The 57,671-nt window shown below is 58.5% G+C and carries 45 protein-coding genes, 2 tRNA genes and 9 pseudogenes (1 of these 56 cut by a window edge); 19 read left to right on the top strand and 37 right to left on the bottom strand.

Annotated elements, in window-relative coordinates; translation table 11 throughout:
• Positions 1 to 1,791 precede the first annotated feature (1,791 nt).
• Positions 1,792 to 2,094 carry a hypothetical protein gene (locus ML_RS01090; protein WP_064430327.1) on the top strand — a complete coding sequence of 101 codons (303 nt, stop codon included), beginning with the start codon at positions 1,792 to 1,794 and terminating at the stop codon, positions 2,092 to 2,094.
• A gap of 38 nt (positions 2,095 to 2,132) precedes the next feature.
• Here ML_RS01090 and hpt read toward each other — a convergent pair whose 3' ends face one another.
• The 4 genes and pseudogenes from hpt to dacB form a co-directional block, all read right to left on the bottom strand.
• Positions 2,133 to 2,744, bottom strand: coding sequence for a hypoxanthine phosphoribosyltransferase (gene hpt / locus ML_RS01085; protein ID WP_041323640.1), 612 nt, complete (start codon positions 2,742 to 2,744; stop codon positions 2,133 to 2,135).
• Positions 2,745 to 2,806: 62 nt separating this feature from the next.
• Entirely contained in the window at positions 2,807 to 3,778 is a 972-nt protein-coding gene (gene tilS, locus ML_RS01080) for a tRNA lysidine(34) synthetase TilS (protein ID WP_010907602.1), read from the bottom strand.
• Positions 3,757 to 4,819: pseudogene (locus tag ML_RS01075) on the bottom strand (zinc-dependent metalloprotease). The gene tilS and the pseudogene ML_RS01075 overlap by 22 nt, the downstream one beginning before the upstream one ends.
• Entirely contained in the window at positions 4,816 to 6,201 is a 1,386-nt protein-coding gene (gene dacB / locus ML_RS01070; RefSeq protein ID WP_010907601.1) for a D-alanyl-D-alanine carboxypeptidase/D-alanyl-D-alanine endopeptidase, read from the bottom strand. The pseudogene ML_RS01075 and the gene dacB overlap by 4 nt, the downstream one beginning before the upstream one ends.
• Positions 6,202 to 6,326: 125 nt before the next feature.
• Here dacB and ML_RS01065 point away from each other — a divergent pair, with 125 nt between their 5' ends.
• Positions 6,327 to 6,815 (top strand): inorganic diphosphatase, encoded by a 489-nt coding sequence (locus ML_RS01065; protein WP_010907600.1) that lies wholly within the window; start codon positions 6,327 to 6,329, stop codon positions 6,813 to 6,815.
• A gap of 191 nt (positions 6,816 to 7,006) precedes the next feature.
• Here ML_RS01065 and ML_RS01060 read toward each other — a convergent pair whose 3' ends face one another.
• From ML_RS01060 to ML_RS18365, 4 genes and pseudogenes are all read right to left on the bottom strand, one after another.
• Positions 7,007 to 7,477 carry a hypothetical protein gene (locus tag ML_RS01060; RefSeq protein WP_156517082.1) on the bottom strand — a complete coding sequence of 157 codons (471 nt, stop codon included), beginning with the start codon at positions 7,475 to 7,477 and terminating at the stop codon, positions 7,007 to 7,009.
• A gap of 755 nt (positions 7,478 to 8,232) precedes the next feature.
• Positions 8,233 to 8,574, bottom strand: a complete 342-nt coding sequence (locus tag ML_RS01050; RefSeq protein WP_010907599.1) for a DUF2304 domain-containing protein — start codon at positions 8,572 to 8,574, stop codon at positions 8,233 to 8,235.
• A 13-nt stretch (positions 8,575 to 8,587) separates the two neighbouring features.
• Entirely contained in the window at positions 8,588 to 9,307 is a 720-nt protein-coding gene (locus ML_RS01045) for a glycosyltransferase family 2 protein (RefSeq protein ID WP_010907598.1), read from the bottom strand.
• A gap of 28 nt (positions 9,308 to 9,335) precedes the next feature.
• Positions 9,336 to 10,396 (bottom strand): annotated as a pseudogene (locus tag ML_RS18365) (hypothetical protein); the annotation flags it as partial.
• A gap of 184 nt (positions 10,397 to 10,580) precedes the next feature.
• Between ML_RS18365 and ML_RS01035 the strand changes: the two are divergent.
• The gene (locus ML_RS01035) at positions 10,581 to 11,651 is read left to right on the top strand and encodes a DUF475 domain-containing protein (protein ID WP_010907597.1); all 1,071 of its coding nucleotides are present in this window, start codon (positions 10,581 to 10,583) and stop codon (positions 11,649 to 11,651) included.
• 698 nt (positions 11,652 to 12,349) lie between these two features.
• Here the strand turns inward: ML_RS01035 and ML_RS01025 are convergent.
• On the bottom strand, positions 12,350 to 13,294 hold the full coding sequence (locus tag ML_RS01025) for an NAD-dependent epimerase/dehydratase family protein (protein WP_162618219.1): 945 nt from the start codon (positions 13,292 to 13,294) through the stop codon (positions 12,350 to 12,352).
• Between ML_RS01025 and ML_RS01020 the strand changes: the two genes are divergently transcribed.
• A complete protein-coding gene (locus ML_RS01020; protein ID WP_231846673.1) occupies positions 13,260 to 15,068 on the top strand; it encodes a hypothetical protein in 1,809 nt (602 codons plus the stop codon). The genes ML_RS01025 and ML_RS01020 overlap by 35 nt on opposite strands.
• A 1,316-nt stretch (positions 15,069 to 16,384) precedes the next feature.
• On the opposite strand, the gene ML_RS01015 is transcribed toward ML_RS01020, so the two are convergent.
• Both ML_RS01015 and ML_RS01010 read right to left on the bottom strand, forming a co-directional pair.
• Positions 16,385 to 16,457, bottom strand: a tRNA-Thr gene (locus ML_RS01015).
• A gap of 78 nt (positions 16,458 to 16,535) precedes the next feature.
• Positions 16,536 to 17,753 carry a DNA polymerase III subunit delta' gene (locus ML_RS01010; RefSeq protein ID WP_010907594.1) on the bottom strand — a complete coding sequence of 406 codons (1,218 nt, stop codon included), beginning with the start codon at positions 17,751 to 17,753 and terminating at the stop codon, positions 16,536 to 16,538.
• Between the two features lie 95 nt (positions 17,754 to 17,848).
• Between ML_RS01010 and ML_RS01005 the strand changes: the two genes are divergently transcribed.
• Complete coding sequence (locus tag ML_RS01005; RefSeq protein ID WP_172591941.1) at positions 17,849 to 19,501, top strand: adenylate/guanylate cyclase domain-containing protein; 1,653 nt, start codon at positions 17,849 to 17,851, stop codon at positions 19,499 to 19,501.
• Here the strand turns inward: ML_RS01005 and topA are convergent.
• The 3 genes from topA to cspA all read right to left on the bottom strand — a co-directional run bounded on the left by topA (position 19,482) and on the right by cspA (position 23,460).
• On the bottom strand, positions 19,482 to 22,325 hold the full coding sequence (topA, locus tag ML_RS01000; protein WP_010907592.1) for a type I DNA topoisomerase: 2,844 nt from the start codon (positions 22,323 to 22,325) through the stop codon (positions 19,482 to 19,484). The two genes, ML_RS01005 and topA, sit on opposite strands and share 20 nt — an antisense overlap.
• A 217-nt stretch (positions 22,326 to 22,542) precedes the next feature.
• Positions 22,543 to 23,145 (bottom strand): hypothetical protein, encoded by a 603-nt coding sequence (locus ML_RS00995; protein ID WP_010907591.1) that lies wholly within the window; start codon positions 23,143 to 23,145, stop codon positions 22,543 to 22,545.
• 111 nt (positions 23,146 to 23,256) lie between these two features.
• Positions 23,257 to 23,460, bottom strand: coding sequence for a cold shock protein CspA (cspA, locus tag ML_RS00990; RefSeq protein WP_007166602.1), 204 nt, complete (start codon positions 23,458 to 23,460; stop codon positions 23,257 to 23,259).
• Positions 23,461 to 24,075: 615 nt separating this feature from the next.
• Here cspA and ML_RS19790 point away from each other — a divergent pair.
• From ML_RS19790 to ML_RS17160, 6 genes and pseudogenes are all read left to right on the top strand, one after another.
• Positions 24,076 to 24,537 (top strand): annotated as a pseudogene (locus ML_RS19790) (DEAD/DEAH box helicase); the annotation flags it as partial.
• Between the two features lie 1,521 nt (positions 24,538 to 26,058).
• On the top strand, positions 26,059 to 26,202 hold the full coding sequence (locus tag ML_RS18360) for a hypothetical protein (protein WP_414085505.1): 144 nt from the start codon (positions 26,059 to 26,061) through the stop codon (positions 26,200 to 26,202).
• 208 nt (positions 26,203 to 26,410) lie between these two features.
• Positions 26,411 to 26,530 (top strand): hypothetical protein, encoded by a 120-nt coding sequence (locus ML_RS18355; RefSeq protein ID WP_231846672.1) that lies wholly within the window; start codon positions 26,411 to 26,413, stop codon positions 26,528 to 26,530.
• Between the two features lie 170 nt (positions 26,531 to 26,700).
• A complete protein-coding gene (locus ML_RS18350) occupies positions 26,701 to 26,838 on the top strand; it encodes a hypothetical protein (protein ID WP_414085579.1) in 138 nt (45 codons plus the stop codon).
• A 22-nt stretch (positions 26,839 to 26,860) separates the two neighbouring features.
• Positions 26,861 to 26,992, top strand: a complete 132-nt coding sequence (locus ML_RS18345) for a hypothetical protein (RefSeq protein WP_414085504.1) — start codon at positions 26,861 to 26,863, stop codon at positions 26,990 to 26,992.
• A 609-nt stretch (positions 26,993 to 27,601) separates the two neighbouring features.
• Positions 27,602 to 27,829, top strand: coding sequence for a PE family protein (locus ML_RS17160; RefSeq protein ID WP_231884473.1), 228 nt, complete (start codon positions 27,602 to 27,604; stop codon positions 27,827 to 27,829).
• 1,037 nt (positions 27,830 to 28,866) lie between these two features.
• Here ML_RS17160 and rsmI read toward each other — a convergent pair.
• Entirely contained in the window at positions 28,867 to 29,712 is an 846-nt protein-coding gene (rsmI, locus tag ML_RS00965; RefSeq protein WP_010907590.1) for a 16S rRNA (cytidine(1402)-2'-O)-methyltransferase, read from the bottom strand.
• 69 nt (positions 29,713 to 29,781) lie between these two features.
• On the opposite strand from rsmI, the gene ML_RS00960 reads away from it, so the two are divergent.
• On the top strand, positions 29,782 to 31,323 hold the full coding sequence (locus ML_RS00960; RefSeq protein ID WP_162618303.1) for a dolichyl-phosphate-mannose--protein mannosyltransferase: 1,542 nt from the start codon (positions 29,782 to 29,784) through the stop codon (positions 31,321 to 31,323).
• 92 nt (positions 31,324 to 31,415) lie between these two features.
• Here ML_RS00960 and ML_RS14670 read toward each other — a convergent pair.
• Positions 31,416 to 32,479, bottom strand: a pseudogene (locus ML_RS14670) (arginine deiminase family protein); the annotation flags it as partial.
• Positions 32,480 to 32,636: 157 nt separating this feature from the next.
• Between ML_RS14670 and ML_RS00955 the strand changes: the two are divergent.
• Positions 32,637 to 33,233, top strand: coding sequence for an alpha-ketoglutarate-dependent dioxygenase AlkB (locus tag ML_RS00955; protein ID WP_197492574.1), 597 nt, complete (start codon positions 32,637 to 32,639; stop codon positions 33,231 to 33,233).
• Between the two features lie 26 nt (positions 33,234 to 33,259).
• On the opposite strand, the pseudogene ML_RS18340 reads toward ML_RS00955, so the two are convergent.
• The 8 genes and pseudogenes from ML_RS18340 to ML_RS00915 all read right to left on the bottom strand — a co-directional run bounded on the left by ML_RS18340 (position 33,260) and on the right by ML_RS00915 (position 41,264).
• Positions 33,260 to 33,922, bottom strand: a pseudogene (locus ML_RS18340) (DUF5642 family protein).
• Positions 33,923 to 34,066: 144 nt separating this feature from the next.
• Positions 34,067 to 34,297, bottom strand: coding sequence for a DUF5642 family protein (locus ML_RS00945; RefSeq protein ID WP_165443159.1), 231 nt, complete (start codon positions 34,295 to 34,297; stop codon positions 34,067 to 34,069).
• Between the two features lie 341 nt (positions 34,298 to 34,638).
• A complete protein-coding gene (locus ML_RS00940; RefSeq protein WP_172591940.1) occupies positions 34,639 to 35,589 on the bottom strand; it encodes a GNAT family N-acetyltransferase in 951 nt (316 codons plus the stop codon).
• A gap of 1,391 nt (positions 35,590 to 36,980) precedes the next feature.
• Positions 36,981 to 37,053 (bottom strand) — tRNA-Ala (locus ML_RS00935).
• A gap of 55 nt (positions 37,054 to 37,108) precedes the next feature.
• Positions 37,109 to 38,137, bottom strand: coding sequence for a divisome protein SepX/GlpR (gene sepX / locus ML_RS00930; RefSeq protein ID WP_010907585.1), 1,029 nt, complete (start codon positions 38,135 to 38,137; stop codon positions 37,109 to 37,111).
• A 169-nt stretch (positions 38,138 to 38,306) separates the two neighbouring features.
• Positions 38,307 to 38,960: a GNAT family N-acetyltransferase gene (locus tag ML_RS00925; protein ID WP_041322321.1), complete on the bottom strand. Its 654-nt coding sequence runs from the start codon at positions 38,958 to 38,960 to the stop codon at positions 38,307 to 38,309.
• Between the two features lie 21 nt (positions 38,961 to 38,981).
• Positions 38,982 to 40,256, bottom strand: a complete 1,275-nt coding sequence (gene glp, locus ML_RS00920; protein WP_010907583.1) for a molybdotransferase-like divisome protein Glp — start codon at positions 40,254 to 40,256, stop codon at positions 38,982 to 38,984.
• A gap of 87 nt (positions 40,257 to 40,343) precedes the next feature.
• A complete protein-coding gene (locus ML_RS00915; RefSeq protein WP_010907582.1) occupies positions 40,344 to 41,264 on the bottom strand; it encodes a UTP--glucose-1-phosphate uridylyltransferase in 921 nt (306 codons plus the stop codon).
• 77 nt (positions 41,265 to 41,341) lie between these two features.
• Here ML_RS00915 and ML_RS00910 point away from each other — a divergent pair, with 77 nt between their 5' ends.
• From ML_RS00910 to mscL, 4 genes and pseudogenes are all read left to right on the top strand, one after another.
• Positions 41,342 to 41,935, top strand: coding sequence for a 5-formyltetrahydrofolate cyclo-ligase (locus ML_RS00910; RefSeq protein ID WP_010907581.1), 594 nt, complete (start codon positions 41,342 to 41,344; stop codon positions 41,933 to 41,935).
• A 74-nt stretch (positions 41,936 to 42,009) separates the two neighbouring features.
• Positions 42,010 to 42,309 (top strand): FmdB family zinc ribbon protein, encoded by a 300-nt coding sequence (locus ML_RS00905; protein WP_010907580.1) that lies wholly within the window; start codon positions 42,010 to 42,012, stop codon positions 42,307 to 42,309.
• A 65-nt stretch (positions 42,310 to 42,374) separates the two neighbouring features.
• Positions 42,375 to 43,016, top strand: a pseudogene (locus ML_RS00900) (CpaB family protein).
• A 90-nt stretch (positions 43,017 to 43,106) separates the two neighbouring features.
• Positions 43,107 to 43,571 (top strand): large-conductance mechanosensitive channel protein MscL, encoded by a 465-nt coding sequence (mscL, locus tag ML_RS00895; RefSeq protein WP_010907579.1) that lies wholly within the window; start codon positions 43,107 to 43,109, stop codon positions 43,569 to 43,571.
• Positions 43,572 to 43,587: 16 nt separating this feature from the next.
• On the opposite strand, the gene ML_RS00890 is transcribed toward mscL, so the two are convergent.
• The 5 genes from ML_RS00890 to rpmF all read right to left on the bottom strand — a co-directional run bounded on the left by ML_RS00890 (position 43,588) and on the right by rpmF (position 48,121).
• Positions 43,588 to 44,085, bottom strand: a complete 498-nt coding sequence (locus ML_RS00890) for a MogA/MoaB family molybdenum cofactor biosynthesis protein (protein WP_049769935.1) — start codon at positions 44,083 to 44,085, stop codon at positions 43,588 to 43,590.
• Positions 44,086 to 44,155: 70 nt separating this feature from the next.
• Positions 44,156 to 45,514 carry a S1C family serine protease gene (locus ML_RS00885; RefSeq protein WP_162618218.1) on the bottom strand — a complete coding sequence of 453 codons (1,359 nt, stop codon included), beginning with the start codon at positions 45,512 to 45,514 and terminating at the stop codon, positions 44,156 to 44,158.
• A 67-nt stretch (positions 45,515 to 45,581) separates the two neighbouring features.
• On the bottom strand, positions 45,582 to 47,141 hold the full coding sequence (locus tag ML_RS00880; protein WP_010907576.1) for a HAMP domain-containing sensor histidine kinase: 1,560 nt from the start codon (positions 47,139 to 47,141) through the stop codon (positions 45,582 to 45,584).
• Positions 47,141 to 47,827, bottom strand: a complete 687-nt coding sequence (locus ML_RS00875) for a response regulator transcription factor (RefSeq protein ID WP_010907575.1) — start codon at positions 47,825 to 47,827, stop codon at positions 47,141 to 47,143. Before ML_RS00875 ends, ML_RS00880 begins: the two co-directional genes overlap by 1 nt.
• Positions 47,828 to 47,947: 120 nt before the next feature.
• On the bottom strand, positions 47,948 to 48,121 hold the full coding sequence (rpmF, locus tag ML_RS00870; protein WP_010907574.1) for a 50S ribosomal protein L32: 174 nt from the start codon (positions 48,119 to 48,121) through the stop codon (positions 47,948 to 47,950).
• A gap of 327 nt (positions 48,122 to 48,448) precedes the next feature.
• Between rpmF and ML_RS00865 the strand changes: the two genes are divergently transcribed.
• Together ML_RS00865 and ML_RS00860 are read left to right on the top strand one after the other, a co-directional pair.
• A complete protein-coding gene (locus ML_RS00865) occupies positions 48,449 to 48,877 on the top strand; it encodes an acyclic terpene utilization AtuA family protein (RefSeq protein WP_231846670.1) in 429 nt (142 codons plus the stop codon).
• A 720-nt stretch (positions 48,878 to 49,597) separates the two neighbouring features.
• Positions 49,598 to 50,029 carry a hypothetical protein gene (locus ML_RS00860; RefSeq protein ID WP_041322315.1) on the top strand — a complete coding sequence of 144 codons (432 nt, stop codon included), beginning with the start codon at positions 49,598 to 49,600 and terminating at the stop codon, positions 50,027 to 50,029.
• Positions 50,030 to 50,918: 889 nt separating this feature from the next.
• Here ML_RS00860 and ML_RS00855 read toward each other — a convergent pair.
• The 8 genes and pseudogenes from ML_RS00855 to ML_RS00825 form a co-directional block, all read right to left on the bottom strand.
• Entirely contained in the window at positions 50,919 to 51,113 is a 195-nt protein-coding gene (locus ML_RS00855; RefSeq protein WP_049769619.1) for a hypothetical protein, read from the bottom strand.
• A gap of 64 nt (positions 51,114 to 51,177) precedes the next feature.
• A complete protein-coding gene (locus ML_RS18335) occupies positions 51,178 to 51,486 on the bottom strand; it encodes an alpha/beta hydrolase (RefSeq protein ID WP_162618217.1) in 309 nt (102 codons plus the stop codon).
• A gap of 1,004 nt (positions 51,487 to 52,490) precedes the next feature.
• Positions 52,491 to 52,703, bottom strand: a complete 213-nt coding sequence (locus tag ML_RS00845) for a hypothetical protein (protein ID WP_041322312.1) — start codon at positions 52,701 to 52,703, stop codon at positions 52,491 to 52,493.
• 120 nt (positions 52,704 to 52,823) lie between these two features.
• The gene (locus ML_RS00840) at positions 52,824 to 53,426 is read right to left on the bottom strand and encodes a DUF1707 SHOCT-like domain-containing protein (RefSeq protein ID WP_010907573.1); all 603 of its coding nucleotides are present in this window, start codon (positions 53,424 to 53,426) and stop codon (positions 52,824 to 52,826) included.
• Between the two features lie 183 nt (positions 53,427 to 53,609).
• Complete coding sequence (locus tag ML_RS18330; protein WP_111480944.1) at positions 53,610 to 53,795, bottom strand: Clp protease/crotonase-like domain-containing protein; 186 nt, start codon at positions 53,793 to 53,795, stop codon at positions 53,610 to 53,612.
• 449 nt (positions 53,796 to 54,244) lie between these two features.
• Positions 54,245 to 54,769: pseudogene (locus tag ML_RS14650) on the bottom strand (acyl-CoA dehydrogenase family protein); the annotation flags it as partial.
• Between the two features lie 162 nt (positions 54,770 to 54,931).
• A pseudogene (locus tag ML_RS18325) lies at positions 54,932 to 56,686 on the bottom strand (ATP-binding protein).
• 29 nt (positions 56,687 to 56,715) lie between these two features.
• A pseudogene (locus ML_RS00825) lies at positions 56,716 to 57,671 on the bottom strand (carboxyl transferase domain-containing protein); its annotated part runs 96 nt beyond the window's last position; the annotation flags it as partial.

Genomic DNA, 57,671 nt, shown 5'->3' with positions numbered 1-57,671 from the left:
ACCAGCCCCACTAAGCGACAGGTTTGTCAGACACCACAGCTATTATCGACACTATAGAAGATTGAAGTGCCTGATTCGGTCACGGTTCGTAACCTGGCTCCAACCGCGTTGGTTGCCACGAACAACCTCAAGTCGGCCCTATGGCCCGGCGGATGGCCGCCGTGACGGCATTGCTATGGCATCGAACGTCCTCGAACCTGGGCAAGCCAAGCACCAGCACAGGTACACGGTTGTCGACGGATTCAAGCAGACTACTGCCGATGCAGCCTCCGCAATAGAACTATCCCCATGGAGGTGGAGGCCAGCTACAATGGTAGCGGATTCTGAGGCACTTGGCCAGAGAGTTCCCCAGGTTGGAACCTTAATGAACTGACAGAAGAAAGAATCGATTGGGGAACAATGTAGTTGATAACTATCCGCATCGATTTGCTCACTGACAATGAGTTGATCACTAAAGTTGACATGTAGCCTGCTGTGCGCATCGGCAACCGGCATGGGCTGGTTGCGACAGCGCATCATCGAACGCCGTTGACGCTGCAGTAAGCGCGGTAGACTCGGACACCGTCCGGCGACGCCGTTTTTTCGTCCAAAGGACTGACTACCGTCTCATTGGAATCAATGCTCTAAGACAACAAATCAATGCTCTAAGACAACAGGAGGGCCGAGGTTTACGGTGCGGCGGCCGCGACGGCTTTTGACCGCCGATTCTCGCAGCTAGCTACACAGGTGTGTCTGAGCCGACCCGGGAACACCGGATCAGCACAGCACCGACGCATTGACCCAAGGCCGCAGCCGGGCTTGTAGCTGTTTACCCCCTCAATCTAGCGATGGTGATACTGAGCACGATACAGGTGGGGCACAAATGGTGATCACTGCAGTTGCCCGTTACCAGACCTCCTATTGTGACAGCGCTGCGCCAGGCCACCTGGAATCATCGACGCCGGGCAGGTTCGCCAGTTGACTGCCGCCGCTGTATCCCTACGTTTTGCCGATCCGCTAACCAATCCAGCCGAATTACTACGTTACCAACCGTCGGCAGTGCTCGAATGTGTCTCCCGTCCATCACCTGGGACATCTACCGCACCATCGCATTAAACCATCAGAATACCGAAACAGGAGGATTGACGATGCTGGAAAACCTCAATTGCCTTTGCCGCCAACACCACCAACTCAAAACATACCATGGTGGATTACACTACACAGAATTAGCTTACGGCACCGTAGTCTGAACTTCACCCACCGAGCCGACCTACCGGACCTCCCCGGCTGGCTCCGGCTGGCTCTGACCTCTTCCCCCAACCGCACGGCCCAGCATGCTCCGTACCGTCCCCCAACAGACAAAACAGGTAGCAACTACGCAGCGCACGAATTGCATAGGTAAGCAAGCACAACCGAGCGCAAAGACCTGTCAACAACAGACCAACAACACCTAGAACATGCTCGAAAAAACAGAAAATAACCCCAGAAAATTCCAAAATACATGCGCGACATGCTGTTTCTCTTCAAAAACACACCCAATACCAGCCCCTATTGTAACTGGATGAGCGAACCCGAGAGCCGAAAAGGTTGCCTCCGAACTGGGAACCCAACTAACCGAACTCCTTGTCCGACATACAGCCTCACTGATTCAAATACCTCCAAACCGCTAGGATGCCAGGCAGGCCGCGTGCAGCGAGCACTCCGAGGTTTGCCCATAAATCGATTGCTGTGACCGCTGCCGACTTGGCCATCATCACGCTGTAAACGTACGATGAGTATAATTTCACGCCAACTGGGACGAATCCGCGTCAAGTGACCGTCGTTAGGGCAAGGCAAGTCCAAGGCGTCCCGAACACTTTGACCGCCGAAGTCGCTATCGAATTCACCGAGTCCAACGTCACCACCGCGATCAACCAGACCAATGACCGGCCAGCAAGCGGTCATCAATATCAGGATGGACTACAAAACACCAGCACCACCAACGTGATTCTGCAGCCCGAGGGCAGCAAATCCGAGCTTGCCGCCACCATAGCCGGCTACCGTGCCAGCAAGACGCTCGAGGGCAATATCCACGCCCCGGACAACACATCAAGGACGCTGGCCAGCAGACAGTGAGCTCCTCGATGACCGCGGTGTGGGAGATGGACTAGCGGCTATTGCTGGTAGACACGGGGATCCAGCATACCGATATAGGGCAGGTCACGGTAACGCTCGTCGTAATCCAGTCCATAGCCCACGACGAAGTCGTTGGGAATGTCGAAACCCACATAAGTGATATCGACATTGGCACGTAGCGCATCGGGCTTGCGCAGCAGCGTGCACACCTGCAACGACTGCGGACGACGGGTTGCCAAGTTCCGCAGCAACCAAGACAAGGTCAGACCTGAATCCACGACGTCCTCGACTATCAACACGTTGCGATCGTGGATATCGCGATCAAGATCCTTGAGAATCCGCACCACACCCGACGAGGACATCGAGGATCCATACGAACTAACGGCCATGAATTCGAACTGAGTTGGCAGTGGAATCGCACGCGCCAGGTCAGTGACGAAGATCACCGCTCCCTTAAGCACGGTGACCAACAGCAGATCCTGGTCACTAGCAGGCGAACGGTCACGATAGTCGTGGCCGATTTGGGCGCCGAGCTCGGCAATCCTAGCCTGAATCTGCTCCTGGGTGAGCATGACCGACTTGATATCACCCAGGTACAACTCTGCCGTCGGTCCGGGGTTAATCGCCGAGAAGCTCTGGGCCACGAGCAAAGCGTGCCATGCTGCCCTGCGAAAAACCACGGCGACCCGGCATCAGGACCCGCTAAGGGCCGCTAAACGGGCGCGCAGTGCAAGGTCAGTACGCCGTCGTACCGGCTGGCGATCAAACGCTGTCCGCGCAAGGTGGATCCCACCGCCACCCCGCCTTGCCCGCGCCACGCGGTAACCAGTGTGTCCACTCCACGGATCTGCTTGTCGGTCAGCCCGGTCGCGCCTCCATTCAACAGCCAGCCACGGATAACCCGGCGTCGAACCGCGTCGGGAAGTGCGGCCAGAGCCCGCGCATGTAGCCCCGACCCGGCACAGATGTTGGGCAGCGCCTGTGCGGCGAACGTGTCGATCAGTTCAGTGTCCTCGCGCAACGCCGTCGCAGTGCGGGCCAACGCCTCGACGACCCCACCACCTAGCACGTCCTCCAATAGCGGCAGCACCTCGAGGCGCAGCCGGGTTCGGGTGTAACGACAGTCTGTGTTGTGCGGATCCTGCCAAGCGTTTAGGCCCAGCTCGTGGCACGCGGCACGCGGCACGCTGCGCCGCACACCCAGTAACGGCCGGCACCACGGCGGATCGTGCGGCCGCATTCCAGCGATTGAGCGCGCCCCAGAACCGCGGCCCAAGCCAAGCAGCACCGTCTCAGCTTGATCGTCGAGAGTGTGGGCTAACAACACCGGGCCATTACGATTGGCGCCCAACACAGCGTATCGGGCAGCACGGGCCGCTGCCTCGAGCCCGCCTTTGGGACCAAACGGTGGATCTATCTGCACACAAAGCACTTGTGCGTCAACACATCCCAATGAGATAGCTTGCTTTCGAGCGGTTTCTGCGACAGCGGCCGAGTCAGACTGCAAACCGTGATCCACGATAAATGCGGTCGTAGAGCGTAGTTGGGCCGCAACCGCAGTGAGCGCCAACGAGTCCGAGCCGCCGGAGAGCGCTACGCACCATTGATCGTCGATATCACAATAGGTACCAGCAAACTCTTCGACTGTCCTGCGCAGCTGCCCTACAGCACCCTGTCGATCCATCTCTGCGGGTCTTCGATTTCGGCAGACAACAGCAGCGTTTCGAGACCTGAACAAATCGTGTTGAACCGTACCATTCCGACCCACCACGTGATCGACAAACGCCTTACCCTCGTCATATTGCTTGAACTTAGCATCGCCACCTAGCAATACAAGCAGCAACCTCTGCAATGGTGGTTACTTGCTATAGCGACGCTTATCAAACTTAAAGCTTATCATAGTCACCGATGGCACCGCCATCGGGCCAACCGCATCCATGACGTGGTCGACGTGCCTCTCCAGCAGTGTGCCAAGCACCAGAAGCTGATCTAGAGCTACGAGCTGCGACTCAGATTGCACAGCGCGCACCAAGCCGGGAATTCCCGATGCGTGAGCAGTGGAATTCTCTGCTGCAGACGACCCATGGCACCGACTGCGGACAAAGTCAACGAGCCGACCCACCACCAGTCTGATGTCTTCACTGGTTTTTTGAGTCAACAAGTCCAGCGCTTTCGACATGTAGTCGAACAACCACCGGTTGGCAGTGAATTGGATCCAGTGGGTCACCTCGTGCAAGCACATCCACAACCGAAAATCGGAGGGCTCAACTCGCAGCTGACGCTCGACGGCGATGACATGTTGGATACACCAACAGCAGACAACCCTACTTGACTTGGAAGCAGCGAACGGATCGTACTGGCCGAGGATCCTGGACGCCACACACGCCAGGATCGCACCTGTCTGAGCACCAGTGATCCGTCCGTTGAACTGACCCCGTGACTTGTCGGTTCCGTTCGTCATAACCCTCATGGACTCGGTCGCCAACCGAACCCATTCCGGTCGATCGACGATGCACGCCAGCAGTACCACACGTTCGGTCACCAGGCCGGTGACATCGCTCACCAGTGGTTCGGCTTTCGCCGCCGCACAGGTCAACTCATCAATCACCTGGCGGCGCGTGTATTCGGAAGCCGGCGGACCAGGACGTGCCAGCCGCTCTCCTACGCTGGCCGCGAATCCCTAGTCCACCGCGGTATCGAGCGTGAACTCCGACGATGAGGTCACGTAGCGCACCCGCACATCCACAGCCTAGTAGCAAGCTCGTCCATCGCGGCACGACCGGTCGGGCCAGCGTCGTTGGAGATGAACGCGAATGTCAACACCCGACCGCTGCGGTCAGTGACGACCCCGACCAAAGAATTAATAGCGGTCAACGAGCCGGTCTTGGCACGTAACCAGCCGGCCGGACCCTGGTGGGTCGCCGAACTGAGAAAGCGGTCCGATAACGTGCCGCTGCCGCCGGCGATCGGGAGCAGATCCAGCAGCGCACGCAACACCGGTTGATCCGGCCCCGCCGCCGCCTGCACCGCACCGCCGAGTGTCTTGGCGGTCAAGCGGTTGTTGACCGACAACCCGCTAGAATCCACCAGAGCAGCGCCGGTGGTGTCGATATGCGCTGTACCTAACCGGTTGGTCACCGCGTCGACCGCGCCGGCAAAGCTCAAAGGCCGGTTTATGGCGGCCGCTACCTCGCGGCCGATGCATTCGGCCAGCACGTTGTCGGAGTTGTCCATCATCTCGGATAACCGCTGGACCAGCGGCGCTGACTGCACCACAGCCAGCTGCCGCGCCCCAGACGATGCCTTGACGATTGTAACCGCATCGGGAGCGACCCCCAGGGCCTTGGCCAATTCCCGCCCGGCGTCCAGAGCTGGGGTACGTGACCGTCGTGATTTGACGGTTGTCGGCTGGATACGCCCAGCGTCGATCATCGCCGACTCGATCGGGGCAGTGTAGCCGTTGTCCACATCGGCAGGATCCCAGCCCTGCGCCATCGTCGGACCGGTGAACAGCGAGGTATCCACCTGAACAGCCGTAGGCGTCACGCCGCTGCGACGAACCTGTTCGACAAGGTCACTGATCCGCGGCGCACCCCTATACCAGGTGCTCTGGTCGGGCGATGCGGCCGACAGGGTCGGATCCCCAGCACCCACCAGAACGACAGGCCCTTGGGCATTCGGGCCTGCAGCCACCACCCGGGTGCTGATCCGAGTCTGGCGGTCCAGTGTCAACAGCGCCGCAGCTGCGGTCAAGAGCTTATTGGCCGACGCTGGCACCAACGGCATGTCATCTTGTTGCTGCCAGAGTTCCTTGGCAGTCATCGCATCGGTGATCCGTCCCCCAAAACTACCCAAACTGGGATCTGCCAAAGCCGACGCCAGCGCGGCAGCCAGTCCGCCAACGCTGGGTACCACGGCGGTTTCGGTTACCGGAACCAATGCCGGCTTGACCGTAGACGCCCGCGGAGGCGGTACCGCGGACCGTGCTCCATTCGTGCTGTGGCCGCCCGTGGTGAAGACGGTTGCCGCCTTCACCGCGGCGATGATGAACGCCAGCATGGCCAATCCGACAACTACGTAAGATTTCTGCCAGCGAATAGGATTCAATAGCCCTCCTGACTGTCTAGCTCCATTGTGCCGAGCCAGCCTTCAGACCAACGTCGTCGGCTAGGGTGAACTCCGCAACGTAACCGATCTACCCGGGCCTAGCTAAGATTTAAGGAGCCGACACGGTGCAATTCGACGTGACCATCGAAATTCCGAAAGGCCAGCGGAACAAGTACGAGGTCGACCACAAAACGGGGCGGGTGCGTCTAGACCGCTACCTTTACACCCCGATGGCCTATCCGACAGACTACGGCTTCATTGAAGACACCCTCGGCGAAGACGGCGACCCGCTGGATGCACTGGTGCTGCTACCGGAGCCGCTGTTCCCTGGCGTACTAGTGGAGGCACGTCCAGTAGGTATGTTCCGGATGGTCGACGAGCACGGCGGCGACGACAAGGTGTTGTGCGTTCCAGTCAACGACCACCGATGGGATCACATCCACGGCATCATCGATGTTCCGACCTTCGAGCTGGACGCGATCAAGCATTTCTTCGTACACTACAAGGATCTAGAGCCAGGCAAGTTCGTGAAAGCCGCAGACTGGGTAGGCCGAGACGAAGCTGAAGCAGAAGTGCAGCGTTCAGTGGAACGGTTCAAGGCTGGCGGGCACTGACACGGATTTCGCGACGAGCTGAAGATCGTTGCTGGAGTGCTCGCCGATGCCCGGTGGCATCCTAGCCACGTGACCCCAATGTTGCATTTCGCTGCGACTTTCTAGTGGCTGATCGTTCCCACTGAGCGGCGCGTTCGGCGGTGGCTTGAGGGCCTATTGCCGCCGCGAACGAGCGGCGTGCTAAGCGACGGCTAGAGCGCTAACACCTGAAGCAGCAAACCAAGATCACCCTGACCGAGGCATCCGGCCGACTGCGAACCAACGAGGAAAGCTCCCGCCGGGAGCTGACCAAACTCATCTAAGCTCACGAGCGGATTGGCGCCCGGTGGTTGGACTACGAACTCGATATCGCTAGACTTCTGCACTTCCCGTTGATGACCGGCATGCGCAATCCACTGACCATCGCCTTCCCACAAGGCGAAACGTCGCCCGGACCGGCTGCGGCCGGAATGACCCAACGACATCGCCAGCGATCGAGCAGCGCAACTCGAATACCGCGATGCCGTCCACGAGTACATCAGTCCGCTGAAGATCGCCGAGGCTGAGGCGATTCGCCGACGCCGCAGTGACCTTCTCAGCCAACGAACAGCAACAGCTAGCGAGCGCCCAAAACCTGCTGCACTCGTTGCAGGTTCGATGCGGCAGCACGCGAGTAACGACAAAACGCCTATGCGCGGGCAAACAAGGAGCGCGACAGCTTATTGTGCTGTCGGTCTTTGTGCGAGTCAGCATCGGACGGGGCATTGTTGGGGTGATTGAGGCCTAAGGGTGGTGTTGTGGTGGGCTGGTGGGGTGTGGGTGGTTGATCTGCGCTAGAAGGTTGCCGTATGTGCCGCCGACGGCCGGATCATCGATGCACTGTTCACTAACACGATACTGCTGCACCCGGCGGCATGCCTGCTTGCTGGCTGAGGGCCGGTCAACAAGCCGCCGACACCGATACCAGCGGCAGAAATGGTGCAAGGGATAACATCAGGTGCGAATAGTTATACCGTGCACGGGGACGTGCCTGTTCAGGTGCGGCCACATTGACCACGCCGACACCTCAAGGCCATGACATGCACACTAAAACGCCCCTACCCCGCGGCGCTAACAACTATCCTCACACTCACGCCTGCATCGATATCGCCTTCAGCACAGCCCAGGTGCCCAGCCCCTGGCATCATCAACATGTAGACCAAGCAGCATCCACCACCGACATGCTTACGTGCGCCGCGCTAATCGTGTCCACTGCGGCAAAGCACACGAAGCCTCATCGAAAGCAGGCAGTCAGCCACCCACCAACAAAAACCCCGCAACACAGCAAAACACGTCAACAGGATTCCGGGCTGCCCCCCACGACTACCGAACATATCGGCCAGTCATAAAACGCAAAAACAGCCATTTCACCCACCACCTATGAAACACCCACAACACCCTAGAACGGCTCGGGCGCGCGCGCTCCTTCCAGCGCAACGACGCGAGCCAAACACGCGTAGCGCAACTCCAAGTCCTTGAACCGTATGTAGATGCTCAGCGTAGTAAAACTGAACGCCATAATTAGTGCATAGAGCATCAGATCAGTTCCGCGGCATACCCCAAACCAGTGCGCCACCACGGTGGTGTCGTTAGGCCGGAGCACAGCATAGACACCGCCGAGCACAAACGCGATGTACCCGACCTTCACCCAGGCCCGAGATCGCACGTTGCGGCGCGACCGCAGCAAGTAAATCAGCAGCACGATGATCGATCCGATCAGCAGCACCTGGATCCAGTTCATCTTTCGCTCCTTTTCATTTCGGCATTCTCCCGCGCAGGAACCCGTCAAAGATGATGTTGACGCCATTAAGCAGTGGTTGCCCCTTCGACTTCGAGTACTCGGTGTACAGCACCTCCACCGGTACCTCATCGACGCGCCAGTGGTTATCGGCGATCAACATGACGAACTCGTTGGCATGGCTCATGCCGGTCATTGTGATATCGAGCCCGTCGGCCACCTTCTTATTGAACACTCGCAGGCCATTATTGGTGTCGGTGAGACCTAACCGGCGACCGCGTCGGCTCAACCGTGCCGCAGTCCGCAACACAACCCTTTTCAAAAACGGTGGTCCTTTCAGAATCGGCAACCGGCCCCCGTCGAGGCGGCCGAACCGCGTTCCGATAACGACGTCGACGTCATGCGCGCCGAGCCGGTCTACCAACGCTGCCAGGTCTTTGACGCGGTGCTGGCCATCGGCATCGAACGTGGCGAACACCTGCGCTGCCGGCTGCCGGCGAGCGTACTCAACCCCGGTCTGGATCGCCGCACCTTGGCCCAGGTTGACTGGATGACGGACTAGGTGCGCCCCAGCGCGCAGAGCGATCTCTCCGGTTCCGTCGGCACTGCCGTCATCCACGCAGACGACATGATCGAAAACCGCGCGCACATCTGTGACTACTTCACCGATGATAGCGGCTTCGTTGAAGGCGGGAATGACGATCCAGACGCCGGGGTAACACGTTTCGATACCCAACAAGATACACGCTGGTCAGGCCGGATGGTTTCCTGGTACGTGCCAGTGCCGCCAAGTGGACGCTGATCTCCACCAGCGGGCCGCACAACAGTGCGGGTCTGCAGCTGCAGCGATGCCGACACGGCTGTCGCACAAACCCAGCCCAGTGAATACGCACAATACAGCGCCGCCGCTACCGCTGCTGGGCCGGTGAGCGTCAACATAGCAATCTCCACCGCGGCCGCAGTCAGCCACGTTACTACTGGCATCGTACTGCGGACTAAACTCTACGCGCAGCAGCCATAGCCCCACAATGCCTGCCGCTAGCACACCTACCGCACCGATACCGCCGATGATCGCTGCCGGCCACGAGAACCGACCGAAGCCGGTTGCAAGCGCTCGTCAAGGAAATGAGCTACGAGGTTGCCCTGCACGGAGGTCAACTGCACCAGCAACGGCGCACGAGTCAACGTCAAAGTCAGGATGACGACGCCGCCTTGTGCCCCGAACTCACTCGAAGTCAGCTTCAGCAGTACTAGAAACCCCATAACCAAAATCGCGCTGATACCGGCAGCGGTGATCGAATAGGCGGCCGCTGCGCAGGAACATCGCAGTGCCGCAGGGTGTGTGCAGGCGTGCCGTGGGAGAGACCAGCAGTGTGGCTAGCAGGGAAAACTCGCACAAACCAACGCTAAGCAGGGCCACCGAAAGCCGGAGTGCCTCGGCGAACGTTTGCCCACTCCACACGAGTAAGTTCCCTGCGAGCACGATGGTGGCAGCGACACCAACCGTCCCGGCGACCCGCAGCGGAAAGAGTTAAGCTTACTCGGAATGGTCGTCAAATCGTTTACATAGCCCGTAGCGCGGACCTCGCAGGTGGATTTTCTTGGAACAAGCCATTGGCAGCAGTGAACAGATCGAACGCTTCCCAAAACACCCCGAATACCGAGAATCCAGTCGGCGCTAAGGTCGCGGGCGGCCAAATAAATCACCGCATAGCCGCACAACGCAGTCAATACTGTCCTCCGCACCGACCCGTGTCACACTGCCACACGCAACTGACCTCCGCGAGGCGCTGTTGGATCCAATGGTATTCCCTAGTTGGGGAATACCATTGGATCCAACAGCGCCTCCGACCTTAGTCACTATGGCGACACCTCCAGTCAACTGAACCTAATGCATCGTCACAGTTTGAAAATACCTAATTGCACGGAGTCAACCTAATTGCACGGAGTCAAATAGATCCGCGACTGCGCTCAGCGCCGCTATTGTGGGTGGGTAACAGGAAGGATTCATGGCAGCGTTCCGCGGTTTCGGCATCTCGCTTTTAACAACCGCGATAGCCCTCTTAGTCGCATACATCTACGGTGGGCTTGCCTCCCTCTTGCCGCTAATAGTGCTCGCTATCTTCGAAGTGTCCTTGTCGTTCGACAACGCCATCATCAACGCTGCGATACTCAAGCAGATGAGTCGATTTTGGCGGAAGATGTTTCTGACGATCGGGATCCTCATCGCAGCATTCGGTATGCGCCTGATCTTCCCAGCGGTTATCGTCTGGGCAACCGCCAAGCTGGATCCCGTTCGCACCATGGACTTGGCTTTACATCCGCCGCCCAATCACGCGCTGGAATTTCCAGACGGCTCACCTAGCTATCAAAAGCTCATAATGTCGGCCCACCCACAGATCGCAGCCTTTGGCGGAACGTTCCTGTTGATGCTGTTCCTGGATTTCGTCTTTCAAGACCGAGACATCAAGTGGCTCAAGTGGATCGAGGCCCCCTTCACCCGCATCGGGCGACTTGGTCCGCTGTCGGTGGTGGCTATATTTGTGTTGGTTCTCATCGCCACTGCGCTGACGCACTCTGGCGATGAGCGCGCGAAGGTGCTGATCGCAGGGCTTCTGAGCTTGGTGACGTATCTGCTCGTAAGCGTATTGAACCGAGCGTTTCGACCACCCGACATTGACACGGCTTCCGGGCGGAGGATGGCAGGCAGGGCCGGCCTAGTCAGATTCCTTTATCTCGAGATTCTCGACGCCACCTTCTCCTTCGACGGAGTCACCGGCGCTTTTGCGATCACCTCTGACCCAGTCATCATCGCGCTGGGTCTGGGACTGATCAGCTCGGTGTTCATCCGTTCGATCACCATATACCTGGTCCACCAGGACGCATTGGACCGTTATGTGTACCTGGAATATGGTGCCCACTGGGCGATTGGTGCGCTATCGGTGATGATGTTGCTTTCTGTCGAACCGCGATTCGAAATCCTCGAGGCCGTCACCGCCTTGGTGGGCGTGCTCTTCATCGGCGCAGCACTCACCTGGAGCGTGTTCCGCAATCATCGCGAGGTCAAGGCCTGTACATAGCTGCGACGGTTCCCGGGCTCTGCTGTCTTGTGTCTGTGGCGGTGAGTTGTTCGGTTGGTTTCATAGGTGGTGGGTGAAATGGCTGTTTTTGCGTTTTATGACTGGCCGATATGTTCGGTAGTCGTGGGGGGCAGCCCGGAATCCTGTTGACGTGTTTTGCTGTGTTGCGGGGTTTTTGTTGGTGGGTGGCTGACTGCCTGCTTTCGATGAGGCTTCGTGTGCTTTGCCGCAGTGGACACGATTAGCGCGGCGCACGTAAGCATGTCGGTGGTGGATGCTGCTTGGTCTACATGTTGATGATGCCAGGGGCTGGGCACCTGGGCTGTGCTGAAGGCGATATCGATGCAGGCGTGAGTGTGAGGATAGTTGTTAGCGCCGCGGGGTAGGGGCGTTTTAGTGTGCATGTCATGGCCTTGAGGTGTCGGCGTGGTCAATGTGGCCGCACCTGAACAGGCACGTCCCCGTGCACGGTATAACTATTCGCACCTGATGTTATCCCTTGCACCATTTCTGCCGCTGGTATCGGTGTCGGCGGCTTGTTGACCGGCCCTCAGCCAGCAAGCAGGCATGCCGCCGGGTGCAGCAGTATCGTGTTAGTGAACAGTGCATCGATGATCCGGCCGTCGGCGGCACATACGGCAACCTTCTAGCGCAGATCAACCACCCACACCCCACCAGCCCACCACAACACCACCACCCTAGGAGCGCTGAGCGGCACGGAAATACTCGACCGTGCGCCGTACCCCGTCGTCCAGCTGAACTTGTGGACTCCAGCCTAAAACCGTTGTCGCTAAGCCGATATCAAGGCAGGACCGCTTCAGGTCACCCAGGCGCGGCGGATGAAATTCAGGATCGTCAGGTCCCCCGACGGCAGCCGAGACCGCGGTGTGCAGTTGGCGGTCTGACGTCTCTATCCCGGTACCGATGTTGAAACGCTGGCCACCGCCCGCATCGCCGGAAGCCTTGATGAAAGCATCGACCACGTCGTCGACGAACACGTAGTCACGGGTGTGGGTGCCGTCGCCGAACACTTTTGTGGGTCTATCCGACAGCAACGCCTGGACGAAGATGGCCACCACACCCGCTTCACCGTACGGATCTTGACGGGGGCCATAGACGTTGGCCGGAGCGATATGCGAGCAGTCTAGGCCGCAGAGGTGGCGAAACGTATTCAGGTAGATCTCCCCTGCTACCTTGCCGGCAGCGTACGGCGACGTCGGGTCGGTGGGCACTGTTTCAGGAGTTGGGTATTGTGAGGGTGTGCCGTAGATGGATCCTCCCGACGAGGTGTGCACGATTTTCCGCACCCCAGTGTGGCGTGCGGCTTCCGCTAGCCGCACCGTGCCGATGACGTTGACCGATGCGTCGAATTGCGGGTCGACGACCGAGTGGCGCACGTCGATTTGCGCCGCCAGGTGGAACACAACCTCAGGCCGATGCTCATCGAGGATTGTCTGCAGGTCCGCGGTCACAATATCGGCCTCAACGAAGGCGAGCGCAGGAGTACTGGCAAGATGCTCGAGGTTGGCCGCATGACCGGTTGCGAAATTGTCGAGTCCCACCACCGTATGGCCATCCGCCAGCAGGCGGTCTACAAGCGTCGAACCAATGAAACCGGCTGCCCCAGTGACTAGTGCGCGCACCGGCTCACCATACATAGGAGTAGCCGTCGCAGTATTGATCGCGCTGCAGCTAGGGATCCGCACAGTGCTAGCGTTTCGTGGCTACTTCTATTGGGACGACCTGATCCTGATAGGAAAGACTGGCACCCAGGGCCTGCTGTCAGCATCGTACTTGTTCGATGACCACGACGGCCACCTGATGCCGGCCGCATTCCTAGTCGCCGGAGCGCTCATCCGATTGGCACCACTGGTCTGGACCGGACCAGCGATCAGCCTGGTGTTTCTGCAATTGCTAGTCTCACTGACCCTGCTGCGCGCGCTTTACGTCATCCTAGGCTGGCGCCGGGTGCTGCTGATCCCATTGACATTTGGGCTTTTTACGCCGCTTGCCGTACCAGGGTTCGCGTGGTGGGCAGCGGCGCTGAATTCACTTCCCATGCTGGCTGCCCTGGGCTGGGTGTGCGCCGACGCGATCCTGCTGGTCTGCACCGGCAACCATCGCTACGCAGCCACCGGTGTGATGGTCTACTGCGGTGGGCTGTTGTTTTTCGAGAAAGCTGCGGTAATCCCATTCGTCGCGTTCGCAGTAGCCGCCCTGCTGCGCCATGTGCGAGGTGATCACGCGGCGTTACGGACGGTGTGGCGTGACGGCCTGCGCCTGTGGATCACGTCGCTGACATTGACCGTTATCTGGGTAACGCTCTATCTCGCCGTAATTAATCAGCAACGATGGAGTTTCGACCTGTCGATGACGGGGCAGCTTCTGTTGCGCTCGATCACCCACGGTATCGTGCCGGGCCTGGCCGGCGGGCCATGGCATTGGGACCGATGGGCGCCGGCCTCGCCGTGGGCCGCTCCCCCGCCGCTGGTGATGGCACTCGGCTGGCTGTTGCTGATCGGAGTGCTGGCGCTCTCGCTGGTACACAAGCAACGCATCAGGTTGGTGTGGCTGACCGCGGCGGGGTATACGGTAACCTGCCAGCTTCCGATCTATCTGATGCGGTCGTCGCAGCAAACCGCTTTAGAATTGGCTCAAACCCTACGGTATCTGCCGGATCTTGTGATTGTGCTAGCGCTGCTGACGGCCATCGCGTTTCATGCGCCGAACCGCGCGTTCGCCGCACGTTGGCTAGACACGTCGCCAACCCGCACTGGGGTGACAACCGGGATCGCTGGGCTGTTTTTGGCCAGCAGCCTGTACTCGACGGTGACGTTTCTCACCAGCTGGCGTGACAACCCCACCCAACTCTATCTGCAGAACGTCCGTGCTGATCTGGCCGCCATGCATGCGGCCTCGAGTGCGCCTCTGCTGGATTCCGAGGTCGACCAACTGGTGCTGCAACGGGTCGCCTGGCCGGAGAACCTGGCCAGCCACATGTTCGCTCTGCTACGAGATAGGCCAGAATTTGCCTCGGCTACATCACACTTGATGATGTTGAACAGTTCCGGCTCGCTGATCGAAGCCAGGGTGACCTGGATCCGGACCATCGTTGCAGGGCTTACGCCGCACTGCGGCTATTTCGTACGACCGGACAGGCCGACGCGCATGATGCTCGACGGTCCACTGCTACCGGCCGATTGGACCGTCGAACTCAACTACCTAGCCAACCGCGACGGCTTGATGACGTTGTCGCTGACCCAAGGGCCCAGTGTTAAGGTTCCGGTGCATCCAGGACTTAACCGAGTCTACGCGCGGCTGCCGGGTGCCGGAGACGCAATCACCGTGCTCGCCAACACAACCACACTGTCGTTGTGCATCGCATCCGGACCGGTTGGCTTTCTCGCGCCAGCCTAACGGTTACCAGCGCTAACACCGCCTAGTTCACCGGGCTTTTTCGACGGAAACCTAGCCGTCCACAGCCGTGAGGCAGCCAGTCCCGTCCGTCAGCCCGCATAGCGGGCGGCTTGAGTCAGGTCAGTCTTACTGTTGGATGTATTGCTTGCGTTGGCGTTGCTGGCGCCAGAAATGTCGTTGAGCCGGCGAATCAATCCCGAAGGAGTGGATGCTGAGCGGATAGTATGATAGGAGAGGTATGAGGAGCAGGTCACTGAACACGAGGATACGCGTGCGAGTGTAGGCGGTGCCTTCGTGGGAGAAACAACAACGGGGGATGCTCAGCTGACTGTGGACACCTGAAAGTAATTTCCCAGACCAACACCGCATTAAGGCGGTGATCGCGCTCTAAGCAGGATTATGCAGAACTAAACTGCATCAATCACTTCGGAGCTTGATCCAGTAGTTCATGGCGTGCTTTAGCTCGGTCTAAGTGTGCGATGTGGACGCAAGAGTAGCGCTGATCGCTACTCTTGCGTCCACATCGCGTTCATGTCGCTGCTTGCTCAGCAGGCAGTTACCGTAACAGCTGAAAAAGTGGCAGTTTGATTGAACCCGGATTCGACAATTCGGGCTTTCTCTATCGTCGCCGACCCAACGACACCCGTACCGATCGGGGATCGCCCCCACCTCCAGGACGGAAGAAGTAAGCGGGACACAATCCCCGCCCCAGACTCCTGGTCGATTAGCAGCAGCCCGACCCGTGCACAAATTGAGTCCAAACAATCGCCGAAATCGAATTCGTAGACGAACTGTTCACCCAAAGGCCAACGTCGCTGCTGAACTTGCCGATGAAGCCCACGTCAAGGCATTGAACTCGCCCTGACCGATGAACCGGCCATCACCCAGCTCGAATTTGTACAAATGTGAGCGGTACCAGCAAGCGAACGGGGTGTCGATGGTGTCCGCGAGCTGACTGAACTTATGGGAACAGATAGCAGCAAAGACCCTAACCAGCCGAGGTGAAAACTCCTCACTATGACTGCTAGTATAGGTCAACCCGAATGGACAACCACGTCCGCGCCACGACTAGCCAGACTGCCAGCCACTACGCACTACTCGACTGCCACACAAGAACGTCCGCCGTGTTGGCTCTATTGTCCACAACTTGATATCATCTGCGCGCCGACGCCACCACCAGCTAACTCATCCGCCAGCTAACCCCGGACCTCACCATGAAGCTCCACCAGCGCACACCGAGTCACGGAACCCAAAGAAAAAGAGCGAACTCTAAACGAGGATGCACACCCACTCCGATGTCTCGACACATCACACGGAGCCGCCTGGGGGAATCGAACCCCCGACCTATTCATTACGAGTGAATCGCTCTACCGATTGAGCTAAGGCGGCCTACCTTTGCGCCGGGCAGCACGAGTCTACGGCAGGTGCGCTGGCCAACCCAAGAGCTGTGCATCCCCACAAGAGAAGTTAATAGCGCAGCTCCTGGCCGATAGTCGCGACCAGAGCGTCGACCGCGAACTTGGGTTTGACATTGACCGCCAACGCTTCGCGGCACTCCAGCACAGCTTCGATGCAGCGCAACAACCGCTCCGGTGTAGCATGGCAGGCCAGCACCGCCACCCGGTCAGCCATGTCCGGATGATTGGGTTGCACCGATCCCGCATTCGCCGAAACGAGCAAGGCATCCCGAAAGTAGGTCGCCAGATCGATCAATACTCGGTCCAGTGCATCACGCGAAGCACGAGTCTGACGGGACTTCTGCCGTCGCTCTAGATCCTTGATCGCACCCGTAACGCTGCGCAATGCCCCAGCGGTGCCCTTTCCGGTGCCGCCGGCCCCGAGAGCCGTCCGCAGCTCTTCGGTCTCGGCTTCGGCCCGCTCAGCGGTCAGCACCAGAGCCTCCGCTTCGGCGGCGGCCACAAGTTCCTCGGCCACAGCATACGCCCGCGACGGCACCACGGCATCGCGGATCAACCCGAACGCCCGCTCACGTCGTTGTTGGGCCTCTGGATCAGTCGCTAACCGACGCGCCAGACCCACATGGCCACCGCTGACCAACGCCGCCCAGTTCGCCGTGTCGGCGGCCAGCCCGTCGCTGTCAATCAATACCCGAGCAATCGCCGCATGCGATGGGGTCACCAGCGCGACATGCCGGCAGCGAGACCGTAACGTTACCGCAATGTCTTCTGGAGCCACCGACGGTGCGCACAGCAAAAACACCGTCGACGACGGCGGTTCCTCAACAACCTTGAGCAGCGCGTTAGCGGCTCCTTCGGTCAACCGGTCGGCGTCCTCGATCAGCACGATCTGCCAATATCCGGTGCTTGGACGGCGCGAGGCCTCATGCACGATGGCACGCATCTCGTCTACGCCGATCGACAGGCCATCGGGAATCACCCGACGAACGTCAGCGTGGGTGCCGGCCATCGTCGTCGTACACGCCCGGCAGCGCCCGCACCCCGGTCCGCCATCCTGAAAATCCGCAGTGCATTGCAGTGCAGCCGCGAAGCACACCGCCGCAACCGAGCGTCCCGAGCCCGGCGGACCGGTGATGAGCCATGCATGTGTCATAGTCCCGTCAGCAGGCCGACTGTGAACCAAGTCACTACGGGCGGCCTTAGCGGCGGCCAGCAGCTCAGCTTCCACCGCATCCTGGCCCACCAGCCGCGTAAACACCCCGGACATCAACGACAACAGTAATGATACCGACCGACATGACACTGATCAGCGGCCGCGTCGCAACATTTCCGTAACCTTATAACCGCCCGCACAGCCGTCCCATAACCGGCAAAGGCGCTGGAGGTTGCCAACAAATCGCCGCAGACCGATACGGTGAGGTAGTGGCAACCCAGGCGGCAGGACTGCCCGGGCGGATCGGTGCGTTCGTCCGGTGGGGTATACGCACCCCGTGGCCACTGTTCTCGCTTAGCATGCTGCAGTCTGACATCATCGGCGCCCTGTTCGTGCTCGGTTTCCTCCGCTACGGTTTGCCACCCCAGGACCGCGTTGAGCTGCAGGATCTGCCCATCCGCAACTTGGCAATCTCCACCCTCTCGGTGGTCGTGGCGTTCTCCACCGGGTTCGCAGTGAACCTGAAACTACTGATGCCAGTTTTCCGATGGCAGCGCCGTGACAACCGGCTCGCCGAAGCTGATCCTGCCGCGACCGAACTGGCCCGGAGCCGAGCACTGCGCATGCCCTTTTATCACACCATCATCAGCCTGGTGACCTGGGGCATCGGTGGGGCAGTATTCATCATCGCCAGCTGGTCGGCAGCCAGGCATTCAGCACCTATCGTGGCGCTCGCTACCGCACTAGGCGCCACCGCTACCGCAATCATCGGCTACCTGCAGTCTGAGCGGGTCCTGCGACCGGTGGCCGTGGCAGCCCTGCGCAGCGGCGTGCCAGAGAACGTCAAAACACCCGGCGTAACTTTGCGGCTGATGTTGACCTGGGTGCCGTCCACTGGAGTACCGGTCCTGGCGATCGTGCTGGCAGTGGTGGCCGACAAAATTGCCTTGCTGCATGCCGTGCCGGAACAGTTATTCAGCCCCATTCTGCTGCTGGCACTGGCGGTGCTGGTCGTCGGACTGGTGAGCACCTGGTTGGTGGCCATGTCGATCGCCGATCCGCTGCGACAACTGCGCTGGGCACTATCCGAGGTTCAGCGCGGCAACTACAACGCGCACATGCAGATCTACGACGCCAGTGAGCTGGGCTTATTGCAAGCCGGCTTCAACGACATGGTGCGTGAGCTGTCCGAGCGGCAGCGGCTTCGTGACCTGTTCGGTCGCTACGTCGGCGAAGACGTGGCCCGCCGAGCCTTGGAGCACGGCACCGAGTTGGGTGGGCAGGAGCGCGACGTCGCGGTGCTGTTCGTGGACCTGATAGGCTCCACCCAGCTGGCCGAGACAAAACCACCCACCAAAGTGGTTCATCTCCTCAACGAGTTCTTCCGTGTGGTCGTGGACACCGTTGGGCGACACGGCGGGTTCGTCAACAAGTTCCAGGGCGATGCCGCGCTGGCAATCTTCGGAGCGCCGATCGAGCACCCGGACAGTGCTGGTGCGGCGCTGTCGGCCGCCCGTGAGCTGCACGATGAACTCCTACCGGTGCTGGGTAGTGCAGAGTTCGGCATCGGGGTGTCGGCCGGCAGGGCCATCGCCGGCCATATCGGCGCGCAAGCCCGCTTCGAGTACACCGTGATCGGCGACCCAGTCAACGAGGCAGCGAGGCTCACCGAACTGGCCAAACTCGAGGACGGCCATGTGCTCGCATCGGCAATAGCAGTCAGCGGGGCGCTCGACGCCGAAGCCTTGTGCTGGAACGTCGGCGAAATCGTCGAACTACGCGGACGCACCGCACCCACTCAGCTTGCCCGACCGCTGAATCTTGCTGTCCCTGAACAGATCACTAGCGAGGTGACTGGCTGATCCCGCGGGCCGGAGCCAGTCTAGCTGCCTTCTTCGCCGGGACCTTGCGAGCCTTCTTAGCAGGCCGCTTAACCGGACCTCGGGCCCGTCGGTCAGCCAACAATTCGGCGGCACGTTCATCGGTTATCGACACCACGTCATCACCCTTGCGCAGGCTAGCGTTGGTCTCACCGTCGGTGACATACGGGCCGAACCGGCCGTCCTTGATCAGCATTGGCTTGCCCGACGTCGGATCAGTCCCCAGCTCACGCAAAGGCGGCGGCGAAGTACTTTGTCGACCAGCACGTTTCGGTTCAGCGTAGATCTTTAACGCCTCGTCGAGAGTAATGATGAACATCTGGTCTTCAGTTGTTAGTGGTCGAGAATCTTTGCCGCGCTTCAGATATGGACCATAACGCCCGTTCTGCGCGGTGATCTCTTCACCGGACGCAGGGTCCACACCGACAACCCGAGGCAGCAACAACAGTTTCAATGCATCCTCGAGAGTGATCGTTTGCAAATCCATGCTCCGCAGCAAAGACCCGGTCCTCGGTTTGGGGCCTTGAGAAGCGGAAGCCCTCCTACCCTTCTTAGTTTTCTTAGTTCCCTGATCCGCTGCACCATAGTCGTCATCGTGCTTAGGCAGGACCTCAGTCACATAAGGCCCGTACCGACCGTCTTTGGCGACGATCTCGTGGCCAGTTTCGGGATCCACCCCCAGAACGCGCCCCTCGTGCGGTGTGGCGAAAAGCTCCTCGGCAACCTCCAAGGTGAGCTCATCCGGAGTGAGTGTGCCGTTGAGGTTTGCCCGCTGCGGGGTAAGTTCACCATCATCGCCTGCCAACAAGCGTTCCAGATACGGCCCAGTCTTGCCTACCCGAACATAGACAGGACGACCGTGCTCATCGTCAAACAGTTTGATGGAATTGACCTCTCGTGCATCAATCCCTTCAATATTCACGCCGACCAACTTCTTCAAGCCGCCGGAGCGGGCTATTGAATCGGACACACCGTGGTTGCCACCAAAGTAGAAGTTGTTGAGCCAGTTGGTACGTTGCTCATTCCCGTTAGCGATCTCATCGAGCTCGTCTTCCATCGCGGCGGTGAAATCGTAGTCGACGAGACGGCCGAAATGCTGCTCCAAAAGGCCGGTAACTGCGAACGCGACCCACGACGGCACCAGGGCGCTGCCCTTCTTCTGCACATAGCCGCGGTCCTGGACGGTCTTTATGATCGATGAGTACGTCGACGGGCGGCCGATACCCAACTCCTCCAACGCTTTAACCAAAGAAGCTTCCGTATAGCGGGCCGGAGGGTTGGTGGCGTGCCCGTCCGGAGTCAGATCGATGACATCCAGCAGCTGACCAGAGGTCAGATGCGGTAGTCGACGCTCAGCGTCGTCAGCCTCGCCGCCGGCCAGCTCGTCCACGGTTTCCACATAGGCCTTCAGGAAGCCGGGGAAGGTCAGGGTGCGCCCGGAAGCTGAGAAGACAACGTGTTGCTCGCCGGCTCGGCCCTCGATCCGCAAGCTCAGCGTGGTACCGCGAGCGTCGGCCATCTGAGAAGCTACAGTACGCCGCCATACCAGCTCGTAGATCCGGAATTCGTCACCGTCGAGTTCATTACACACCGCGTCCGGGGTAGCGAACGTCTCTCCTGCAGGCCGGATGGCCTCGTGGGCTTCCTGTGCGTTCTTTACCTTGCGGGTGTACTGACGCGGCGAGTCAGAGACGTACTCCTCGCCGTAGAGCTGACGCGCCTGCGTACGAGCGGCGTTGATAGCCGACTCAGACAACGTGGTCGAGTCGGTACGCATGTAGGTAATGTAACCGTTCTCATATAGCCGCTGGGCGATGCTCATCGTGCGTTCCGCAGAGAATCGCAACTTGCGTCCGGCTTCCTGTTGCAGCGTCGACGTCATGAATGGCGGATACGGTCGCCGAGTGTAGAGCTTCTCTTCCGCTGAGGCCACGGTAAGCTGAGCGCCGCGCAATCCTGCGGCCAACGTGGTTGCGGTCAGGTCGTCGAGGACAATGATTTTGGAGACCTCACAGTCTCCACGCAGCGTGCCCATCGCACCGAAATCGCGGCCGGTGGCGACCCGCAAGCCATCTACAGCCGTCAGACGGGCGACAAAGGTGAGCGGCTGGGCGGTCGGATCGGACACGCTGGCGTCCAGCTTGGCAACAATGTCCCAGTACACCGCGCTGCAGAACGCCATCCGGTCGCGTTCACGCTGCACGATGATGCGGGTGGCCACCGATTGCACTCGGCCCGCCGAAAGCTTAGGCGCTACCTTCTTCCACAGTACCGGACTAACTTCATACCCGTACAGCCGGTCCAGGATGCGTCGGGTCTCCTGCGCGTCAACCAGGTCAATATCCAGTTCACGGGGATGCGCAGCGGCGGCGAGGATCGCGTGCTCGGTGATCTCGTGGAAAACCATCCGCTTGACCGGAACTCGCGGTTTCAGAGTCTGCATCAGGTGCCAGGCGATGGCTTCGCCCTCGCGGTCACCATCTGTGGCCAGATAGAGCTCGTCGACTCCTTGGAGCAGACCTTTGAGTTCAGTGACGGTGCTCTTCTTCTCGGGGGTGATGATGTAGAGCGGTTCAAAGTCTGCGTCGACGTTTACGCCCAGCCGAGCCCACGGCTCAGACTTGAACTTCGCGGGCACATCAGCCGCCGTCCGCGGCAGGTCACGGATATGCCCCCGGGATGATTCGACTATGTACGCAGATCCTAGATAGCCGGACAATTTGCGCGCTTTCGTCGGCGACTCGACTATAACAAGTCGCCGCGGGCTCCCATTTCTGCCGCTCCTAGAACCCCTGGGGCCCTTCATCGACTTCGGGTCAGCCAACTTCGGTTACGCTCCATCATCATCTTATTCCGGTCCCTTGCGAGATCCCCCTTCACGAAGAAATTACCGGCCTGCTATCTAAGACTCCGATGAAAGTCAGCTGCGTTGACATCTCTCCGCCTGCGGGCAATTGACAATTTCGCACCCTTGGGTGAGCTTGCGCAAACCGACTGCACCAAACAAAGGGCTTAACGGTACGCTAAACCCGCGGCCACAACGCTAACGCCTCGGCCCAGTCGGGAGGTTCCCCAACGTTTTCTAACAGGCGCGATAGCCTACGACGGCCGCTGATCCGAAGCGCCGGTCGACCACTGCGGGTGCCGATTAGGGTGGGCGCAATTCCGACCCGCATCAGAGCTGACGCCAACGGTGAGTGGGTATCGGGTGCGTGCGGATCTAGACCCAGCAGGTAACGGTTGGCGGCCTCCGGGACGCCGGCCGCCAAAATCCACGCGCGCAGCTCGCGCGGCCCGGGCAACCATCGCGGGGGCACCGTCTTCACCGCGCCGCGTGTCCATTCGGCGGCGATCGGACACAACAACGGGTCCACCGCCGTCCTGACCAGCGGAGTGTCTTCCTCAGTCCGAGAAATCTCGGGTACCAAACCAGCCTCGCTAATCATCTCGGCCAGCGCCGAGGCACGCCAGAGCTGATCTACCACTACCGAAAGCCGAGCGGCCGGGGCGGGACTTTGACCAGAAGCGCTAACCACCACGATCTGGCCGGAAGCCGCCAGCACACCGGCAAGATCGGCTATTGCGGGGAGTAGCGACTCGGCCGTGAAGAAGGAAAGCTGACTCACACCCCCGACAGTAAGCCAGGACGACGGTATCGAACAGCAGCTAGATAACGAAGACCCCCGGCCGCACCCGCTAAGCGGGAGGACACAGGGGTTTCGCCAGAATCTGCCGGGTCAGACGGAGCGAACTCCAGTGGCTTGGGGGCCCTTGGGGCTGTGGCCGATCTCAAACTCGACCTTCTGGTTCTCTTCAAGGGTGCGGAAGCCCGAACCCTGAATCTCAGTGTAGTGGACAAAAACATCCGCAGAACCGTCTTCGGGGGCGATAAAGCCGAACCCCTTCTCCGCGTTGAACCACTTCACAGTTCCCTGTGGCATCTCTCGATCTTTCCTTTTCTTCTGCATGCAGAGCACCGCCTTTCGATGCCCCGGGCCGAGTACGACCGCCATACCTCGCGGAGTCGCCGGAACTTCACCCGACCAATAACCTCGCAGGAACCGCGACCGCAACGTTGTTCCTGCGAAAGTGTGACACGAACACAGAAGCTACGACCGCCACCAGTCAATCATGTTCCTCGTCCCGGCGACAGACTCTATGTCGTGGAGTGGATTCCTAACGAGATAATCTCCATTAACCTCAGCGTCATCCTTACGCTGGCTTTCCGAGCCATACACCGGCAACCGGGGAATCGCAAGGAACCAAGGAGGTTGTGAAATGGTGAATTTCGATAGCGAACTGCTTGCCGCCGCGCTCACTGTTACCACACTAGACTATCATCCGTGGCGCCACGTTGCCGAAACTACTATCCTGCGGCGGCCAGCAGGGTCGTTGGCCAGCCTGGGCCAAACCAGCATAGTACGAGCGTTTCCCCTACCGCAACATCAGCTCCCCATGGTCACATCAGTCCGTGGCCGCTGAGCTGACTGACTCCGGCACCCATGTGTGTTGTGAGCACCGGCACCGCGTCGGGAAAATCACTGGCCCATCAACTTCCCGGGCGCCGCTACGCGGGCGCCAAGGCGGCACAAGTGATGGTCAGACCTGATCAATGAGGGAAGCCGCAGAACTCTTGACGTTCATGCGGTCGCGATACGCTGAGGAACTAACCGTGCTGTGTGCGGCGGCGCGGCTGAACGATTTTGCCCCGAAACTGTCGGACACGACGGCGTCGTATCTCGCCGCGGATCGCAACACAGTAGAGCAGGGCCGGCTGCACAGCCTGACTATCATCAACGCGCTGGCGCTGGGAATTGATAACGCCGGTTTAGACACGGGGGGTGCTCGCCAACTTCCCCGGGACAGTCGCCTCGTGCTGACAACAGGCTGGCCGCTCAGGTCGGCGCGGCCAAGGCGGGCTGGTGGTGCTGACTGCTCGTGACTATCCGCTGAACACGTACCTGGTCCACTCCCCCGCGCTGCTGGACAAGCAGGTCGAGCACATCATAACTGATCCTGTACTGCGGAGATCCCAGCGGGGCGGAGGTCGGTGACCGATGATCCGGTAGACGACGGGTTGCGGCAGCGCCAATCCGACAGGTATTTCCCGGCACCAAGCCTGGAATCACAGGCCGAAGTGGATATACGGGTTCGGTCAGTGGCCAGATATTCCTCGTGCAAGCTGCGGATACCAATTATGTTGCCCTCGAGCGCGAACTCACCGACATCACCTTCACGTATTGCATTATGCTTTGTGCTGCAAAGGTATTGACCAAAGACTGGACACCGGGTCGTTGCACGCCGCTGAACACTCAACCATTGGACTGCTACCTTGCTGACCAACTGCGATCGTGGCAACATTGGCGTCCAGTCCGCCGTGATCGGCCCCTAATGGATTTTGCCCAGTATTGTTTGTCTAAAGATGGCTATCCCGGCGGGGCAGGATTCGCCGAACGCGGATTCCGCCAAGCACATATCTGGTTGGGCGCCAACACAGCAGATATCCAGGCAGGCAAATGCCCGAACGGATGTCTGTTGTATGTGCAGTACACACAACGTGATAACGACTCCTTGATAAAGCCGGCGTGGCACAGGTGCTTGCCAAGTTGTGTCACGAGTCACACTTAGCTACAGTGAATGGAGACCGACCCTTCGACGGTTGACGTCCACAGACCTGTGCCGTCACAACACCCGAACGCACTGCTTCGTTTGCAACGAAATACCGAACTGCCGTCACACCGCACTTCAAACGTTTCGGACAAAACAATCCGTTCGTGATCCTGAAACATAGTGACGTAACAGTAAATCACCTCGCTCCGAACGGGGTGCGCAACTCAGTTCACCACAACCGCGGATGACAAGCTTAGCGACGTTGTCCTTAATCTGGAGATAGGCGTTGCTTGGTGTAACCACGCACTGTGCGCGATCGACACCAGCCGGACGGGTGGCGTCGATCAAAACTTGGGTGCAATCGTCTACGCCGGCCAACACCGCATTAAGCCAAAATCTTCTGCAAGAGTTACTCAACCTGATAAACGCGCCCGCCCCGACGATGGCGGGACGCCTACTGATGCACCACGACACTTACAGTCCCATAATTATCATAGCAACGCTGATGGTGCTGGTAAATTCGGCCAGATTGCCGGTACTGACAGGACCAACGAGGTTGGCGGCAACACCTTGGCAGCTGCTCCGCCAGGGCGGGATACACAGGTTGCCATAACCGGCGAGCCTGCACTTAAGTTGTGCGATAAGTCCAGCCGACCAAGTTTGTCCAGGTAGCTTCGGATCTGCAAACATCAGATCAGCAATCGCCGCGATCACACGCAGTGAGCTCGCAAACAGCCCCAGCGTGCCTGTGGTCACGGTCGTCACAACCAATTATCTTGTGCTGCTATATATATACTCCAGCGACGCAGCGCGCCCTACGCGGCAAAACAATCAAGGACCGCGTAGATTAAGCATCTGCCAGCAGATCTACCCGACTGTTCAACTTCAACTAAGTATGCCTTGGCCGAATAACCCGCAACGGGCTACTCGTGGAAACGCTGGGGGACGAACCCGTCGTGGCCGCGCAGGACCGCCAACTCAAGAACCTCGTCCCGATCACCACGTTCCTGTGGCACCGCCCCTGTCTCTCAGCAGGACGAACAGCGATAACCCAGTCGCTGCGAACCGGCTAGAGCCTCACAAGCATCACAACCAAGCTCGACCGCGTTATCTGCATCGAACCGTTGATTATGTTCGACAACTGTGTGCAGGTGCCGGACACGCTGGCGATGAGTAACCGCCAGGGCTGCCGATCCCTGGCCCCTTGACGTGCGACCTAACTTGTGACGTGGGGTCACCGAGACCAGAGAGTCGCTGGACAATAGTGGTAAGAATCCCGGAGTGAAAGTCATCTATGGCAGGGCTTTCGCGGAAGATTTTCTTTCGCCCGAACTCAAGCACAACGAAACGAAGATGCTTGCAATGGTACATTTATATCTGCGGAAGGCAAACGCTTTATAGCAACTGGGATCTCACCGATTGGCAGAGAAAACCGATCAGGATAGGCTTCGGCGCGCACAACACGTTGTAACCGGGGCTAAAAGGCCACTACCACCTAACCCCACGGGTAATCAACTAGCATGCTGGCGCTCAAAGATCCACCAGCATCCGTCGAGGATCTGATCTAGCGAATCCTCAACAGGGCAGCACGGGCGAGAGTGAATCGGGCGCTCTTCGAGCTCATCAATTGGGATCGGTTGAAATGGCTTGACGCGCCCTGTCCATTCTACGATTGGCAGGACAATCAGTTGGATAAGCAACCGGAGTAACAACATCGGAACGGGGCTCGTGATGTCATCCATGACAAAGGAAATCGTCCACAAAGCAAACGAAAGTATACTACAAATTCGGAGGTTCGACAACGATTGGGCGCTGGTACATGTAACCGTCAACCGGGTGAAACTAGAACCTGATACGTTTTAGCCCTGTCTAGTCTTGCTGCGATTGCTTCACAAATGGTCAACTCGCCGATGCAAGACTGACGAAAGCCACAACTGACAAGGCCTGAATCCAGTCATCGCTAGAATATCGGTGAGCAGGTCGAGCAGCCCATTAGGCATTTACTATCTCCCCCGCCCGATCTGTGCCAGAGTAGCACAATAGGCGCATCACAGCGCTGATCGGTAAGCCGAGGTATTTCGGCATGGCGGCCAGGTCGTGGACACCCTATAACAGAATCGTAGACCACCTCGGCGCATCGGTGATTACCACTATAAACCTTACACCAAACCGCTAGAAAGCTGTGTGACAAAATTCCGAAGACTGCAATAACATTGGCTCTAAACGGATATCGATGTACGACACCCAGCTCGATCTTTATCAGTCCGACTCGCCAAACAGGAGACGTCGTGCACTCGGCCACTATGCCGTGGACTCTTAACGATCTTGAGTGGTCAGAAGATGTTCGCAAGTTTCAGTTATCGATTCGTGATCGCGACCCCGGAGATACTGCTAACGGCAGCCAATAACGCCGCCGTTGCCTCGAACAGGCAGCTAGTAACAATGGGCACTACGAGGCTCCGGCAGCCATAGCTGTGGTATTCGCTATTCTACGGCCCGCCGTATCAGGCACTCAGCGCTCAAGCGGCGATGCTCCATAATCAGTTCGTGCACGCCTTGACCGCCGCCCGAACAACATGCGGCCGCCGAAACCTCGAATTCCTCACCGTTGCGTATCGTGGTGCAAGGATCTACCCAGCAGTACCGATGCGCCTACCGAGACGGTGTTTGGCGACTTCTAATCGGCAACGGCTCCCCTAAATAGACGGGACAAAACGGCGGAGTCGACAATTCTTGATCGGTAGCGGCATCGCAAGCAGGTCTGGCCCGACCACCGAAATGGTGGCAGCGCACCGTGGCGGGACTGATTATCACTCGGCAGGTTCAATCTATCCTACGATACGGTAGGAGCGGGTGTTCCCCCCGCGTCCGTCGTGGGTGTCCCAGCCCTGTCCCCAGAGCTACCGACGCCACCAGCAATTCTCGCAGCCCTGCCGCACCCTCAAACTGCCGGCCCTGCCACCACATATGCGGACCCCAAACTTGGTCCGTTCAAGGCCTGTACATAGCTGCGACGGTTCCCGGGCTCTGCTGTCTTGTGTCTGTGGCGGTGAGTTGTTCGGTTGGTTTCATAGGTGGTGGGTGAAATGGCTGTTTTTGCGTTTTATGACTGGCCGATATGTTCGGTAGTCGTGGGGGGCAGCCCGGAATCCTGTTGACGTGTTTTGCTGTGTTGCGGGGTTTTTGTTGGTGGGTGGCTGACTGCCTGCTTTCGATGAGGCTTCGTGTGCTTTGCCGCAGTGGACACGATTAGCGCGGCGCACGTAAGCATGTCGGTGGTGGGTGCTGCTTGGTCTACATGTTGATGATGCCAGGGGCTGGGCACCTGGGCTGTGCTGAAGGCGATATCGATGCAGGCGTGGGTGTGAGGGTAGTTGTTAGCGCCGCGGGGTAGGGGCGTTTTAGTGTGCATGTCATGGCCTTGAGGTGTCGGCGTGGTCAATGTGGCCGCACCTGAACAGGCACGTCCCCGTGCACGGTATAACTATTCGCACCTGATGTTATCCCTTGCACCATTTCTGCCGCTGGTATCGGTGTCGGCGGCTTGTTGACCGGCCCTCAGCCAGCAAGCAGGCATGCCGCCGGGTGCAGCAGTATCGTGTTAGTGAACAGTGCATCGATGATCCGGCCGTCGGCGGCACATACGGCAACCTTCTAGCGCAGATCAACCACCCACACCCCACCAGCCCACCACAACACCACCACCCAAACCAAACCCAACATCAACAACACCCTAGCTAGCGCGACGACACCTGGCGTGCCCTCAAGACCGCATCGTAAAGCTGGCGCGAACGCACCGACGAATGCACAGCGGCCACCTGGCCACACGCGTCCTTGACGCGGGCACCCCCTGCTACGAGGTTCTCCACCTCAGGAACTAGCAAGAACAGGTCGGCACGCGGAGTCGCACCGGCCAGCACAACGGTAATCTCGCCGAGCACACCGTTGGCTGCCCAGGTTGCTAACTCGTCAAGCGATCCACGCACCACCTCCTCGTGCACCTTGGTCAGCTCCCGGCAGACCACCACCGGACGGGCACTGCCGAGCTGGTCGACGGCATCACGCAAGCATGCGGCCAACCGGCGCGGCGATTCGAAGAACACACAGGTACGCCGTTCGTCGGCCAACGAAGCCAACCAGGTTCTGCGCGCCGAGCTTTTGCGTGGTGCGAAACCCTCGAAACAGAACTTCTCCGACGAAAGCCCGGACACGGCCAGTGCCGTCATAACCGCGGACGGCCCAGGTAGACACCGCACCGGCAGGCCAGCAGCGATGCACGCCGCGACCAGCCGGTAACCGGGGTCGCTGATCACCGACATTCCGGCATCGCTAATCACCAGCACCGTTGCACCAGCTTCAATCTCCGCTACTAGGGCAGACACCCGCACGGCCTCAATCTGGTCAAACAAGCTTATCACCCGACCAGTGATGACCACGCCAAGGGTTTTCGCCAGAGTTCTCGCCCGCCGGGTGTCTTCAGCCGCCACGACATCGGCACAGCACAGTGCGTCGGTCAACCTTCTCGACGCATCTAAGGGTTGACCCAACGGGGTGGCACCCAGCAACAGGCGACCATAGGTCATGAATGACAGCCTACGATCGACGTAATGAACGCTCCGCTCCACAAAACCCTCGCCGCCGTGGAGGAGCGCATAGTACCCGTGATAAGCCCGGGGCCACTGGTGCCTGTGGAAGATTTCGGGCCAACCGATGACGTGCGCGGTTGGATCGCGACCGGCGTAATCACCGTACTGGCAACGGGGACACGGTTCATCAATCTGAGCTCGCCGACCGATGCCGGCACACCCATCTTCGACGAGAAGCACTACGCGCCGCAAGCGTGGCAGTTGTTGCACAACCATGGGGTGGAAGACAACCCTGGCTTCGGCCTGGTAGTTCATCCCCCGATCGGCAAGCAACTGATTGCCATCGGGGAGGCCATCTTCGGCTACAACGGCGTGGGCTGGCGATTCACCGGTGCACTACTCGGTGTGATCATGGTGGCATTGGTGATGCGGATCGTTCGGAGGATCACCCGATCGACACTAATCGGCACCATTGCGGGGCTGTTGGTTATCTGCGACGGCGTCAGCTTTGTCACTGCGCGCACAGCGCTACTCGACGGCTTCCTCACTTTCTTCGTGGTCGCGACGTTCGGCGCACTCATCGTCGACCGCGATCAGGTCCGCCAACGAATGCACACAGCGATCACGGAGGGGCGATCCACCGAAACGGTTTGGGGTCCGCGGCTCGGTGTGCGCTGGTGGCGCTTCCTGGGCGGGATACTCCTCGGATTGGCTTGCGCGACAAAGTGGTCCGGCCTGTACTTCGTGCTGTTCTTTGGTGTTATGTCGTTGGCGTTCGATGTATCGTCCCGGCGCCAATACCAGGTGCTTAACCCATGGCGGGGAGTCCTACGACGTGACGTTATCCCCACCGTATATGCACTAGGGCTCATCTCTTTTCTGGTGTACATAACCAGCTATGCACCATGGTTCGCGTCCGAGACCGCGATCGACCGGCACCAGGTCGGACAAACTATTGGGCGTCACGGGATGATCCCACTGCCCGACGCCGTTCGGTCGCTATGGTATTACCACGCCAAGACACTGCAATTCCACGCCGGCTTGACGAATTCTGCGGGCAACTACCACCCGTGGGAATCCAAACCGTGGAGCTGGCCAATGTCGTTGCGGCCGGTGCTGTACGCGATCGATCAGCAGGACGTGCCCGGTTGCGGAGCACAGTCATGCGTCAAGGCGGAGATGCTAGTCGGCACGCCCGCGATGTGGTGGCTGGCAGTGCCTGTCCTGGTCTATGCAACTTGGCGAACGGTCATTCAGCGAGACTGGCGCTACGCGGCTGTTTTGGTTGGGTATTGCGCGGGGTGGCTGCCCTGGTTCGCCGACATTGACCGGCAGATGTATTTATTCTATGCGGCAACGATGGCGCCGTTCCTAGTGATGGGTATCGCGCTGATTCTCGGCGACATCCTCTACCCCCCATGGCACGACTCGAGTCCCAGAAGCCCTAGTACCCATAGCACCGAACGACGCACACTCAGGCTAATCGCCGTCTCTTGCTACGTGGCTTTAGTGATAACGAACTTCGTCTGGCTTTATCCGGTGCTCACCGGCCTGCCAATCTCACACCAGACCTGGAACATGGAGATCTGGCTTCCCAGTTGGCGCTAGATGCTACACCAAGACTGCAGTGAAAGCTGTGATTGGGGCGCTAACCGTAACCGTTGCAGCAATCTTGGCACCGAGAAGCTACCGCGGATAGTGGCAATACGGCAGAACATACAGCAAAACACGCAGCTACCGGTGCCCAATCAGAACCCGCGACGGTCAGCACTTCGATTCCCGCATACCTACAGGCGGGACGTTAGGCGATACGATACACCCATAGGCTACAACAACACAGGCCTCCAATGCCAACGTGTTGTTGCTGTCGTCTCACTGTTCACGTTCGGGTACAACGGCATCTAGTTCGGTGTCAATGACCCACAACTTATCAATGCTTATCGCCTTTGCGGTGGACTCGAGAAATAAAGCAGAATCGCTAATGGTCACAACATAGCGCACGCTGGATCGCGAATGCCGTGGACATACCGACGACGTTTGCATACATCACCACCGTGTCCGTGTCGACCATCACGCACACGGAGTCTAGGTACATCTGCGCACTTCTTTACACGATCGGTACAGCTAGTATCGTGTGCGCAAGATAATCGTCAAAAAGGCAGCGCACCAAAATTTCCACTTCGACCTAAGTGGTCCGCTCACCTACCACCACCGCGATCACGCCCGGAACGAAAGGGAGCACGTCACCAAATTTCGACAGGAGCGGGCCTTGATTCGTAAGACTCCCGCACGCCGGTCAAGCATGTAGTCAAGAATGTAGGATAAGCATAGATCCAGTCCAGTTAGCCAGGAGATGAAGGCATGTAGTACCAGGGTGGGGGTCACCACAAGCGGCCCGACCTAGATCCACCAGTCCCTGGTAAACAGCAAGTTCGGCAACGACTCGATGATGAAATCCGCCTTATGACCTCATGATGAATATCAAGCACCAACGACACGTCAGTCCGGGTTCTCCGGTGAAAGCGGGTTGAACGTCAACCCAGCTGTCAACACATGGGGCAGCATGACGGGGTCGAGACTACGCAGATATACCGAAAGTTTTTGTGCCAACGCCACACCGAGACACCGTGCCGACCCCACACATCCGGGTGGCGGCCCTACTCGTCAAAGCTTTGATCAGCAGCAACACTTCCACGCCGCAGGAGCCCAGCAATTCGGCAAATTGGTCGTGCCCCTCCTGAACGCAGCACGCTAACCACTTCAGAATACACGCCTAGCCCGGCAACAATCACAGTAAGAAACAAGCTCGCTGACTCCACGGCACCGATTCATATCGTATAGTAAGCTAATATATCGTTCATATCGTATAGTAAGCTAATATATCGTAGTTCATCGAACTGATGTGCGATATGCTGGTTGATGTGGGGATTGCGTTTCAGGGCTCGTTGTTCGAGTATCACGAACGAAGACAACTGGGTGACGGCGCCTTTATCGAGCTGCGTTCCGGCTGGCTTACAGACGGAGTGGAGCTGCTGGACACGTTGTTGTCTGAGGTGCCGTGGCGTATTGAACGACGGCGGATGTACGACAAGGTGGTCAACGTTCCCCGTCTGGTTAGTTTTCACGACCTGACAACCGATGATCCTCCGCATCCACTGCTGACGCGGCTGCGCCGTCGACTTAACGACATCTACGCCGGCGAACTGGGTGAACCTTTCACCAGCGTCGGATTGTGCTGCTATCGCGACGGTTCCGACAGCATCGCCTGGCATGGCGACACCATCGGCCGTAACAGCTCAGAGGACACCATGGTGGCGATCATCAGCCTCGGCGCCACACGAGTATTCGCGTTACGTAAACGTGGCGGCGGCCCGTCTTTGCGCCTGCCACTGACACATGGCGATCTGCTGGTGATGGGCGGCTCATGCCAACGCACTTGGGAGCACTCCGTTCCCAAAACGTCCGCGTCAACAGGACCGCGGGTCAGCATTCAGTTCCGACCACGCAACGTGCACTAGGTATTCCTATCGGACTAGCAGCCGGGTCAACTCCGGATCGTGCTCACTATCTTGACGAGCAAGTCGCGGGCACGCTGCGTGTCCACCGACACCACCGGCTATCCTGGGACTACCAACGGATTGACGATAACTATCACCTGATAGTCATTCGAACGCAGCGGTGTAATCGTAAAGCTGGCCGGTGCGGAGTGTCCCGGCTACCATCACGTCTTGCAAGATACGGTGCACGGACAACGTGCGCACCTCCTCAAAGTGAGGCGCATCGGATTACCTCGATCCCACCCAGCAACCTAGGCCCCGCAGAATGACACCTTCGTGTAACCCTACCCAGGATCGTTAAGCGGAAACGGCTTGGAAGTCTCCACCGCGATTATGATGAACCGGTTGCCATTCCCCTCAGCAGAGACTGCCGCCATACTGCCCTGCACATCGAGCGGCGTCGACGGCCCAACCGCCAGTTTCGCGCAATTAGCCAGTTCGAAGGTCAGTCCGTCGGGCGGCTTCCGCGACAACAGAAGCTTGGGATCGATCGCCCTTCTACCAAGGTCGGTGACATTGAAATCAGACCCAACGCTCGACTTAATTCCGGTGACCTTGGCGATGTTGACCTTCGTAAAAAAGGTAACCGGGCCCGATAAGCAGCCGAAGAGCAAGGACGCTGATGCGACCGAAAATGCCATCTTCAACATCATGGCCAATCTACCCAAAGTAGACGTTCAACTGTGCAGATTTTAACCAGCAAGTTATCGGCGAATTACGGTGCAGCCGCCAGGAACACTGAGCCAAGATCGGTGGTCAATGTGGCAAATACGTAGGAGCATACAGTTGTCTTGTCACGCAATATATGTCCGCAAATCAATTTCGGCGCCGGCCTCGACGGATATCCACACATCGACCGCCATCCCGAGGGTATCGACGCAGTCAATGCACGTCGCCTCGATGAGGTGGACGCTGGCGATAGTGCGCCTAACCATCATGGTCAACTGCTCACACGCCGCGAAGAGGTAGCGGCCGACAACCACCGGCACCGCTACCGCATCAACGATGCCACCCGCATCTGACACTGGACACGCTCTGGGCGAATTGATCGGATCCATGGCCAGGATCGGCTAGTGTCATGCACTGCGACGACTTCGTTGCCGCATCCGCTGCTAGTCCCTAAATCAACCTCGGTGAAGACGCGCTAGGGATACCGTGGATCACCTCAAAGCCAGGCTGCAGATCGCGGCCTATCTCGCAGATGTTGGCCTGAGTTGACACCTGATGCACTAGGGGCAGACGGCTAGAGCTGAACCGCTTCGGCGTGGTTGGCCGCGCACATCTGGCGGCAACAAACGTCAACACCGCTCCAATAGCTAACATCTGAACGCTTGTTCACATCACCGGAGGCCCCGCTAAGCGCAGCTCAACCAACTGCACCGATTACCTGACGAACAACACCCGCGATCTGGTCTGCCATCGCGCGCCCGATGATTAGATCTCTCTGGCGGGGAACATCGATGACGGTGGTTATGACACCGACATCGTAGCGCCGCCAGACCGCACCGTGATGGTCCATGATCGCTCGCATGGGCCCGTTGTCGGTCAGCATCCGCGCAGAAAATCTATTTACGCCGTTGACGTGGGCAGCGATGGACAGCGCGCTGATCAGGAAGTTCCCGACGCCCCGACCCTGATAGGCATCGGCGACGGTGAAAGCGATCTCGGCGAGCGTCGGATCGCTCTCATCACGGACGAACCGGGCGTCGGCCACCGGATCACCACCGTCGGTCACCACCCAGACGAAGTGGTCTACGTAGTCGACCTCTGATAGATAGTGCATCAGCTCATCGCTGGGAGCACGAGCCGACATAAACCGCAGATACAACGTCTCGCGAGAAAATCGGACGTGACCCCGCAGGCTGCGCTCGGTATCACCGGGGAGGACAGGACGCAGCATCAAGTGGGTTCCATCGCGAAGCTGGACCGGGATGGGCGTGATGAACGCAGCGAGACGCTGCCGGACCGTGAGCAACAACCGCCGCGTGATACTGGGAATCTGCACCATCTGGGCGAAGGCGTCGATATCACCTACCCAACCGGTCAACGGTTCGGTCGTGATGACCGTTGCAGTCCTGCGGCCATCACGCAACAAAGCGATCTCGCCAATGATCATGCCGTGAGACGCCTGACCGACGATCACCGCACCATCGTCGTCGACACGCCTGACCTCTACATTACCCGACGAGATCAGCAGGAACGAAACAGCCTGTTCACCCTGCTGCATAAGCACTTCGCCGGCCGCGGCCAGCACGGGCTCAACGCTCACCGCCACCGACATCAAGTCCTCGGCAGGGAGTCCCCGGAAGATATCCATTGCGGCGAACTCTTCGGCCCGATCAGCGATCAATTCGACCACTGCGATATCCCTGGGGCCCAGGGGTGAGGCGCAGGACTCGCAGTGCCCGCATTGCCATGAACCCGCCACCCCGTTCCCGTCTTGCGGTCCGATACAAATCAGACTATGGCTTCTGCTGCTGCGGCGGCAATAAACGCACGGTTGAGCGTAAGCACTGGCCTGTCCTCGGTTAATACCAATACCGACAACGATCCAAGCCAGGACCCACTCGAGGTGACCCACGGTCTACTCAACATGAACGCCGTGCTATGGAATGGCTCTTTGGACGTTCTGGGCGAATCAACGAGTTCTCCGACCTAACCTTGGTTCAGCGGGCCATGAACGAACAGTCGGTTCGTTACAATGGTGTACGAACCGCTGTGGCGGACGATCTTTTTCTACACTGCCAGCAGCGCCATCACCCAAACTAGGCAGCAGCCCACGGCGGCGGCTCTGCGTCTATCAAATGCAAACAAAATTGCTCGAAATCGCCTGCTGGCCAAGAAATTTCACCGGAACTCTGACACAACGATCTACGGATGGGCGCCTCATGTTCGACATTTCTGCGCCGATGTTGACGGAGGCGGCGCTGGACAACCGCGGACATGCTATGTCCTTGGTGACGCGCACAAGTTGCCGATTGATGATGAAACATTTCGACGCTGTATGCCGCTTGGGCACATTGTACATAATGCCGGATACCGTTTCGGGTAGCGCACGAGATGGAGCGAGTACTCCGGCCTGGCGGGCCGGAGCGCGATCCTGAGAAGCTATGCCGAGAAAGGTCGCTACGGGTCCGGGCGTACCGGACCCGTAGCGACCTTTTCTATAGGGATCACGGTGTTCGACCGACAGACGTTGGTCGACCAGGCTGGTGGGCATCAAGCACAACGCGTGTTGTAGTTTCGTCTACCATTGGTAAACACGTCTGAGATATGTGGATGCATTGGACCTGGAATAAAATAAACAGTAATCACCGTCGTGGCGAATGGCCGGCAAGAAACCCTTATCAAGAGATTCGACGGGTACTTTTTGCAGTTATTTTCAGTTAGTACTGGTGCCCATACTTCCCCAGTAGGACGAGCCGGTGGCCGAGAACGGGTGCAACGCGCTCGTCTTGGCAAATGCTGAACTGATTTTTAGCATCGTAACAGAATGCACACTAAGTGACTGGTGTCACACGAATGCTGGCCTAGTCTGAGACACATGCAAAGGCCGTGCCAAACAGTCCGGGTTATGAAACTACCGACAACCGCCTACTACAAGAACTCTAAAGCAAAACCGCCCCAACGAAAAACTACCAACCACAACCAAACCGTGAACGATCCCAATACACATAGACACATATCCCCAGATAAATGTCGCGCACGTGGAGCTAAGGGGAATCGAACCCCTGACCTACTCGATGCGAACGAGTCGCGCTACCAACTGCGCCATAGCCCCTGATTGTTAGCAGGCTACCAGTTACAGGACAGCCCAAGCCGGGTTCGGCGGGGCGTTACTGGCCCACGGCTCTTGGTAGGTCCCTGGGCCAGCCAAACGTACGAATCGGCATCTCGTAGTCCAGGTGTTCGAAGATAGGGTCCTCGTCATCGATTTCCAAGACCACTGCGCCTGGACGCCGCAGCCGCGATGGAACCACGTCAAATTCGCGGTCATGCGCGTTTTCCACGTCGACCCGGGCACGTGCTATCCGATGCATCCGACGGCTACGCACTTTCTCTTCAATCCGAGTTTGCCGGCGCAAATAGGCCAGATAAAGCACTGTGACAGTGGTGGAGCTACCGCAAATCCACCAGGCATTCGAATCCACTTCGAACGCCGCTGCGGCAGAGCCAACCAAGATGATCGCCATAACCATCAGCACCCTTTTACGAAACGCGTACTTGCGTGCACTGACCGCGGTGGCGGTCTTGGTGTCGTACCGACGCTGCCGCGAGACAGTCGGCGCTACTGGCACCGGCGACTTGTCGTCCTTCTGCTCGAGTCCCAGACCCGACGATGCGTCGACGTATCCGTACCGGTCACTTTGCCGTTGCTCAGCCTCAGCTTCTTCACCCGGCGATCCGCCTTCACCGACCGCTAGCAGGACGGACTCAGTTACGTCAGCACTGTCCTCAATCGGCAGGGCCACCGAATCTTCGACAACATCGACATCCAGGTAGTCGGTGCCGGTGAGCTCAGCCACCGCAACCTCCATGACCACCGGACGTGTACGCTGCGTATCATCGACGTTTTGGTCCTGTTCTTCACCTATGTCCTGGTCAGCGTCAGCGAATTCACCATCGACCGGGTTTTGCCGCCAGTCCTCGTCCAGCTCCCAATTGTGGTCGCTGCGATGCCCCGTGGCGGGACCACCTCGCTTGAGTAGTCGGGCACCGGCAACACCGTTTAGCACCCGAGTCGCCAATGCCACATCACTGATGCGGCGAACAACGTCACGTTTGCTGATCAACATCGGCACCAGCACGAAAAGCCACAGCACCACCAACGAAATCCACAGCAGCGATTGGGGGATGCTCGGCATAATGACCTGTTCCTTTCCCCGGCAAGGCCAATAGGTGACCAACCCGGCAGGATCAATGGTACCAACAACAATTACACACCTGTAATTTACAGCTGACAAGCATCAAAAATTATTTACTCGTGTCACATCAGTCACACGGCGGTAGGCAGTGTTTCACCATACGTACGATTTAGAGCCAGCTGGCACGACCGGCCCGTACCAGGTTCGACGTAACCGACCCGGATACCTCTTCGATCGTGAGGGCCATCAGCAGGTGGTCACGCCACGCTCGATCAACCTCGAGGTAGCGGCGCAGCAAGCCCTCTTCACGGAATCCAACCTTTGCCAGCACGGCCCGGCTCGCTACATTCGCGGGGCGCACAGTAGCCTCCACGCGATGCAACATTACCGGGCCGAAGCAGTGGTCAAGGCCCAAGGCCAACGCTCCGGTTGCCACCCCGCCGCCGGTCGCCGAGCTGGATACCCAATAACCTATCCATGCCGACCGCAACGCCCCGTGGGTAACGTTGCCTATGGTCAACTGACCGCAGAAGTTTCCATCGAGCTCGATCGCATAAGGTAGCATGCGACCTTTGCGGGCCTCCGACCGCAGACTCGAGCACAGCACCTGCCACGCGATAACCGAGTGCCGCACCACCCAATCACCTTCCGTACTAGGTTCCCATGGCTCGAGGTACGCGCGGTCAGCTAACCGGATGCGGCTCCACTGCACGCCATCCCGCAACCGCACCGCCCGCAACCGGATCACACCAGCCGGAACCCGCAGCGGTCCAACGTTCGACGGCCAACCCGGATGCCGGGCGTTGAAGCGCAACAGGGTCACCAAAGCGTGCAGTCGGATCGCTTAGCCGCGCTGAGCAAGGAAAGCAACGTCGACGACCTCACCGGTACGAATCTGCTCGGCGCCACTGGGAATCACTACCAGACAGTTTGCTTCGGCAAGCGTCGCCAGCAAATGCGACGACGCACCAAGAGCGCCACCAAGTGCTTGCACCAGGTATTCACCGGTGTCCTGATCCCGCATCAACTGACCGCGCAAGTAACCTTTGCGCCCGGCCACCGAAGTGATCGGCGATAGCGTTCGGGCCTGCACGATCCGGCGCATCGGCTGGCGCTTGCCCAGCGACAACCGGATCAACGGCCGAACCATTACTTCGAAAACCACCAGGGCGCTAACCGGATTGGCCGGCAGCAGAAATGTCGGAACGCCCTCGCGACCCAGCTGCCCGAAGCCCTGGACGGAGCCAGGATGCATGGCGACGCGAACGACCTCCATCTCGCCTATCTCCGAGAGCACTGCCCGCACCGCCTCGGCCGCCGCCCCCCCGACTCCTCCGGCGATCACCACGACTTCGGCTCGGCTGATCTGGCCCTCAACAACTTCGCCGAACTCCTTCAGGTTGTTGCTGACGATGCCGATGCGGTTCACCTCCGCACCAGCATCACGGCCGGCCGCGGTCAATGCATAGGAGTTAACGTCGTACACCTGTCCGTTGCCTGGAGTACGCGAGATGTCGACCAGTTCCCCACCTACGGCCATTATTGACAGCCGTGGCCGCGGGTGCACCAGTACTCGTTCGCGGCCGACCGCCGCTAGCAGCCCCACCTGGGCAGCCCCGATGATTGTTCCGGCACGCACGGCGACGTCCCCGGGCTGCACATCATCGCCCACACGCCGTACATAGGCACCCGACGGCGCGCCACGCAGAATCCGCACGCGCGACATCCCGCCGTCGGTCCACCGCACCGGCAGAACTGCATCGGCCAGCACCGGCAGCGGTGCCCCAGTCTGCACTCGGACAGCCTGGTGGGGCAGCAGCCTGCTGGGTGTGCGCGCACCAGCCTCGATGGTTCCCATCACCGGCAAGGTCAGCACATAACGCCCATCCTCATCGGATGAACCGGATTCACCTCCATCCGACTCACCGATACCCGAGACGTCGACGCTACGTACCGCGTAGCCATCAATCGCCGCCTGGTCGAAACCAGGCAGTGGCCGTTCGGTCATCACTTCTTCGGCGCACATCAATCCCTGTGCCTCGGCAATGGCGACACGTACTGGCCGTGGGACTACCGCGGCGGCCAATATCCGGGCCTGCTGCTCTTCCACAGAACGCACAAAAGCGCCTTTCTGCCCCCCCTACCCGGGCACAATGTCGGGCAAGCCGGGCCCGCCATGGCCGGCTACTGGGGTCTGGTAGCCAGGCTACTGCTCGATTAAACCCAATCGCTCCACCAACCACCGCCGCAAATCCGGGCCATAATCGTCACGATCCAACGCAAAGTCAACCGCAGCTTTCAGGTAGCCGCCGGGATTTCCCAAGTCGTGTCGAGATCCGCGATGCACCACTACGTGGACCGGATGGCCCTCCTTGATTAGCAACGCGATCGCATCGGTGATCTGCACCTCGCCGCCTGTGCCACGACTGACGCGACGCAACGCATCGAAAATTGCGCGATCAAGCACATAGCGACCGGCTGCCGCGAACGTCGAAGGAGCATCTTCGGCTTTGGGCTTTTCCACCATGCCGATAACCTTCAACACGTTAGGATTGTCCCCGCCGGGAACCGGCTCGACGTCGAAAACCCCGTATGAGCTGATCTCTTCTGATGCCACCTCGATGGCACACAACACTGTACCGCCGCGGCTGGCCCGCACCTTCGACATCGTCTCCAGCACGCCAGTCGGCAATACCAAGTCATCGGGCAGCAACACCGACACAGCATCCTCATCCGGCGCCAGTGTGGGCTCCGCGCAGCCGATAGCATGTCCCAGTCCTAGCGGCTCAGCCTGCACGACGGATTCCACTTTGATTAACTCCGGCGCACGACGCACCTTGGCTAACATGGCTTTGTTGCCGCGTGCCAACAGCGTGCCCTCTAGCACCAAGTCTTGGACGAAATGAGCGACCACCCCATCCTTGCCTTCGGAGGTGACAATCACCAGACGTTCGGCCCCGGCCGCAGCGGCCTCGGCTGCAACCAACTCGATACCGGGGGTGTCGACGACGGGTAGTAGCTCTTTGGGCACCGTTTTGGTTGCTGGCAAGAAACGAGTGCCCAGACCGGCCGCAGGAACGATCGCAGTGAATGGGATCGGGACTTGCGCGCTTAGGAGGAGTGACATCGTTCACACGATAACGTGCACCGGATTTGCCGACTCGATGTGGCGACGCGAAAGCTGAGGGTGGCATCGTTGAACGCATGGTGACCGCGAGCAAGGCCACGTTACGGAAACAACTGCTGGCTGCCCGGCGCAGCGTTGCCGACGACATTCGAGCCGCCGAGACCAAGATGCTCAGCCAGCACCTGGAGCTGCTGGTGAACAGTGCCAGCACGGTCTGCGCGTACGTGCCGGTAGGCACCGAGCCGGGCGCTATTGAGATGCTGGATGTGTTGCTCCGCAAGACGGGACGAGTTTTACTGCCAGTAGCGCGTACTGGCGATGATGAGATTCCACTACCGCTGCAATGGGGCGAGTACCGGCCCGGTGGACTGACCTCCGGGCCTTGGGGGTTGCTCGAACCACCCGAGCTTCGGCTGCCCGAGTCGGCCTTAGCCGAGGCCAACCTGGTGCTTGTCCCGGCGCTGGCAGTCGACCACCACGGCGTACGGTTAGGTCGAGGTGGCGGCTTCTACGACCGGTCCCTGGCAGGACGGGATCCGCATACCCTGCTGATCGCGCTGGTACGGGATACCGAGTTACTCAACGAGTTGCCATCGGAGCCACACGACGTCCGAATGACCCATGCGGTTACGCCCGAGCGTGGAGTGATCGCATTACCGAACAGCGAATAACCACTATCACTATGGTGATTCTAGCACTTGGCACGGTAGAGTGCCAGACTAGACGATACTACCCGGAGGTTTTTGTGCCGACCTACAGCTACGAGTGTACCGAGTGCACTAACCGCTTCGACGTTGTGCAAGCCTTCACCGATGATGCCCTGACCACTTGCGAAAAGTGCTCCGGTCGGCTGCGGAAACTATTCAACTCCGTCGGCGTGGTGTTCAAGGGCAGTGGCTTCTACCGCACCGATAGCCGCGAATCAGGTGAGAAATCGAACAGTTCAAGCAACGGGTCTTCGAAGAGCGATTCGGGATCGAGTTCGGGATCTAGCGATAAATCAAACAGCTCCTCTGCGCCTGCCGTCGCGACCGCTCCGAGCTAGCCGGTTATCTACAAGACGTTTCTGACCAAGCATCGCCGGCGCTGCACTGCGCTTACCGATGCAGCGTGAGAGAATCATCATTGAATCCAAGCCTATTCGGTCGGATATCCGACCGAATAGGCTTGGATTAGGAGCCGGGTCCGTGCTGACTTGCCGAATCGCCGGCGGCGGGTTGGTCATGCTAGCCAGAATTACAGCGCTGCGATCGAATCCAGACGGCAATCGTACCGAGGTGGTGGTTGCTGCGCCCGACCCGCAGTTGGGAACCGTGTTGACTCCCAACGATGTTCAGCACGAAAAGGGTTTGGCTACAACGCAACGGTTCCCGATGCTTCTCAAGCCGACCTAGGCTCAGTGGTCGGGTCGACGCTGGCCAGTCCCATGCGGCACGGCGAAGTACTCATCGATGTCCGGTTCTGGGGGACACGTCTGGCCGAGTCGACGGTCGGGCCAGTCGCCCGTATCGTTCCGCTACATCTGGCGAACAGCGCTCTGATCGACCTGGTCCGGGTCGGCGAGGTGGTAGATGTGCTGGCTGCGCCGGACAATGCCACGCCGGCAGTCAGCAAAATAGTGGGCAACGACGCCGTAGTGGTTCTCGTGGTTGCCAAGCAGTAAAGTCCAGGCAGCATAACGCCAACAGCGTAGTGTTAGTGGCGCTTCCGGTTCACGTGGCGAACACGGTGGCAGGCTCAACGCTCGGTTAGATGGTGACTTTGACCCTGCAACTGAATGCCTGGCAATCGCTCAACACATGACACACAGCAAGCTGTTGTCCAGCCCAGAAAGGACCTCCCATGTTCAGAGGGTTCAAGGAGTTTCTCTCACGAGGCAATATCGTCGACCTGGCCGTAGCGGTGGTTATCGGTACCGCGTTCACCGCGTTGATAACCAAGTTCACCGACAGCATCATCACGCCATTGATCAATCGGGTCGGCGTCAACCAACAAACCAATATCAGCCCCTTGAGGATCGACATAGGGGGAGATCAGGCCATCGACTTGAACATCGTGCTCTCGGCCGCGATCAACTTCTTGCTGATCGCTTTGGTAGTGTATTTCCTGGTCGTGTTGCCCTACACCACGATACGCAAGCATGGTGAGGTCGAACAATTCGACACCGACCTAATCGGGAACCAAGTTGTCCTACTCGCCGAAATCCGTGATCTTCTCGCCCAAAGTAACGGGGCTCCGTCCGGCAGGCACGTCGATACAGCCGATCTGACGCCAACCCCAAACCACGAACCTCGCGCAGACACATGACCGCAGCGGCGCCAGCCTAGATTTCCAGACTCGATAATTGCCCAATGATCTGGGTGGCCAGCGGATTCAATGTAGCCATTCCGTCGCGCACCGCATAACGGGAGCCGGCGAGGTTTACCACCAACGTACTGCCCGAAACACCAGCTAGACCACGCGACAATCCGGCGTCGGTGATTCCCGCGGACAGCCCCGAAGCACGGATGGCTTCGGCAATACCTAGAATTTCCCGATCCAGAATCTCGCGGGTGGCCTCTGGAGCGACGTCACGTGGTGTAACACCGGTTCCGCCGACCGAGACCACTAGGTCCACCCCACCGATCACTGCAGTGTTCAACGCGTTGCGTATCTCGACCTCGTCAGCCGCCACCGCCACCACACCATCAACGACGAACCCGGCCTCGGTCAACAGCTCAGTGACCAGCGGCCCGCTGTGGTCCTCATCCCCATGCGCGGTGCGATCGTCGACAACGACAATAAGTGCACGTCCGACTACCAACTCGACACCCTTCTCCATGGGTGCAACCGTATATCCGAGCTCGGACAATTGCTTATCGACTAACACGGTAGCTCTCGATTATTAATTGTTACTGTTCCGCCTTGCCGAGTGTGACCTGAACCGTGCGACTGCTACCAGACTGATCCTGATAGGTCAGCGACACTTTGTCACCGGGTGCCTTGGACCGCACGGCAGCGACCAACGCGTCGGCGCTACTGATCAGGCGGTCGTCGACCTTAGTGAGAACGACCCCCTTGGGAACGGCGGCATTCGCGGCCGCACCACCGGCCACGACGTCCATAACTTTGGCGCCCGGGGTGCCTTTGTCGGTGGCCACCTGTACACCCAGCGACGCATGTGTCGCTTTGCCAGTGCTGATTAACTCGTCAGCGATGCGCTTGGCTTGGTCGACGGGAATCGCGAAGCCAAGCCCGATCGAGCCGCTCTGTGCATCACCCGAATCAGCGCCGAGTGTGGCAATAGCAGAGTTGACTCCCACCAACTGACCGCCCATGTTGACCAGCGCACCACCGGAATTACCCGGGTTGATAGCCGCATCGGTCTGAATCGCGTCCAGCACCGTATTTTGGTTGCCCGATTCGCCGGTCGTCGACACGGGCCGGTTAAGCGCACTGACGATCCCGCTGGTCACCGTGCCCGCCAAACCCAGCGGTGAGCCGACAGCCACCACCGGCTGACCCACCCGCAGATCTGCGGAAGAGCCCATCGTAATCGGGGTCAGTCCGGAAATACTCTGCACCCGAACCACAGCAATATCGCTAGTGGGATCGGCTCCGACCACCGTGAACGACGCGGTGCGGCCATCGAAGAAGGTCACAGTGGTTTTCGGCGACAGACCACCACCAGGACCACCCCCTGGTTTGGCGGCAACCGCGACGACGTGGTTGTTGGTCAAGATCAACCCATCGGCCGACAAGATGACGCCGGAACCCTCCTCGGACTGACGACCCAAATCGGTCTCCAGCATGACGACACTGGGCACTACCTTAACGGCAACTTGTTCGACGCTGCCCGACGGCATGTTCGCCGCCGGAACGCTGGCAGCCGGCCCGGTTACCGGGCCAGCACCGTTGCCGCCCGCGACGCGCGTGCCCAGCGCAACAACCGTAGCCGCCACGCCGCCGATACCAGCCGACACCACTGCTATCGCTAGCGCACTAACAGCCAACATGCCTGCGCGAGGACGCCTGTCGGCTACCCGACCGGGCGGAATCATCGACTGCAACGGGACCGTACCCGCACCACCAAATGGCTCATAGGGTCGGTGATACTGCTGCAACGAGGGCGACTGCTGATAGCACCAATCGACTTGTTGTTGGTGGTACGGCTGCTGCTCCTCGGTGTACGAGGATGACACAGGCTGATTAGGCGCGCTACGGTATCCCGGCTGCTGCGGCGGTGGCGAATACCTCGGGTGATTCGTCATGTCGCTAAGTCGCTCTTCCTCTATGTCGGCTTCATGCGGGCCGACTTTTTAATACAGTAACTGCCAACTACCTTGCCCGCGCGGACTGATAGTCCACTGAGATAACGTGCGCTGAATCCCGAAAGTTCGCCGACTTACCGGAAACCTGCACGGCTGGGCCGATCTTGTCCTGGAAATTGGCTTCGCCCATGTCCTGGTCCGCGAGCGTGGAGTACGCTGAAACCGGCATCGGGCGTCCGGGTAGAAGCACGTAAATCGACGTGCCCGGGGGTTGCACTCCCGGCGCGGTGTCTTCGACGCGAAGCAAACCTCCGTGGTTGATAACCACCTGTTTGACGATCGCCAACCCAAGGCCCGAACCCGGCAACGACCGTGCAGTCGTCGATCGGTAGAAGCGCTCGAACACCAGCCGGCGTTCTTGCGGCGGAATCCCCGGACCGTAGTCGGAAACCACCAGCTCAACGTGCGACGGGTCGAACTGGCGCATCGTTACGACGACGCGGCCACCCGACGGGCTCCACTTGGCCGCGTTGTCCATAAGATTCAGCACCGCACGCGACAGACCAGCGGCATCACCATAAATCTGCCATCCGATCGCCTGGACGTCAAAGTGAATATCGTTGCGCCGCCGCCTGACCCGCTCCAGACTGCGGTAAAGGACCTCGGACATGTCGATCGGCTCGTGCACCACCTGCCCAGCGTCGTCTCTAGTGAGGTCCACCAAATCACCTACCAGCGTGGACAATTCTTCAATCTGCGCGAGTACATCGGCACGCAGATCCGCCATCTCCTGGTCAGGTAGCCGCGGCGCTTCGGGAGCCATCGAGGCGATCAGCAGTTCAACGTTGGTGCGCAGCGAGGTCAACGGGGTGCGCAACTCATGTCCGGCGTCGGTTACCAGCCGTGCCTGGCGTTCCCGAGATTCGGCCAATGCCCGCAACATCAAGTTGAATGCCTCAGTGAGCCTGGCCAATTCGTCACTGCCGAACACCGGGATGGGCCGCAGGTCGTCGGTACGCGCCACTCGCTCGGCCGCTTCGGTCAGACGCCCCACCGGACGCAGCCCCGCCCGAGTAACCATCCCCCCGGCCACCGCGGCAACCGCGACGCCGAGGCTTCCGACAATCAAAAGCACCCAGCGCAGCTTGGTCATGACAGCTTCGGTTGGCCGCAAGCTCTTAGAGATCAGCAGCGAACTGTCGTTGGGCAGGTGGATGGCGAGTATGCGTTGGTCCGATGCAGTACGTTGCGACATGAACAGCTCACCACGGATGACAGCTTTCTCTGCCGTTCCGACAGGAAGAGTCTGACCCGGCTGATTGGCCGTGTAAATCGAGTGGCCCGGGTTCACCAACATGGCGTTGACATCCGAGTAGGCAGTGCCCTCGATGGCCTTGCCAGGGTCGGCTGCCAACGAACCACTAGCGATCAGCAACTGCGCCCTGCTCTGCAGTTGATTATCGATATCGCTGTACAGCGCCGCCGAGATCACAACGTAGACAGCGAATGCCATCAAGACGACGACCATCGCCACCATGGACATTGCCAGGAGCATTACCCTCCACCGCAGGGATAAAGAACTGGTGGCTCGCAACGATGCGCGCCGGCGCCAGGCAAACCGAACCATCAGGGCGGCGTCTCCCTTAATACATAGCCCACTCCACGTACAGTGTGGATTAGCCGTGACTCACCATCGGCCTCGGTTTTGCGGCGCAAATACCCGACATAGACTTCCAGTGCATTGCCGGAGGTCGGAAAATCAAATCCCCACACCTCTTCGAGGATGCGGCTGCGTGTAAGTACCCGCCGCGGATTAGCGATCAGCATTTCCAACAACGCGAATTCGGTACGGGTCAGACTGATCCAGCGTTGTCCGCGGGCGACTTCGCGGGTCACCGGGTCCAGGGTTAAGTCGGAAAAACTCATCGCCACGGACTCGGCAGCGTCATCGGGCTTGGTGCGGCGTAGCAGCGCCCGAATCCGCGCCAACAGTTCTTCGAGGGCGAACGGTTTGGGCAGGTAGTCGTCGGCACCGGCATCCAAGCCGGCGACCCGTTCGGAGACCGAATCGCGGGCGGTTAGCACCAGGATCGGCAGGTCGTCACCGGTACTTCGGAGCTGACGGCAGACCTCTAAACCGTCCAGGCGCGGCATCATGACATCGAGAACGAGAGCATCAGGCCTATCGCGGGCAACCATCTCCAACGCCTCGACCCCGTCGTTGGCCAGTTCGACCGAATAACCATTGAACGACAACGACCGGCGCAGAGACTCACGCACCGCCCGATCGTCGTCAACGGCAAGTATCCGCACAGCTACTAATTCGGTCTCGGAGCCTGAGAGCGACTTGCAAGGATCGCTGGCGTTGAATCGCAATTTTCCAGTCAACGACGCGTGCGTCGACCCCGTTACACGGCAACGGTGGAATCAGGATTAACGCCGGTCAAGGTCGATAAGACCAAGACGTGCCGCCTTGAGTAGCCTGCGAGGCACCTTGTGCCGCTGACCCGCCACCGTCACACCGACAAGCTCGGTCCGAGCAGCCTTCCACTGCGCGCGCCGGCTGCGGGTGTTCGCGCGCGACATCCTGCGCTTAGGTGTAGCCATAATCGGCCCCTACTCCTCGATTGAGATTAACGATTGCTGTTAATAAATAATAGTTTGGCGACCTATTGCTCACCAAACTGGCCAGGCCACAGGCCGCACCACCCAGCGAAACTTAAGTCAGAGCAATCCATCACAGGGCGTGTCTTGAGCGTAACGTACGGTGGGTCGCGGCGACACCTTGACGTGACACTAGCCACAGCGGACAACCAGCCGGTTGATTTGTTGCACCCAAATAGGTTTGTAGTCCCTTAACGGGAGACGCAGATGGTTTCTCACACCGTCCGCATCAGTAATTGCCCGGCCTTCTACGGTAACCGACTATCAGTCATGCGCAAAATACTCACCTACGGCGAACTCAACTTCGTCACCGGTGACTACCTGGCCGAAGTGACTACGATGCTTCTTGGTAGCGACAGGAGAAACACCCCAACCGGGGCACGCCGCCAAGATCTTCCTGAATTCAACTTGAAGACTGCACTGAAATTTACCCGCGATCGTAAGTGCATAGTCGTCAACACCGGCCGCCTGAACTCCGCCGGTCTGGAAGATGCGGTACAGGCGCTGGCCGAACTCCTCGGTATCGGAGCACGGATAGTTCGCGTCGAAGGCGACCACCTAGGCCAGAGTGAGCCGGAAGTTCACCGGGACCGCAATGGAGCGCGAACAGCTGCAAAAGGCGTTGAGCTCGTTAACAGAACGAGAGATCCTGCCCAATATTTGACCACAGCGGGAACTCGCTGGCGATCTGCCACGTGACTTATACCGCGGCCCACGAGGGCCACGACGGATCTGCAAGATTGTTGAATTGTACTTTGTGTGCATGTTCTGTTGTGGGGGTGGAGTAAAGGGTGGCGGTGTGTTGCAGTGTTGTGAGTTGATGTGATCGATCGTTAACCGTTCGTTTGGGTTGGGTGGGGGTGGGGATCGTGCGTGAGATCACCAGCAAGGGTGGGGCCCGCGTGTTTGCGGGTTGCTTTGGGGGTTGCACTGATTCGACACCAACTATGCTGGCTAAGACGCTCAATCGGGTTACTGAGCTTGTATTGCTTAGCTATGCAGTGAGCAGTGGGCCAGTGGCTTTAAAGGCCGGCAAGGTGAGCGTTGTGGGCAGCTGCGTACGGAGATAGACATGTGTGCTGGCCAAGAAGTACAGTCCCGAACAAATTGTGGGGGTGTTGGCCCAAAACCTATCCCGACCGGCCCGAAAGATGCAGGTGTCCTATAAAACACTTCAACATCGAGTCCAAGCTCAACCAACATGTGCGCACTGGGTGGATGTTCCGCACGCTGAGGGCACAGCACGCTAAAACCGGGCACCACCATTATTCTCTAGGTATGGCCACCACCAGTGCACGTCCCGCGAAAACTACACGACCGTGTGGTGCTCTAACCTCATAGCATTGGGCGGATGATGTAATCATCGGCAAAAATTAGACCCCCAAATCGGCGCCCTGGCCGAACACAAGTAGCGGATTCGTGCAGCTGCTACACCTATCCAAGGACCACAGCACTGATGTGATCACTGCGGCCATGATCAACCACAAGACAACGCCCTACCACAGAATCGCTGTACAACCCCAGCGTGAGACCAAGACCTCGAAACGACTCTCATACCCGCATCACCACGGCATCGATACCGACCTTTGCGACCTGACGCACCGACCCGCCAATACACTGACCCACCACCCTTTACTCCACCCCCACAACGAGTCCGCGCTAACATTAACCATCGCCCACACCGTGCGCGGATTAGACGATATGGCAACACTGGGTGCATCAAGTAACGATCTTTCGACTAAGGGGTTATCTATCACTGCATGGTTTATTGACCCGGGCGCGCGTCAGGTCGAGGGGCGCATTGTGGTGATTGATCTAGACAGCCTGGGCTGCGGTGGGCAACTTACCTGAGGTCGCGGCGGCGCCGTTAGGGTTTACGGTTTGGTAGCGTGTCACTACATGTCTCGTGACATGATCGCAAGCGCGGCGAGATGGTGATAAATATCGAGCGGAGATGTCGGAACTTTTCGGCGACCAGGGGAGTCCGTACAGGTCTGGGCTAGTGTATGTTTGGGCCATCTGGGTCGGATGCTCGATAGTGTGATGTGTTGTGCACCAAGCAGCAGGTGGATGACAACCACCCCATTGGGGTAATCCAAATGGGGTGGCATTGCTGCTCTTTACCAGGTAAATTAATACACCAGCGTCGCTGATTCGGGAATTTTTGGGTGTGCCCAGGGGCAGTGGTGGATTCCCGAGCGCAGAATTGTTGGGACGAAAGTTCACCGCCGTGAACGCTGACGCCAACTCGGTCACGATATGCAGCCATTGCCCCTACGTTGGAGAAGGGCTGACGAAGAACAGACGGTATCCTGCTGGCTGACCGATGGAAGCGATGAACGGACCACTACAGCCCTTGTTTGATGTGAAACTTGCGCTGTAAAAAAATTGTTTACCGATGAGTATTCCGCAATTGTCGTGCGGATTGTGACGTCTACGTTGGAGAGCTGCTGCACGACGATTTCCAGGCCTGGTTGCTGGCTGACAATTTTTTGCTCATGTCTCGTTTTGCCACGGCATCGAGTATGGGTTGAAGCTTGTCGGCTAAACGCATCCAGTTAACAACGCCGCACTTCTTGGCGCTCAGAGTGTCGTCGCTCATCATTCCCTCATTACTACGGTCTGGCCGATGATGATCGGCGCTTGTCGCAGGAGATCGCAGGCGGCAGTGGTTTGAATCTGGTCTTTCGGCAGTCCTGGCCAGCACCGCGGCCAAGGTGTGGTCGCTCATGCATAGCCGTCAGTTAGGCTTGACGCAAAGATATTCGGTGTGGTCGTATGCGCCGCAATTCCACTGCTCATTATCGGATTTTCCATCAAGAGTGCAACCTGACTGAGTGTACAGCTCGATGAATCCAGAAACATCTTGCAGACCCTTGCCTAACATGCCGGCATAAGGAATCAGATTGGCGGTCGCGTCTTTGTCCACGATCATGTAATCAGCATATCCAGATTCAACCCCAAGCGTAGCGGCGTTGCTGAACTCGGTACTCGGTGAGCTATATAAGACAACGGTCGTTGACGGGTTTGCCAGCCTGAATGGTTAGCGACCTATAGGAATACCCGAACTCGGTTATGTGCTGATCCAGCATAGTTGTGGTGGCCACCAAGCCCTTATAGAAGCTATTGAATGGTCCATCGCCCGCGCGGGAGAGCCGGTCGTGGGTAACCTCTAGTAGACTATCCGACTTGTCATAGACCAACCAGGTACTACAAGCCACAGCACCTGAATCCGCGATGCTAACATTGTCTGCGCAAATCGACTGCTTTGTTACGCTGAGCTTGGGTGTCGCTAACCGTCTGTGCAACAGTCGAGTTGATTCGAGAGTTCGTTACACCGACAGTGATTTCGACACGTATTCGTTGTAGAGATCTACGAGCCCAAAGGCCTCAAGCCCTTTGCTGAGATTTCTTGTGGTGAAAGACAATATCAGCTGATTCCGCTGTGTTCCAGCCAATGTATCTCGTAGCTGCTTGAGATCCGCCAACTTATCGATGTCCTGATGCCAGACTCTGTTACCGTAGTACCAACCATTCTGCAGACGAGTAATTTCATGTTGCAGCACAATCATTATTGCTCTCGTCACGGACCTCGTTAGTGATGCCATCGAGATTGCGGATGGAGTTTCTGAACCACTGTGTGGTCCTATATCTGCTGACCCGGAATCAGCAAACGTCACCACATGTTGCCCGCATGGGGGCTACTATCTGGCTGTGACAGATACAGCATTTGGTCTGCCCGTGCCTGATTTCGACATTGACCTGCCCGGGGGCAATCCACCGTCGATGGTACGAATCGCCGCCGTCAGATCCTCAGCTGCATTCTCTGCATTAGCAGACAACTAAAGGATAGTTTTCCTCAGTATGATTGCGGTGTCAAGGATGCAGTTCTGGTCCACAGCGGATAATGACCACAAGGTGGAAGGCGGCAATACCGCACCAGGTGGTATCGACAATCGTGAACTGCTGATCCCGAGCTGTCCGACGAATCGTCTGCAACACCAACGGATTACGGAAATTTCGTCAGCCGACTTCTCCGCGACTCGCGCTACGACTTCCTAGGCTTCTGCGTGGGTGGCGGAAAGCACCACTCGCACTGCGAGCCCTTCGTTGTACCACTGCTGCGATGTTAGCGCCAAAATCGAGCAATCGCATAATTTCGCACAGCGCTTACGATGCGGTGTGAGTGCCGTGCGCACGCTTGATGACAGCTTCCCCAAGACCGTCGTGATCGCAGCAGAATCCCAGCGCTCAATATCAAACCAGGTTCAACGTCATGGCTTTGGTCAAATTTCACCATAGGTGTTGTCACTCACTTGGGCCAGGGCAGCACCTTGAGTGTGATGCTCAACTGGCCAAGCAACACCGACAACGCGACCGTCGAGGAGCCGACCCATCCTAACTGGGCGTTCTCCGCTTCGCGGCGGCAGGCTCGCTGTGACACCGGCAACAAATCGCCATGCTTGGCCAGCTCATTACCCGCATAGCAGAGTACGTCAGGAATCGCCCACAGCTCCTCGGCCATAACCGCCCCTTGCCCGGATCAAATTCACACCCTCGGCATTTCTCACCGGAGTATGGCACGAGCCATCAGGGGGCCAGCCCATCACGTCACTGCCGAATATGTGACCCGACCGGTCGTCTGCTACCTGCGAGGCCTACGGGCTTTGCGCTTGATTCCCACGCCGCCCCACAGCGAGAAGCCGCGAATTTTCACCGTTGGCGCGCCTGGCGTGCCTTGGCCTCGTACTTGACGGTCGAAGCTACCCATCACACCGTGGCCACTGATCTCCACGTTGACTTCGGGCGGCAGCAAAATAGTCTGCACGCCCATCACCGAGTATGCATGAAGTTCAACCTCTGTCGAAGTAAAGTCCGCGTAGCGCAAATCCAGCACCCCACTACCCCAAAGAGAGAATGTAGTCAACTTCCTCGGCACATTCCATCGACCTCGTCGCTCAAATCCGCTCATCAGGGCCAGAAGCAGCGTTGATGGAGCCGGATTGGGATTGCCGCCTCGACGAGCGCTTACTTGCGAACCCGGCAGATCGTCTCGCAGCTGCTCCAACTCCTGGTACGTTGTTGCCGCATACGCCTTAGCAAGTCGATCTTCATAGTCTTTCAGCTCCAAGCGGCCTTGCTCAGCGGCATAGGCTAGCAACTGCGCAATCTGGATGCGGTCGGTGTCTGCTGCACGCAAAGGTTCGTCACGTGCGCCCTTCGCATCACGTTGCGCTGAATTGCTCATCACCTATGAGCGTACGACCTAAAGATTTGGCTGCAATAGCAGTGCCTAAACTGCAGCTTTTGCAGCGACCGTATAGTTTGGTCCTGATGGCCCGCTCTCACCTCGGGCCGCTTCAGTGGCTCGCATCGTCGGCGAGCGGTGTGGTCCACCTTGACTGCCGTTTTGCAGTCACATAAGCAGGCCTTAGCGAGTTTCACCGGAGACAAAATCCGGGCCCGAGTCTATGGTGAGTCGTTCGGCGTCCTGGTTGAATTCTTCAATAACTACGGCGGTGGTCAGTATCTTCGACGCTGCAAGACCCTGTGGTGAATTGCGACCTATCGGGGTTACCAATAACGCCACCGTGGCATCAACGTAGTCAGCTGCCATCGCGGGATCAATCCGATCTTTGCGGCTTCGGTGACCTCCGCACCGTTAGCTGGTTAGCGTAATATCGGCCGGTGTGGTGGGCCGATATCTGCGGTAGAAAAGTCAGTGAGATTTTCGCCGTCGCGGATACGCCTATAACAGCATGGTGTCGATCACCGGTAGCGATGGCGCTTAACAGCGTCGTCATTGCCTGGGCACGCGTGACGACCATATAGAGTTTAGTGCCGCCGCCACCTGCCTCACTCAAGTCCTGTACCGGCGCAAAACATACCACCGGTCCGAGACCACCCACCGAAACATCGGATCTGCTGTCGCGTCTCGCAGGCCCTGCTGCAGTTGGTTAACCAGGGAGCTCGAGAGTGCTTTGCGGTTGTTGGGAGAGTTCAGTGTCAGCCGGGCTAAAGGACCCGCCTTAGGCGGCAGGGCCGGCGTAGTCTATAGTGCATCCATCAGTAAGCTGGGACAGCACCAGCGATGTTTGTGCAACTCAGTACCATCTCGCGACTAATCGGCACGATCCGTGCGAGCCTGGTTGAGGTTATCGCTGCTCCACCGCCTGACTCCTAGGTCAGCTCGTTGTCGCCCATTGATTGCATGGCTTGGCTGCCCGCATGTCCGGATTCTGCGTATTTGGCCATGTTGACGGCCTAGGCCGCGCCAAAGTCGCCGCCGTTGTCGTAGAGTGTTGAAGTCTTCTGTATCGTCTTCGCGAATTAGATATCAATGTTATTCTGCGTCAACGTATGTGACAGAACCTGATGGGTATCTATCGGGGTGGACCGGACTTTGCCGATCTTAACGTAGTCGCTGGCCTTATCGAGCGTGGAGCATGACATTACCATGGCGCTGGACGCGCCCATAATGCGTTCGGGGTTCAAGCCCGCGAAAAGCTGTGCGATTGCGGCACCCTAGGTTACTACGAGTGCTTCGGCGAGCAGAGGCACATCATCGAGAAATACGAGATTGCTTTTTTCGGAGTATAATTCGTTGGTGTTCTGGTGAGAACTCGCCTTTTCCAAGAAATACTCGTGACCGTAGTTGGCTACCAGGGTAGCCCACCACCTTTGCGAAGCTCTTGGCGTTCTTAACTTTCGATAAAGCTGGTATCGGTCACTACGGATCGCCCTCTTGATCACTTAATGGTCAGGAGCTTCCACCCGTGGTCAGGACGACGCCAAGTGCTGCTTGTTGATCGGTATTGACGTTGAGCTGGGTCAGTATGCCGTCGGCCTACCGGTCCACACCTTCGCACAGTGGATGTACCGGAACCGTGGTGCCAAGCGGGATGACGTTGCCTGGCATGGCTGCAACCAGAGATTTCTGTTAAATGGACTAACGAAATTTGGGCAACCGTGGCAGTGCGAGCATGTTAACGAAACCGCGCGCCGAATCGGCGTACATGTTCTGATTGTTGGGGTCGTAACGAACAACCGCGAGGCGGTAGGCCACCCTATGCCCGTTGGCCAGCAAAACCCCGTCCACGGTGGCCGAACCGTGCTGCCAGCAGCACCGTAAGTGAGATCGGAACCGATGATCCTATCGCTTTATCGTTGGCTAGCGGAGCCGACAGCTTCGCCACGTTGTGGGTATCGAAAAATGTGGTATCTGATGGAATTGTCGAGAAAAGCTCTGCTTTGACGCAACTTTTAACCAGCAATTCACGGTTTGGCGTGCATACCGTGCAGCCGAGCGCTGCTCATCGCTTCAGCGAGCGTCACTGCCGATTAACGACGCGTCAGAGCGTGGTAGAGATGTCCTTGACAAGTATCGGGTCATAGTATCGACATCGCGGATTCGTCCACAATCCCGGAATCCAGTCGGATCCCTCTTCGCTGTTCCAGCGAACAAAATTTCGGCACTAACCGTCGGTCGGTAGATCATGTGCACCAGGATGGCTTGTTGCTGTCAGCAGTGCACAGAATCCTCGGTGTAAAGCCAGGTTGCGATCGAGATCGATTACTTTAGTACAGGATCGACGTCAATGTCTCGTTCCCATAGGCCACTGTAAGCTGCAGTTCAGCGAGATTGAGCTCGGTGTTTTCTTCGGTAACCGCCTGCTCGACCAGCAGGCGGGCGTTCATCTACCAGAGATAGAATTACCATCGTCATAGGCTAGGAGCTTCACCGTTCCGGTGCCGATGGGACCGATTACTCTTGTCCAATCTGGGGTGCGTCGAAAAGTTTGGTTCGCATACATGCTGTGCGCCCGAGCAGCGTCGACAGCGCTTCTTCGATGATCTTTTGGTGGCAGCGCTGAATAGAGCATGCCTGATCTCCGACTGCTCACATGGTGCTGTTGGTGTCGGCGAAAACTTGCACTTCAACATGATGTCCGTTGGACAATTAGCATACGCAGAACACAGGCGCATCGCCGAAGGCGGACTGCGCTTCGTGCCGGGCTGCGGAGACTTCTGCTGGCATGGCTAATAATTCGCTAGCCCCTCGCATACCCCGTCCACCGCCCCCTGACTAAGGTCTTAACCAACATTGGCAACTAATCCTCGGTGACCAAGATGCGAATTATAATGCGTCGAGCACCGATAATCCTTCCGTTGCCGTGAGTTTCTTGGACTCGGTCTTGAGCGCCACCGCGACGCGCCGCTAGTCGGAACCGGACTAGGCGGTCACGAAGTCGAGATTCTCCGAAAGGCATCCATCGCCAGGGTGCACTGGAAGCATGGGCAGCGGCAAGGTGTCCATCGTGCGAGGCATTCAAGCAACCTTTGGTGTACGGCAACTCGACCCAGGAATCTGTCTTTGCCACTTGCGGTGATCCAGAAATCCTGGACCGTGTATACGGCTACGGGGCCCAAACCCAGTCGACTGCAGATAACGGGCATCCTCCGGGCGCTCTTGCCCCTGTTCGCAACCAGCACTCGAGTGATTCCCATACGCATAACATACGGAAAGCGCCGAAATTCTATGTCCTTTTGTTCGTGTCATTGTCTATAGCGGACAAACACATTCCTAGTACTGTTCGGCTGCCGCGTGGGGGTCGATCACCCTGTGATCGCAGAGCATCCTAGACAACACCAACGGCATCGACTCGGCTTCGATTTGACCTTAAACTGCAACCCTCATAGCAAAGCTAGCAGCATTATCCACGTCTTGACCGAGGACTTATGCGGCCGTACGGGCGAGGATCCACAGCAAGCTGGACAGTTGGGCGCCACCCTTCATCGCCGAGTTGGCGTCGGTTCAGGTGAGAAAAATAACCGAGAGTTATATGGCGCGTCCATACACGCCGTAGTGTTCGGCTCAGTACGCCGTACCGATCAGCAACGAGATATGCGGAACAATAGAGTTGGACACGGCGTTGATCATCATCGAGCCGTGCTTGATCATGCCGCTCTCTTCATCGTCTTTGCTCACCATGTGTCCGCTATTGTTGTTCAGGAACAACAATAGCTTGTCGAAGCGGTTAGCCAGCGCAATGAACTGGATGGCTTTTCTCAGACTCCTCGCTGAACAACACGCACCGCGCGTTGGCCAGGATGTCCAGTGTGTATCTGTGCAACTTGACCCAGCTGGTCATCGGCGACGAACCGTACAGCGTTTTGAATTCGTCGAAGTCGGAGCCATCAACGATGATAGGCTATCACCCTGACGAGGGTAGGGTGGGATACACAGATCTGTGGGCATGATTGCGATCGATTTTTCTGTATCGAACAGCCGTTTGGTCACCAGCCGAGGGGAAAGCCCCTGGTTGGCCTGCTAGACCGTGGCGACCTATGCCTATGGTATAGAGTTCGTCTACAGTTAATTAGTCGGCCAAATCCGATAGTTGGGTATGCATTTCGACTACACCAAGAGACTGATTATCGAGCTCCTCGTCGATTATCGTCTTCACCAACGGCGTTCAGGGCCAAAGAAAGT

It is taken from the genome of Mycobacterium leprae TN, assembly GCF_000195855.1.
Classification (GTDB): Bacteria; Actinomycetota; Actinomycetes; order Mycobacteriales; family Mycobacteriaceae; genus Mycobacterium; species Mycobacterium leprae.
Note: the sequence above shows the minus strand (reverse complement) of the source record. Positions and strands in the feature narration are given on the sequence as shown.

Bases quoted from the DNA above. Each gene is read 5' to 3' on its own strand.
- ML_RS01020 (WP_231846673.1), top strand. From the start codon at position 13,260: ATGAAACCGGCTGCCCCAGTGACTAGTGCGCGCACCGGCTCACCATAC.
- ML_RS01050 (WP_010907599.1), bottom strand. From the start codon at position 8,574: ATGAACTGGATCCAGGTGCTGCTGATCGGATCGATCATCGTGCTGCTG.
- ML_RS18345 (WP_414085504.1), top strand. From the start codon at position 26,861: ATGTCATCCATGACAAAGGAAATCGTCCACAAAGCAAACGAAAGTATA.
- ML_RS00910 (WP_010907581.1), top strand. From the start codon at position 41,342: ATGGTGACCGCGAGCAAGGCCACGTTACGGAAACAACTGCTGGCTGCC.
- ML_RS00855 (WP_049769619.1), bottom strand. From the start codon at position 51,113: ATGATCGTGGACAAAGACGCGACCGCCAATCTGATTCCTTATGCCGGC.
- ML_RS18330 (WP_111480944.1), bottom strand. From the start codon at position 53,795: ATGGCAGCTGACTACGTTGATGCCACGGTGGCGTTATTGGTAACCCCG.
- ML_RS00845 (WP_041322312.1), bottom strand. From the start codon at position 52,703: ATGGCCGAGGAGCTGTGGGCGATTCCTGACGTACTCTGCTATGCGGGT.
- mscL (WP_010907579.1), top strand. From the start codon at position 43,107: ATGTTCAGAGGGTTCAAGGAGTTTCTCTCACGAGGCAATATCGTCGAC.
- tilS (WP_010907602.1), bottom strand. From the start codon at position 3,778: ATGGATCGACAGGGTGCTGTAGGGCAGCTGCGCAGGACAGTCGAAGAG.
- rpmF (WP_010907574.1), bottom strand. From the start codon at position 48,121: ATGGCTACACCTAAGCGCAGGATGTCGCGCGCGAACACCCGCAGCCGG.
- ML_RS01010 (WP_010907594.1), bottom strand. From the start codon at position 17,753: ATGTCCGGGGTGTTTACGCGGCTGGTGGGCCAGGATGCGGTGGAAGCT.
- ML_RS00940 (WP_172591940.1), bottom strand. From the start codon at position 35,589: ATGGATATCTTCCGGGGACTCCCTGCCGAGGACTTGATGTCGGTGGCG.
- cspA (WP_007166602.1), bottom strand. From the start codon at position 23,460: ATGCCACAGGGAACTGTGAAGTGGTTCAACGCGGAGAAGGGGTTCGGC.
- ML_RS00865 (WP_231846670.1), top strand. From the start codon at position 48,449: ATGCGCAAAATACTCACCTACGGCGAACTCAACTTCGTCACCGGTGAC.
- ML_RS00885 (WP_162618218.1), bottom strand. From the start codon at position 45,514: ATGACGAATCACCCGAGGTATTCGCCACCGCCGCAGCAGCCGGGATAC.
- ML_RS01035 (WP_010907597.1), top strand. From the start codon at position 10,581: ATGGCAGCGTTCCGCGGTTTCGGCATCTCGCTTTTAACAACCGCGATA.
- sepX (WP_010907585.1), bottom strand. From the start codon at position 38,137: ATGCCGAGCATCCCCCAATCGCTGCTGTGGATTTCGTTGGTGGTGCTG.
- rsmI (WP_010907590.1), bottom strand. From the start codon at position 29,712: ATGACCTATGGTCGCCTGTTGCTGGGTGCCACCCCGTTGGGTCAACCC.
- ML_RS00915 (WP_010907582.1), bottom strand. From the start codon at position 41,264: ATGTCACTCCTCCTAAGCGCGCAAGTCCCGATCCCATTCACTGCGATC.
- ML_RS00840 (WP_010907573.1), bottom strand. From the start codon at position 53,426: ATGAGCAATTCAGCGCAACGTGATGCGAAGGGCGCACGTGACGAACCT.
- topA (WP_010907592.1), bottom strand. From the start codon at position 22,325: ATGAAGGGCCCCAGGGGTTCTAGGAGCGGCAGAAATGGGAGCCCGCGG.
- ML_RS00880 (WP_010907576.1), bottom strand. From the start codon at position 47,141: ATGGTTCGGTTTGCCTGGCGCCGGCGCGCATCGTTGCGAGCCACCAGT.
- ML_RS00890 (WP_049769935.1), bottom strand. From the start codon at position 44,085: ATGGAGAAGGGTGTCGAGTTGGTAGTCGGACGTGCACTTATTGTCGTT.